The following is a 57,671-nucleotide window of genomic DNA, read 5'->3' as shown; positions in this document are numbered from 1 at the left end:
AAAGAAATTTTACATGATATTTCAATTAATGTTGATAAGGGTGAAATGGTTGCATTAGTTGGGCCAACTGGTTCGGGTAAGACGACAATCATGAACTTGTTGAATCGATTCTATGATGTTACAGGTGGTTCAGTTGAATTTGATGGTGTGAATGTAAAAGATCTTGAGCTTCAGAGTCTACGTAATCATGTGGGGATTGTTCTTCAAGAAAGTGTTCTGTTCTCAGGAACAATTCGGGATAACATTGTTTTTGGTAAACCTGAGGCATCAGATGAAGATATGATTTCTGCCGCTAAACAAGCTAATATTCATGATTTTATTATGAGTCAAGAAAAGGGTTATGATACGACAGTGTCAGATGAAAATTCAGTTTTCTCAACGGGTCAAAAACAATTGATTAGTATTGCAAGAACAATCTTAACGAATCCAACACTTTTAATTTTAGATGAAGCAACGTCTAACGTTGATACGGTAACCGAAGCTAAAATTCAAAAAGCGATGGATACAGTTATTCAAGGACGTACTAGTTTTGTTATTGCTCATCGCTTAAAAACAATTTTAGATGCTGATAAAATTGTTGTCTTAAAAGATGGAAAAGTGATTGAACAAGGTAATCATCAAGAGTTATTAGATCAAAAAGGGTTTTATTCTGAATTGTATAATAACCAATTTGTGTTTGAATAAGCAGTAATAAAGGAATTTAAAAAATTAAACATCCAACCTGAATTCATTTTTTGAATTTAGGTTGGATGTTTTTTATTTGTAAATATGATATAAAATTACATAATTAAATACTTAATAGTAAATTTTGTTGTAATTTTATATCGTTTAAGTTATGATGTATTTATCGATGGTAGCGTTTTCTTTTTCGTTAGGATGGAGGATTAATACAGATGCTAGGTTTTTCAATTTATTTGGGTGATGGGATTAATCATGAGACTAAACAGTATATTAAGGTGATGCACGATGCAGGATTTGAGGGGGTTTTTACGTCGTTACATATTCCTGAAGAAGATAGTGGGACAATAATTAAAGCGTTAAAAATTTTAGGACAGTTATGTCTTAAAAGCAATTTTACGTTAATGGTTGATATTTCAGAGAAAAGTTTGAACTTATTAGATTTTGATTTAAAAGAGACAGGGGTTACTGGATTAAGAATTGACGATGGCGTCAGTATGGAAAAAGTGGCTGCGTTGTCAACTGATATTGAAATTGGATTAAACGCTAGTACAATTTCAGATTTGGATATTCAGCAATTAACGGATAATCACGCAAATTTTAAAAATATTGAAGCGTGGCATAATTATTATCCTCGACCAAATACAGGATTGGATGAAAACTGGTTAAAAAATAAGAACAGTTGGTTAAAGCAATCAGGATTTAGGACGATGGCTTTTGTACCAGGTAACGAATCGTTTAGAGGTCCAATTGGCAAGGGATTGCCAACGTTGGAAAAACATCGCCATTATCATGTTTTGGCAGCGATGATAGATTTAATTCAAAATAATCATACAGATAGTGTTTATATTGGTGATCCACGTATCTCTGGAGGCACAATAAGTAAAATAGTTAATTATTTTAGATATCAAACGATGGAAATAAACATTGAAAGTACTTATAGTGAGCTGAGTAAGAAAACATGGCATAATCGAGCTGATGTGGCAAGAGACGTCGTTCGATTAGAAGAGGGCAGGATCAGAAATAAGGCTATTATAGCCCCATTTAACAATAAAAAGGTCCGACTACGAGGGTCTATAACGCAAGATAATAAATTATATGGTAGATATGTTGGCGAATTACAGATTGTGAAAACTAATTTACCCATTGATGATAAGGTAAATCTGATTGGGCGGGTTAAGCCTGAGGATTTGGATTTAATTGACTATATAGGCGCAAGACAGAAAATAAAATTTAATCATACAAACATAAAAGAGGAATAGACTATGGATATTACAAAATTAACAACAGAAACTAGAAATAAGCAAACAATGAATTTAGATGAATTAACACATTCTGAAATTGCAAAACTAATGAATGAAGCTGATATGACGGTACCTAAAAGTGTAGAAAAAGAGTTACCTCAAATTAATACTGCTATTAGCAAAATTATTGAATCGTTTAATAATGGTGGACGATTAATTTATATGGGAGCAGGTACTAGTGGCAGATTAGGCGTCTTGGATGCCGCTGAGTGTGTTCCCACATTTGGGACAGATCCAAGTTTAGTTCAGGGATTAATCGCTGGTGGTATGCAGGCGATGACAATAGCCGTTGAAGGTGCCGAAGATTCGGTAGCATTAGGTGAAGCAGATTTGGCAAAGATTCAATTAACCGCGTTAGATACGGTTGTAGGAATTGCGGCAAGTGGCAGAACGCCTTATGTCATTGGTGGGCTTGATTATGCGAAGTCTGTAGGCGCAAATACAGTAAGTTTAGCATGTAATAAAAATTCACTTATCGGTCAGCATGCAGATACGGTTATTGAAGTTGAGGTTGGTCCAGAAGTTTTGACAGGTTCTACCCGACTAAAGTCAGGGACAGCTCAGAAATTAGTTTTAAATATGCTTTCAACAATTTCGATGATTGGAATTGGGAAAATATACAAAAATTTAATGGTAGATGTAAAACCAACAAATGAAAAGTTAGTCGAACGATCAAAACGTATTATTATGGATGCAACGGGAGTTAGTTATGAACAATCAGAGCGGACATTTGAAAGTTCTGAGCACGATATTAAGCTCGCAATTGTTATGATTTTAACGGATGAAGATGTTGTACAAGCTAAAGAAAAATTAGAAAAAGCACATGGGTTTGTTAGAGAAGCAATCAAATAAATTATTTGGAGGAACTTTATCATGGCAGACAAAAAAATTAAAAAAATTGCAAATGAAATTTACGATAACGTTGGTGGACCAGAAAATGTTGAAAAATTAATTCATTGTATGACTCGGGTGAGGATGACAATTAGGGATGAAGATAAAGTAGATATTGAAAAATTAAAAAATATTGATGGAGTTATGGGTGTTGTTGAAGATGACACGCTACAAGTAGTTGTTGGTCCAGGAACAGTTAATAAAGTTGCGGATGAAATGGTTGATCAAGTAGGCGTTAAATTGGGTGAACCATTTCCTGCAAAGTCTTTAGTAGAATCGACAGAAATGACTGATAAAGAGTTGGTTGAGAGTAAGGCAGCTGAAGTTAAAGCGGCACATAAAGCTAAACAAAAACAGACACCAATAAAAAAAGTACTTAAATCAATTTCAAATATCTTTGTGCCATTAATTCCAGTATTTGTTGGAGCAGGGTTAATTGGTGGATTAGCGGCTGTTCTTGGAAATATGATGGTTGCTGGAGATTTGAGTTCAAGTTGGACAGATTTTATTGCTGTGCTGAATGTTATTAAAAACGGTGTTTTCAGTTACTTAGTTATTTATGTAGGGATAAATAGTGCTAGCGAATTCGGTGCTACTCCTGGACTTGGTGGTGTTATTGGAGCTGTTACATTACTGAGTGGGGTAACCCCAGAAGCACCACTACACAATATTTTTAATGGTCAGGCATTGAGCGCTGGTCAGGGTGGTATTATTGGTGTTATTTTTGCAGTATGGGTATTAGCCTTTTTAGAAAAAAGATTACATAAATGGATTCCAGATTCATTAGATATCATTATTACACCCACAATTTCATTATTTGTCATTGGGATGATGACCATTTTCTTAGTCATGCCAATTGCAGGGGTTATTTCAAACTCTTTAGTTACATCAATTAATTGGGTTTTAGAAGTTGGTGGCGCATTTTCTGGGTTTGTTTTAGGAACTTTCTTCTTACCAATGGTAATGTTAGGATTACATCAAATTTTAACGCCTATTCATCTTGAAATGATTGCTAAGACAGGGTCTACTTTATTATTACCAATTTTAGCAATGGCAGGAGCGGGACAAGTTGGGGCAGCAATTGCATTATGGATTCGTTGTCGTAAAAATAAAAAATTAACGAATTTAATTAAAGGTGCTTTACCAGTTGGATTTCTAGGGATTGGGGAACCGTTAATTTACGGGGTAATCTTACCGCTAGGACGACCAATGATTACAGCTTGTTTAGGTGGTGGAATTGGCGGTGCGGTAATCGGTGGTATGGGTCATATTGGTGCAATCGCAATTGGACCTTCTGGTGTGGCTCTGATTCCTTTAATCAGTAACGGTCATTGGCTGGGCTATATTTTTGGATTACTTGCGGCATACGCAGGAGGTTTTGTATTAACGTTCTTCTTTGGTGTTCCAAAAGATGCTATGATTGAAACAGAGGCATAGCATCACTATGGAAAAGAGGTAAAGGCATGGAAAATTGTTTGTACACAATTAAAGTTAATATGGATAAATATACAAAAGTAGAGCGGAAAGTAGCACAATTTATTTTAGAGCAACCACAGAAAGTAATAAGAATGAGTACACAGAGCATGGCAGATGAAGTGGGAGTTAGTACTGCAGCAATCACTAGATTTGGCAAAAATATGAGTGATAGTGGTTTTCCAGGCTTAAAATTGGAATTAGCAGCGGAGATTCAAGTCGATCAATCGATGCTTGAGGAAATTGATCCTAATGATAATTTAAAAATAACGAAACAAAAATTAACGATGAGAATACAACACACAATTGAAGAGTCTAATAAAACGTTAGACGAGAGAGTTACAAGTGCAGCAATAGCGATTGAAGAGTCAAAAATGGTTTATGTTTATGGACTTGGTGCATCAGAAATTGTCGCTAAAGACTTTCAACAAAAATTTATTCGAGTTGGGAAATCTGTGATGGAAACACTTGACACACATTTGATTGCTGTTGGGATGTCTCAATTAAAAGAAAGAACAATCTTATTTTTAATATCAAATTCAGGTGAAAACCAAGATGCAATTAGGCTAGCGAATCTCGCAAAGCAACAAGCAATTAAAGTTATCGTTTTAACACACAACAAGAAAAGTGCGCTGGCAAAGTTAGCTGATATTGTATTAGAACATGATAATAGCGGGGAAAATAAGAAATTTAGAAGTGCTGCAACAACTTCTTTAATAGCACAGTTGTATGCGGTAGATCTTATTTATTATTCTTTCGTATCAATTCATTTTAATGATAGTATAAACAGATTGACTGATTCAAGGGATATCGTGAAGAAGTACTTTACTAAAAATCAATCTAAATGATAAAATCACTATCTTTTACAATATTAATTTGTTACAATCAAGTTATAAATTCGATGATAAAAGCTAGTAAACTAATTAATTTCAAAGCGAGTCTAGGGTGGTGGAAGCTAGATAAAGGCGTTAGTTGAATCGTACTTTTTAGAAATAACTGAATACTTTGAGTGGATATTAATCAATTAGAGTGGTACCGCGGGAATTCTCGTCTCTTACATAATTATTTGTAAGGGGCTTTTTTTATACAATTTTAGGAGGAATGGATAATGAATTATAAACAACAAGTTGCACAAGTATTGGTTGCTGTCGTTGATGGAAACCTAACTGAAGAAGAAATTATTGCCAAAATTGAAACACCAAAAAGTTCTGATATGGGAGATTATGCATTTCCAGCTTTTGCATTAGCTAAAGCGTTCAGAAAAGCACCTCAAATGATTGCTAAAGATTTAGTAGAACAAATTGATCAAAGTCAATTTGAATCAGTTGCAGCAGTCGGACCTTATGTGAACTTTTTCTTGAATAAAGCGGCATTTAGCCAAGATATCATTGAACAAGTGCTCTCAAATGGTAGTGAATATGGGGCATCTGATATTGGTCATGATGGGAATGTACCGATTGATATGTCATCACCTAATATAGCTAAACCCATTTCAATGGGACATTTACGTTCAACCGTGATTGGTAATTCAATCGCTAATATCTTATCTAAAATTAATTACAACCCAATTAAAATTAATCATTTAGGTGATTGGGGGACGCAATTCGGTAAGTTAATTACTGCTTACAAATTATGGGGTAGTGAAGCAGAAGTTAAAGCAGACCCTATCAATAAATTACTTGAATACTATGTTCGTTTCCATAAAGAAGCAGAAGAAAAACCTGAATTAAATGACGAAGCCCGTGCTTGGTTTAAAAAACTTGAAGATGGCGATAAAGAATCTATCGAATTGTGGACATGGTTCCGTTCAGAATCCTTAGCTGCCTTTAACAAAATTTATGACATGCTTGGTGTTCAATTTGATTCATTTAAAGGGGAAGCCTTTTACAATGACAAGATGGACGAAGTTGTCACAATGTTAAAAGATAAAAACTTGTTAAAAGAAAGTCAAGGCGCAGAAATTGTTGATCTTGAAAAATATGATTTAAATCCTGCTTTGATTCAAAAAACGGATGGTGCCACACTTTATATTACGCGTGATTTGGCTGCAGCTATCTACCGTAAACGGACGTATGATTTTGTACAATCATTGTATGTGGTTGGTAATGAACAAGCTAACCATTTCAAACAATTAAAAGCTGTTTTAAAAGAAATGGGTAATGATTGGTCAGATGATATGCACCATATTCCATTTGGTTTGATTACACAAGGTGGTAAGAAATTATCAACGCGTCAAGGTCGTGTTATTTTACTTGAAGAAGTCTTAAATGATGCAACTGACCTTGCTAAAAAACAAATTCAAGATAAAAATCCTGATTTACCAAATGCTGAACAAGTTGCTAAGGATGTTGGTGTTGGTGCCGTTATCTTCCATGATTTGAAAAATGAACGAATGAATAACTTTGATTTTGTTTTAGAAGAAGTTGTTCGTTTTGAAGGTGAAACGGGTCCTTATGTTCAGTACTCAAATGCTAGAGCACAAAGTATTATCCGCAAAGCGGGTGACGTTGTGATTAGTGAAAGCAATAACGAACTTTCTGATCCTGCTGCATGGGATACAATTAAGTTACTTGGTGACTTCCCTAAAATAATCAAGCGTGCTGCTAAAGAGTATGAACCATCAGTGATTGCTAAATATGCTATTCATTTATCAAGAGCTTTTAATAAATATTATGCAAATTCAAAAATTTTAGTTGAGGATGATCAAAAATTAGCACGTTTAGCACTTGTTCAAAGTGTAAGTGTTGTTTTAACAGAATCATTAAGATTATTAGGCGTCAATGCACCGAAAGAAATGTAATTCTTAAAAAAGTTAACTTAATTGTTAACTTTTTTATTTTGTTTAATGCTTAGTTCGTATCCTTTTTGATGATGGTTGTGCGTTTAGACACAAAGTGAGTGTGCGAATGTACCAGAGTGAATTTTTTGTATTTGCTACTGTTAGATTAACGATTTAGAGCTATCAGTGAATCGAAAAAATAAACCAGGGTCTCCAAAATCCGAAAAATAAATCGACATTCCATATTTAATCTGATAGTGTTGATAGTTATATATCATAAATATGGGCATTAAGGGAGTAAAGGGATGATTACAGAAAAAGAAATGAAAAGGTATCGATCAGAGTTTGTTGGTCATGAGTTATTTAGGTGTTTGAATGATGTTGAACAAACCGTTTGTTTTGAACAAATTACTTTTAAACGATTTTTAAAGGGAAATGCTATTTTTGATATGAATGATAAACGTGACTTTATTTATGCTGTATTGGATGGGTTAGTCAAAATTGAACGGGGTGACCGTGCTGGTATTTTTCAAAATCACATGTACGTTACACCAAAACAATTGTTTCCAATTGGTGGGATGATGCAGAGTGAATACTATACGGTTTCAAGTCGTGCTGCTACAAGGGTAACCGTTGCTAAAATTCCGGTTGTACTTATCGAAAATTTAATTAAGACACATTACGAAGTTTCCGCTTATTTATTTGGTCAATTTGAAAACATTTTAAATTGTTCAGAGGTGTTAAGGTTAAGAACAGTATGCAGTAGTACGACAACGCGAATTACACAAGCATTACAATATTTAAGTGAAAATTTAGCAGATAAGCATGGTGAAAATAGTCGGCGAATTCCGTATGTAATTACGCATGAAGATATTGCGACAATCAGTGGGACGCGGCGTGAAACGGTTGGCCGTGTTATTCAAAAGTTAGTATTAGATGGTTATATTATTAAAGATTCAGGGATGTTAATATTTGAATCAAAATTCAATAAAATGAATAAAATTGTCTTAAATTAAGCGTATTATTTCGATCTTTTGCGATCTTTTGCTATACTAAGAATAAATACTCATTCAAAGAGGGATTCTTATGAAGAAAGAGATACGGCAAACTAAAATTGACCAGTTAATTAATAAAAAAATAATTGCAACGCAGGATGACTTGATTGCAGAATTAGAACGTGTTGGAATTAAGGCAACGCAAGCGACTATTTCAAGAGATATTCGTGAAATGAAAATTGTTAAAGCACAAGATGAACAAGGAAACTTGCGGTATGTCATTTTTAAATCAGGTAATCTTAGCGAAGAAGTACATCTATTTGAAATTATTTTTGAAGTAGTGACTAATATTACTAAAATTCAATTTATGAACGTTGTTAAAACAATTCCCAGTAATGGTAATTTGTTGGCAGCAATTATTGACGATTTTGGTTTAACTGATATTGTTGGAACCGTTGCGGGACATGATACAATTATGATTATCAGTCCAGATGAACAGGCTGCTGAACGAGTTTATGCTATTTTTACTGAACACGCTAATGTAGATAATTTAATTTAATGATTAAGGGACTAGAAAATGGACGTAAGTCATTTTTTAGTCCTTTTTAAGTTCTTAAAAATCTCATAATAAAATGGCCAGTTTACTTTTTATAATAACGCTATGGTAAAATGATAAAAAGATATTAAGATTGGTATGAGGATGACTAATGGAAACTGAAAATAGAAGAAGTGAACCTGAAAATAAAAATTGGTTTGTCGTATTATTAATTAAATTTAAAAATTGGTTCCACAAAGTATGGCATTTTTTACATGGTTGGCAATGGTTAACTATTTTTATTCTTGTAATTATTTTAGGTTCAAGTGCGTATTTAACTTATGTGGCGAAGGCAACAAATGTTAGTGGATTAAAATCTGCCTTGCAGCAATCAACAGAAATTTTTGACAAAGATGGTGATCGTGCTGGGTCGCTTTATTCTCAAAAAGGGACTTATGTGTCATTGGACAAAATTTCGCCAAATATTCAGAATGCAGTTCTTTCATCTGAGGATCGAAATTTTTACCATGAGTATGGATTTTCAATCAAAGGGATGGCCCGTGCTGCTGTTTTATTGGTTAAAAATCGATTAACGGGTAGCAGTGCAATTAGTGGTGGTGGGAGTACCATTACACAACAACTTGTTAAAAATGCTTTTTTATCACAGAAACAAACTTTTAGTCGTAAGGCAAAAGAAATATTTATTTCAGTTCAAACAGAAAATGTATATTCGAAAAAGGATATATTAGCCATGTATCTCAATAATGCGTATTTTGGTAATGGTGTTTGGGGTGTTCAAGATGCTTCGAAGAAGTACTTTGGTAAAAATGCTTCAGAGTTGACGATTAGTGAATCTGCAGTTATTGCGGGGATGTTGAGCTCACCAGGAGCTTACAATCCGATAGATCATCCTGTAGCAGCCAAGCAAAGACGAAATGTTGTCTTAGATGTTATGAATGAGAACAAAAAAATATCTAATTCCGAATTATCGAGTGCTAAACAGACAGCTATCACGCTGAAGGATACGTATGACTATCAGTCAGGATATAAATATCCATATTATTTTGATGCTGTGATTAGCGAAGCAATCAAAAACTATGGCTTAACTGAATCTGAAATCATGAATCGTGGGTATAAAATTTATACAGCGATGGATCAAACGCATCAAAAAACAATGCAAACATCGTTCAGTAATTCAGCTTTATTCCCAGAAAATGCTGATGATGGTACAAAGGCACAAGGTGGTTCAATCGCAATTAATTCAAGAACGGGTGGTGTTACGGCAATTGTTGGTGGTCGTGGCACCCATGTCTTCCGAGGGTACAATCGTGCAACACAGATTCATCGTCAACCCGGTTCTACGATGAAACCTATTGCAGTTTATATGCCTGCATTAGAGAATGGTTACTTTTATGATTCTGAATTGAAAGATAAAAAGCAGTCATATGGATCAAATAATTATTCGCCAAATAACTATGATAACCAATACTCAGGTAAAATACCGATGTATGAAGCACTCGCACTTAGTAAAAATGCGCCAGCAGTTTGGTTATTAAATAAAATTGGTGTTGATAAAGGGTATGCAGCTGTTAAAAAATTTGGGATACCCGTTAAAAGTTCTGATAAAAATCTAGATTTAGCTTTGGGTGGATTGACTACCGGAGTGTCACCGTATGAAATGGCTAGTGCCTACACCGCGTTTGCTAATGGTGGTGTGCAAAAAAAGGCTCATTTTATTACTAAAATTGTAGATGCTTCTGGTAATACGATTGCTAATCATTCAGATGATAGTGAAAATAAAGTGATGAGTAGCAAGGTTGCTAAGTCAATGACAAGTATGATGATGGGTGTTTTTGAGACTGGAGGTACCGGAGAACTTGCTGCGCCAGCTGGCTATACAATTGCTGGAAAGACGGGAAGTACTGAGGCAAAAAAAGGCTCTACAAATGGTACGAAAGATCAGTGGGTGATTGGATACACACCAGATGTTACCGTTGCAACATGGGTTGGATTTGATACAACTGATGATACTCATTACTTGAAAAATTTAAGTGGCAACGTTGTTGATTCTTTATTTAAAGATGAAATGACAGGTATTTTACCAAATACACCAAAAACAAGTTTTTCAACGAAATCTGCTGCCGTTTTGGCGAATAATACTAATTCAGATGATAATGGAACTGGGATTTTGAGTTCAGTTGAAAAGCAAACGGATAAAATAAAAAATAAATTATCTGATTCCGCTAAAAAAGCTCAAAAATGGCTTAGTGATGGCGTTAAAGGAATGTTTGGAAATTAGAACGAATCAATGCAAATTATGAATAAAAATGATACACTTATTAGGTTAATATAAACTATTATTGGAGGAAGCAGAAATGGTTGTTAATATTTATGATACAGCAAATCAAATGAGTCAAGATCTTGGTCAAACGGAAGAATATAAGGCTTTAAAATTAGCTTATACAAAAATGCAAGAGGATGAAGTTGCTTATAACTTATTTAAGGAATTTCAAACAATTCAAATGGCATTGCAACAAAAACAAATGAACGGCGAAGAAATGACAGACGAAGAACTTGAAAAAGCACATAAACTTTCAGAAAAAATTGGTGAGTTTGATGCAATTAAAGATTTAATGGACAAAGAACGTGTGTTAAGTGAAGTTATGAATGAAGTTAATTCAATTATCACAAAACCAATACAAGATTTATATCGTAATTAATTTGAATAAAAATCCTGGAGGCAAAGCAGTTTATGTTTTGTGCCAGGCTTTTTTTATAAAGGAGTGGAAAGATGAAATTTATTCATGCAGCTGATTTGCATTTGGATAGTCCTTTTGGCGGATTAAAAAATGTGCCTAATCAATTAATGGATTCAATTTATCAGTCAACGTTTAAAGCTCTGAGCAATCTTGTAGATACAGCTATCAAGGAATCAGTTGATTTCGTTTGTTTAGTTGGTGATTTATATGATTCAGACGAGATGAGTATTATGGCACAGACGACATTGATTGATCAGTGTGAACGACTTCAAAAAGCGGGGATAGCCGTTTACTTAAGTTTTGGTAATCATGACTTTTCTGATAATAGTCAAAATCATTTAGCTTTTCCGCCAAATGTAACGTTATTTACAAGTGAAGTTGAAACCGTGACCCATCTTTTAAAAAATGGCGATGAGGTGCAATTAACTGGATTTAGCTATGCGCACAGATGGGAACCTTCAAAGATAGCTGATTACCCAATACGTGGTAATGAAAAATGGCATATTGGATTAATACATGGTGCAAATGAAGGTGTGAGTTCAACTTCAGTTGAAAGTTATGCGCCATTTACGGTTAAAGAATTACTACAGAAAAATTATGATTATTGGGGATTAGGGCATATTCACGTACGACAAGTTTTAAATGAAATGCCCCCAGTTATCTATCCTGGGAATACGCAGGGCCGTCATCGTAAAGAATCAGGCGATAAGGGCTTTTATTTGGTAAGTAGTGAGGGAAGTAAATTGGTTCCTGAATTTGTTACTTCCTCTACGATTGATTGGGAGACAGTTGATGTCTCTATGGCAACTATTAACTCCTTGTCAGATGCAATTGATAAGATTGATGCCGAATGTCAAAAATTCTCTGAAGATAAAGCGTACTTAATGGTAATGCAATTAACTGATTTAGATGATTTTAGTGACTTATTATTAAATCGAATTCAAAATGGTGATTTATTGACGGCTTGGATTCAAAAACATACGCCGGATAATTATTATTGGCTTGTTAAAATAAAAATGTTAGTTAATGAAAAAGTGACTTTTGAGTCAATTGACCAAGAGTACTGGGAAGAAAGCGCAAAGCGTGTGTTTACGAACGATAAAATGACTGAGTTAGCTGATAAATTATTACAAATTCCAGAACTAAATACATACTTATTAGGGAATGGACACTTATCAGAATTACAAGAAAGTGCGAAAGTATTGCTTCGTGAAAATCAAGCAATTGAGGGCCGTAAAAATGAAAATAACTAAAGTTACGATTTATGGATTTGGAAAATGGCATGATCAAGTATTTGATTTTAGTCAAACGAATCAAGTTATTTTTGGGTTAAACGAAGCCGGTAAATCAACATTAACAACTTTTATGTTAAGTATGTTGTTTGGATTTGCCACTGCGAAAAAGAAATATCAACAGTATCTACCTAAAGATGCCTCTACATATGGCGGGGAACTAGAATTATTGGTTGATGATGTTGCTTATCGATTAACACGGACACAAGGGAAAGCCGGTGGCAAGGTAGCTATTGTCAACAGCCAGACTGGTGCAAAGGTCGCAAGTAATCAATTGCAGGAATGGTTAAAACCAGTAGATGAAAATCTGTATAATCAAGTATTTTCATTTAATCAGCAAGCATTGAATCAAGTATTTGATTTAACAAATGAAGATTTGAATGAGTACTTAACGACTATGGGTGCAGTTGGTAGTCAAGAATGGCTAGAATTGATTAAACAAATTCAAAAAAATGCAGATCATGTCTATAAACCAGCTGGTCGCGTAACTGAGTTAAATAAGGAAATTGCAGCATACAACAATTTAGTTGATAAGATAAATCATGCTAAACAGAAGTTTCCAGAATATGTTGCAACGCAGAAAAAGTTGGATCAAAATAAAGAAGCAGTTAAAGAATTACAAGTAACCCAACAAAAACTAACAAAAGACCAACAACGTTATGAACAGTTAAAACAAAATTGGTCAATTTATGCACAATCAAGAGTATTAGTGAATGAGTTAAAACAAGTTGATGGAAATGAAATGATTTCCAATGACAATTATCAAACGATGCAAAACTTGTTAGGTAAGCAAAAAGTGAATGACGAAAGATTAAAATCAATTGATCATAGTGTGGCTAGTGAGCAAGAAAATTTAGCGGCTTTAAATTTAATCAATTTTTATGAAGCGAATCAAAGTGACTTTGACACCTTGTTTACTCAGTTGTCTGAGAACCAGCAACGATTAGATAAAATGTTATTGGAGCAGGCAAACTTGAATCAGTTGTTGGCTGAACAAGAACGATTAACGATTCAATATCAAAATTCTCAAGGCATAATGCCAACAGTGTTTAGTGCAAATGATCTTAAGCAAGTTGTCGACTTAGTTAAACTTGAAGAAAGTAATAAAGCAACTTTACAAAAAATTGAGCAAAGTCAATTTGCAAAAAAACAAGATGTTTTGGCGCTAAATCAAAAAATTAATCAAGAAAATATCCCCCAAAAAAGTAAATGGTCTATGCAACAAATGATTGTAATGGGTGCAATAGATATTGCAATTGTCTTAAGTATATTGATTTTTAACCCATCAAAATTAATAGGGTGGTTAGGAACAGTTATAGCAATTGTATATACCATATATGTATTTAAACAGCATAATTCAAAAAACAAATCGAATCCAACACAGTTAACGCAATCTCAAATTGAATTGCAGACGCTTACAGCGGAGATTGATGCAACTCAATTGAAAATAAATGAATTAACAGGGCAGTTGAATCAAACAGAGGTTGAACTGACTAATTACCAAGCGCAATATGGGTTAACAGATTTTCCAAGAAATCAGTGGCTTCCAATGCAAAATGATTTAAATCGCTTAGAGTCTTTAATGAGTCAAGTTAATCAAAAATCTGCAGAGATTGATGGTCTGTCAGAGGCAATACTGACTTATTTAAATCAAGCGGATTTTGCTGATAGTTTTTTAGCTATCAATAAAAATGAGTTATCAGATGGCTTAAGTAGAATTAGGATTTTTAATAATAAATTAAAACCATTAATTGCTGAATCACAATCGATTAAAAATAAAATGAGTTATTTAGATGAGCAAAAAAAGCATGAAGATAAGATACATAATGATATTTCAAATCAAATCAATGACTTATTGACACAGTATCAGCTAACTGAAGTTGATCAGTTTGAAAAAAATTATGATTCACAAAAACAATTTATTCAAGATAAATCTAAATTGGATACTATTAATGCGCAACTACCTATGGAGGTCAGAAAAGAACTTGATACGTTTGAATCCGAGGCAAGCCTGAATGAACAATTAGCTAAATTCACAGAGCAAGCAACTCAAATTCAAAATGATATAGTGCATATAAATCAGACCATTATTGACCAAAAAACGGCGTTACAGACTTTAAAAGTAGAAGGAAATTATACAGAGTTACGCCAAAATCTGGCTGAAAAAGTAACTGTTCTGAGCGAGTTAGCAGATAAATGGTTAACTCAAAAACTCACTATTAATTGGATTAATGAAGCGTTGCAGGATTCATCAGGTGTTAGAATGCCACAAATGATTAAATTAGCCAATCATTACTTTGAATTATTAACCTTAGGGCGTTTCACACAAATAAATAATTCAATGGGATTATTAACGGTTGTTTCTTCTGATATGGTATCATTTGAAATAGGCGAATTATCGCAAGGAACAGCAGAACAGCTCTATATTGCACTTAGATTTGCCTTAGTTATGACAATTAATGAATCAGTAGAATTACCATTGATTATTGATGATGGGTTTGTTAATTTCGATAAAAACAGAAGAAATGCTGTGTTACGACTTATACGAGAAATAAGTGAGACAGTTCAAGTTATATATTTAACAGCTGATGATTCAGGATTAACTGAATTTGATAGTGATAAGATAATCGAGTTATAGGAGGATGGACATGGCACAAGAAAAGAAAATATTTGAATACAAAGTTGATGAAAATGTTGCGTTGTTTGTTTTAATTAAGAGCGCAGAAGTTAGAAATACAAAAAATAATAAGCAATTTATTGCCTTTAATTTTGAAGATAGTTCCGGTCAAATTAGTGCTAAACTTTGGGACGCGACACCTGAAGCAATTGAACAATTTCAAACAGGAAAAGTTGCCTTCATTAAAGGAAAACGAGAAGTTTACCAAAATAATCCACAGATGAAAATTTATCATATGAGATTGACTGAAGAGGGCGAACCTAATGATCCAAGTCAATTTGTTGTTAGTGCACCAATGAAAAAAGATGAAATGGAAGAAGAATTTAATAAAACCATTTTTGAAATTACAAATCCAAATTGGAATCGAATTGTGCGGTATTTGATAACTGAAAAACATGATGACTTTTTTAGCTATCCTGCTGCAAAGAAAAATCACCATGCATTTTCTGGTGGACTAGCATACCATACACTTTCGATGTTAAGACTTGCCAAATCAATCGTTGCTGAGTACGGTGATGTGATTAATGCACCTTTACTCTATTCAGGGGTTATTTTGCATGATTTAGGTAAAACAATCGAATTATCAGGACCTGTTGCGACAACCTATACTTTGGCGGGTAATTTAATCGGGCATATTGTGTTAATTGATGAAGAAATTGTTAAAGCAGCTGGTGAGTTGAAAATTAATCTTGAATCAGAAGACATGATTTTATTACGTCACGTTGTTCTTGCTCACCACGGTTTGCTCGAATATGGATCACCAGTGCAACCACATTTGATTGAAGCCGATATTTTACATCAAATTGACAATATAGATGCATCAATCCAAATGTTGAAGGGATCATTAGCTCATACAGAAGAGGGCGAATTTTCCGAACGCATTTTTGGGATGGATGGTCGTAATTTCTATAAGCCTCATCTTAATAACGATGTGCCAAATAATTAATTTTACTAAATAACACAATGGAATTTTTCCATTGTGTTATTTTTTTGCAAAAAAAAACATCAGATAAAATCTGATGTTTTAACTGAACTATTTTGAAGAAGAAGATGATAAGTAGCTTGAAAGAACATCTTTCAAATCTTTATCTTTGATTGATACGTTACCTTTTTTAAGTACTTTACCAACAATCTTTTGTAGCTTAGTTGAGTTGGCCATATTTTCAGTAACAATTTGTTCCTTTAAGTCAGAAACATGATCGGCTTTTTTACCTTTACCAGCGTTTTTAACACTTAAGATTACATCGTAACCTGAAGTTGTTTTAACGGGGGTAGTTGTGTATTTACCTTGTTTCAAGTCGAATGCAGCTTTCTTGAATTCTGATGTTAATGTTGTATCTGTATTGTTAAATGCAGCCAAAGTACCACCAGTACTTGCAGAAGTTGTATCAGTTGATTTTGATTTAGCTAATGCAGTGAATTTAGCAGTTAAATCTTTAGCATTTTTTTGCTTATCAAGTTGTTTAATGATGTTTTCTGCAGTTGCTTTATCAGCAACTTGAATACGTTGAACGGTAACATTTGGTTGGTATTCTTTCCATTGTTTGTTTACAGCAGTTGTACTTAAATCACTGTAATGTTTAACGGCAGCTTTCAAAAGTAAGTTAGAACGTAATTCTTCTTTGAAACTTGCTTTTGTCATGCTGTTTTGTGATAAAACAGATGAGAAACTTGATCCGTATTGTGCTTTATAAGTATTGTATTGTTTTGTGACAGCTTTAGTAGAAACAGAATCACCATATTGTTTTTCCAATACTTTGTTCAAAATCATTTGTTGTAAAATTGATGTACCACTTGATGTTTTCTTCAAACTATCGTAGTAAGCACTTTCTGTAACTTTACCACCTGAAGTAGTTGCGACTGTTGAGTTCCCACAACCCGCTAATGTAAATGTTAATAATACGCCGGCTAAAGCTACAAGCCATTTTTTCATAACCTAACACATCCTATTTCTTAAAATTTTTGTCTTTTCAATGAAAGATCAATAGTCTTAATATACCATAATTACGTTGTAATGAAAGTAATTGCATGAAAATTCACAAAAAAGTCAAACTTTACAAATCATTTTTTATTGGTACTGTTCTAACTTTTTAGTGATCTTATTTATGTTTGGTTGGATTTCATAGCTAAATTTATCAATACGATCATTGATAGAAGTAATAATGGGTAATGTTTGTTCAACCGTTTTATTCAGCATGTCTGTTGCATCTTGCATTTTTTTTGATGCGTTAGTTAGACGGTTAATATCTTTTTGATAATCGGAAAAATCTTCTTTTGTTTGGGCAACTTTTTCTGTCAGTCGTGTCATAAGTTCATCTTTATGCATGTAGACATAGTAGGCTGAACCACCAAGAAATGATAAAAGGGCGACGCGTTTAAACGTTTTTGACATTAATTTTCTCCAATCTTATTTTTGATTGATGTTTTGATTGTTTCAAGTTGATCTGGTGTATATTTTTTTGAATTGTCTCTGAATGACATTTTAAAAGTATCTTTTGATGTGTATCTGGGAATTAAATGAAAATGTGAATGGAAAACAGATTGGTAAGCAATCTCACCATTATTGTTAACAATATTCATCCCTTGAATATCTGGATTACTTGCTTTAATCGCAGCGGCAATCATTGGAATTTTGGCAAATACTTTACTAGCAAGTGCTTGGTCATAGTCAAAGATGTCTGCCACATGTTTTTTTGGAATGATAAGTGTGTGTCCGGGAGTTGTTTGTGAAATATCAAGGAAAGCTTTAATGTTATCATCCTCGTACACAGTGAAACTAGGAATTTCGTTAGCAACAATTTTACAAAAAATACAGTCAGTCATAAGTTTGCCTTCTTTCAAAGTTAGTTAATGCTTACATTATACATCATGAATGATAATTCATCATAATATGATATAATCAAAGGCGTAAATAAATTGTAAATGGGGAATTATTAAATGACATTAGAAGTTAAAAACTTAGTGGGCGGTTACTCTCAAATACCAGTCTTAAAAGATATTTCTTTTGAAGTTAAACCTGGAAACGTTGTTGGCTTAATCGGGTTAAATGGTGCCGGTAAATCAACGACAATTAATCATATTATTGGGTTATTAACCCCACAAAAAGGGACTATTAAATTAAATGGTGTGACATTAAGGGAAGATAGCCAAGCTTATAAATCACATTTAGCTTATATTCCTGAAACGCCGATTCTTTACGAAGAATTAACGTTAAAAGAACACATAGAGCTTTCAATGATGGCTTATGGATTGGATGAGGAAAAGGCATGGAAAAAAGCTAATAAATTACTGAAAATATTTAGACTTGATAATAAATTAGAATGGTTTCCAGCTAATTTTTCAAAAGGGATGAAGCAAAAAGTGATGATTGTCTGTGCTTTTTTAACAGAATCAGACTTTTACGTTATTGATGAGCCATTTCTTGGATTAGATCCATTAGCAATTAATGATTTACTAGAGTTAATTGTCGCTGAAAAGGAACGTGGCGCAAGTGTTTTAATGTCAACTCACGTTTTGGCTACTGCTGAAAAATATTGTGATTGGTTTATTTTATTGAATAAAGGTGAAATAAAAACGCAAGGTACAATGATTGAATTGAGAAAAGTTTATAACAAGCCTGATGCTTCTTTAGATGAAATTTATCTCGGTCTAACTAAGGATGAGGTAAGAAAATGAAAGATTTATGGATAACTCGTTTAAAAAATCACCAGTTATTACTATTAAAATATTTACGATATGTCTTAAATGATCATTTTGTTGTAGCAATCATGTTTTTTATTGGTGGACTTGGATTGGCTTATTCTAATGGCTTAAAAGTAATGCCGGTTAATTTGATTTGGTATCGACCAGCTCTAATTGTTGGTTTATTGGTGATTTTACAAATTGGTCGATTAAGTACGTTGCTAAAAGAAGCGGATGTTGTTTTCCTTTTGCCACAAGAGTATGCGTTAATTATTTATTTAAAAAAGGCAAAACGGTATTCAACAATTATGGCTAGTTTGATGCAATTAGGGTTTATTGTGTTACTTATTCCGGTTATGATCATTGGCATGCGAATTTCATTAATAAATAGCCTATTTTTAATTCTGACGCAATTATGTTTGAAAAATAATTGGCTAACAATTTCATTATTGGAAAAGTATCAAAATAACAGATTTGGTCGGCTGAATAAAGGGTTAGTTAATCTTTTGTTTCCAATTGTACTTTATAGTCTTGGTCTATATGGCAGTTTTGTTGGGAGTTTTATGATTGCTATTTTAAGCAGTTTTGTATTGCATTATTTGGCAAAAAAAGATTTCAAAGAAATTTTTGATTGGAAAAAAGCAATTAGTTTTGAAGAAAATAGAATGTTAGGAATTTATCGCTTTTTTAATTTGTTCACTGATGTCCCAATGGTCAAGGGCCAAGTTAAAAGAAGGGCCTATCTTGATTTTATTTTAAATTGGATTAAGAAGGATGATAAAAATGTTTATGCCTTCTTGTATGCAAGAGGATTTATTCGTGGGACTGAATTTAGTGGCTTGTTCATTCGGTTAACGTTAATGGGGTCATTGATTCTTGCGTTTATTTCAAATGATTGGTTAGCAATTGCATTTTTGGCTTTGTTTATTTATCTGATTGGTTTTCAATTACTTCCTTTTGCAAAGCATTATGATAACATCATTTTTACGAGATTGTATCCAAGAGGAAAAGACCATCAAATTAAGAATTTTAAAAAATTCACGCTAATTATTTTAGTGATAAGTGCTGTATTTTTAAATAGTGCACTTTATATTGGAACGGGCCAATTTTTGATGCTAGGTTATGGTATTTTGGTAAGTTTAATCGAAATAATACTGTTTACTCATTTCTACTTAGTTGTCAGAGTTAAAAAAATCCTTGACGTAGAATAAGGATGTTTGTAATATAAAACTATAAGGTCAGAGTTTAGTTGAGAAAAAGAGGTAGCAATAGGATGGATTTTAATTTGGATCCCGGTTGGCAATTGCTGCCAATTGGTGGAGATACAGGTACCGCATACATGGGTACTCGTGCGCAAGAAAAGGTGTTTTTGAAACAAAATATGTCACCTTTTTTAGCTGCATTGTCAGTTGCTGGTATTACGCCAAAATTAATTTGGACTAAACGTATTTCGAGTGGTGATACAATAACTGCGCAGGAATGGTTGAATGGTCGAAATCTTAATTCTGATGAAATGGATCAAAAAATGGTTCCTGAGTTACTGTCTAAAATTCATCGTTCAAAACAATTGAAAAATATGTTGAGTCAAGTTGGTGGGGAAGTCATAACACCAAGTGGATTGTTGGCAAATTATTTTGATGATTTGAGTGATGATTTAAAAAAAAATCCTTTGTTGGCGGACATGTTTCAACAGTTAAATGAACATCAACCTAAGTTATCAATGGACGAATATACAGTCTGTCACGGTGATTTGAACCATCGAAATTGGTTGCGGTCTGATACCAATCAATTGTATTTAGTTGATTGGGAGTCAGCAAAGATTGCTGATCCAGCCATGGATTTGAGCTTGATTATGTCGGAGTATATTCCAAATGCCCAATGGAGTGATTGGTTGAGTGAGTACCATGAGTCATTAGAGGATAATGATTTATTGAACAGAATTAATTGGTATATTATAATAGCCAACTTACAACGAATAAAAAAAGCACATGGGTTAGGCCGATTTCATGAAATGAATCAGGCACTTATCGAATTGCAAAAATACAACATGAAAATGAATTAAAAGAGAGTGGGGCTAAAACGATTAATACGTTCTAGCCCCACTTACTTTATAAAATGAAATGAGGATATCCAAATTGAGATTAAGAAATAAGGTATGGGCCGAACCATTAATTGCAGAACATCCCGAATTACTTGTGACGTCACCTAATCAATTTAAAGGTAATTGGCAATCAAGATTTGAAAAGAATCAACCCCTATTTATCGAAATTGGTATGGGCAAGGGTGGTTTTATTATGGGGATGGCTAGAAAATTTCCAGAATATAACTTTATTGGTATTGAATTACAAACGACAATTGCGGCAATTACTTTAAAAAAACAAGTTGAAGCACAAATTCCAAATTTACAATTAATTTTGGGTAATGGTGATTCAGTAACTGAATTCTTTGATGATAATGAAGTTGATGGTATTTATTTGAATTTTTCAGATCCTTGGCCAAAAACAAGACAAGCTAAACGTCGTTTGACACATAGTAGTTTTCTAAAGGGCTATGAAAAAGTTATGAAAAATGAAGGCCATCTTGAATTTAAGACGGATAATCGAGGCTTGTTTGAATATTCTTTAGTTAGTTTGAATGAGTATGGGATGTCTTATGATCAAGTTTGGCTTGATTTACATGCCAGCATAGAAGCTGAAGATAACGTTATGACTGAATATGAAGAAAAATTTAGTAAAAAAGGACAACCTATTTATAAATTAGAAGCACATTTTAAAGCACTTAAAAATCTGGAATAAGAATTCCAGATTTTTTTTGCAAAAAAACCGTTTAAAATTAAAAAGACTATGATTACTGCTTTAAATGGTAACTGAGCTACATTCTTAGCTTCTTTTATGGTAATATTATATAATATAAATTAAGAAATATTAAACGAGTTAATGGTAAAATTTGTAACCAAATTGTGAGATAAAATGAAATGGGGTTTCCTAATTATGAATGATAAAACGTTTAATTTAGTTAAAACAATGACAGAACTTCAAGCAACAAGTGGTTTTGAAAATAATGTACGTGAGGTCATGCGTGAAAAAATGACATCAAATGTGGATGAAATTGTCCAAGATGGTTTGGGGGGTATTTTTGGTATTCGTAAAAATGCGGCTGAAAATGCACCTAAAATTATGACTGCTGCGCACATGGATGAAGTTGGATTTATGCTTGCTGCAATTAATGACAATGGTTTATTTTCAGTTCGTCCACTTGGCGGATGGAACCCATTCGTTGTTTCTTCACAACGGTTTACATTAACAACACGCTCAGGTCAAACCTATCCAATTATTTCTTCTTCGGTATCACCTCATTTATTGCGTGGTGATAACCATCAAAACGCAACACCACAAATCAATGATATTCTATTTGATGGTGGTTTTGAATCTGCAGATGAAGCAAGAGAATTTGGGATTGCACCAGGTGATTACATTGTCCCAGATGTTGAAACAATTAAGACAGCTAATGGTAAAAATATCATTAGTAAGGCGTGGGATAACCGTTATGGATGTTCTGCAGTACTTGAAACACTTGAAAAATTAAAGGATACGCCATTACCAAATACTTGGTTTGCGGGTGCTAATGTTCAAGAAGAAGTTGGTTTGCGAGGAACACCAGGTGCAGTGAATATGCTGAAACCAGATTTATTTTTTGCCGTTGACTGTTCAGCAGCAAATGATATTGAAACAACCAAAGGCACATTTGGACACCTTGGTGAAGGCACCTTAATCAGAATTTACGATCCAAGATTAGTAACACTTCCTAGATTGAAAGAATTCTTGTTAGATACTGCTTCTGATAATAATATTCCTTATCAATATTTTGTTTCTCAAGGTGGGACTGATGCGGGTGCTGCTCAAATGGAAAATAATGGTATTCCAAGTTCTGTTATTGGCGTTTGTGCACGTTACATTCACACACATCAAACGATGTTTTCAATTAGAGATTACGAAGCAGCAAAAGAATTACTTGAAAAGACAATTTTAGGATTAGACCGCTCAACTGTTGATACAATCATTAGGGGGTAGTTAAATTGGAAAAATTAGAAGTTTTAGAAAAAAACAAATTTGACGAATTATTAGCAAATGGGAAGTCATTATTCTACTTTACGGCAGGTTGGTGTCCAGATTGTAATTTTATTGAACCAATGATGCCTGAGATTGAAGCAGAATACCCTGATTTTAAATTTTATAAAGTTGATCGAGACGAACAAATTGACCTTTGCCAAGAATGGGGTATTTTTGGCATTCCAAGTTTTGTTGCCTATGAAAATGGTACTGAACTTGATCGTTATGTTAATAAAGATCGTAAAACAAAAGAACAAATCGAAGCATTTATGAACAAACTAAACTAATTGGGGTGATGGTCATGTTTGAGCAAGTTTATAAAAAAGTAATGGTTGGAATTGATGGTAGTGTTCAGTCTGAACGTGCATTTAATCAAGCAGTTGACAGTACTTTAAAAAATGAAGCAAGTTTGTTAATTGTGCACGTCGTTGAACACAGTATTGATAATACCTTTTCGGAAGATGAAGATGATGTTACGACGGAAGTTGAACGTTTGAATGAGACATTAGCTGACTACAAGCAAGTTGCATTAGACAAGGGCGTTAAAAACGTTGAAACTGTTTTGGCTTATGGGTCTCCTAAGGTATTATTGAGCCGTGAAATACCAGAAGAAAAACACGTTGATTTAATCATGGTTGGTCAAACTGGGGCCAATGTTGTTGAACGATTTGTAAATGGGTCAACAACAGCTGCAATTCTTAGAAATGCACCATGTGATGTTTTAGTCATCAGCGATGATAAGAAGGGAACTAAAAAATAAACATGTTGATAGCAAGTTATAACTTAAAAAATGTTGGCGATACATTAATGGTCGTCTTACGTGAAGATGCAGAAAAACAAAATTCAGAATTAAAAAACAATGTTGTTCGTATTTTTAATGAGAAATCGAATGAAACGTTAGGCTTTAATTTTTTAGAAATTTCTAAAGAATTACCTGATTTGTTAGGTAATGGACAAGTCTTTTTAAATGAAAATCAAGTAGATAAGTTGAACGAGCTTATCAGTGCTGCTGGGTTTGATGATGTTCTTATCATTGATGATGATCCTAAATTTGTTGTTGGATATGTAGCGGAATCTATTGAACATCCTGATTCAGATCATTTACATGTGACAAAAATTCAGGTTAATAATAATCAAATGTTGGATATCGTTTGTGGGGCACCTAATATTGAACAGGGACAATTAGTAGTAGTCGCAAAAGTTGGTGCAATGATGCCAACTGGGGCCATTATTTGGCCAGGCAAATTACGTGGTATTGACAGTTATGGGATGGTTAGTTCAGCACAAGAATTAGGGATTCCTAATGCCCCAACTGCACATGGTATTTTGGTTTTAGATGAAAAAACGAATCATGTTGGTGATGCTTTTGATTTTGAAAAAGCAGCTAAATTATTCGCATAATATAGATTTAAAAAAACTAATTGCGGTTATTAGCAATTAGTTTTTTACATAGTTAGGATGAATTTAATGGAGCGTTACGATGGACCCGCGTTTTATAAAAAAACGATAAAAAAAGAAGAAAATGTGCCTCGTCGTAATGATCATTTTGCACGAAAAGGAATTGAGACTAGTAGTCAAAATGAAAGTTCGCAAATGAATCATTATTCTCGAGGATTTAAGCCAAAACAAATACCCGCATTTTTAACGAGTAAAAAACATAATAAGAGTGTTGAGTATCGTCAGCTTTTAGTGCAATTAACTAAGGCAAAGGATACTTATTTGTTATTTGACAAACAGGATACTAGTTACTTTGTTGAAGCAGAGATTGAAGAGCCAAAAACAGAGTCCACTAAACCAATCCATATTGCAGATCCAGTAGTTGAGGATAAAGTAATACCAGAAATGCCATCCGTTTTAGCTGAAACAGTGGCAGAAAAGCCAGTACAACATGATAGCATTGAAAAAATTAATCAAGAGCCAAGAAAGATGGTTGTTAATAACAAACATGCATTAGCTCGTGGTTTGTTTGAAATTTCAAATTCTGAAAATGAAGCTCAAAAAGAGTTATCTGTTTTTAAAGATAAACCTGAAGTTTCGTCACGAGAAGAGCTTGCATCTGTTGATAAGAATCATCAAACTAATGAAGAAGTACAAGAAGTACAAGAAGTACAAGAAGTACAAGAAGTACAAGAAGTACAAGAAGTACAAGAAGTACAAGAAGTACAAGAAGTACAAGAAGTACAAGAAGTACAAGAAGTACAAGAAGTACAAGACAGTTATTACGATGACCAATCTGATGAAGAAATTGCCATTGCGGATGCAACCTACCAATTTCCATCGCTTGATTTATTGCCAGATCCTATTTTAGAGAATGCTGGTGAATTGGATGATTGGGTTCTTTCTCAAATTGACGTGTTGAATAATACGTTAGAAGCTTTTCATGTTAATGCAGAAGTTGATGGTTGGACAGTTGGACCAACGGTGACACAATTCGAAGTATCATTGGCTGCTGGTGTTAAGGTAAGCAAGATTACTAATCTTGTCGATGATTTAAAATTAGCCTTAGCGGCAAAAGATATTCGTGTGGAAGCACCAATTCCTGGTCGTAGTAGTGTCGGAATTGAAATTCCTAATTTAAAATCAAGACCTGTCCTACTTTCAGAGGTATTAAGGTCGCCTGTATTTATGGAAAATAAATCACCATTAACAGTTGCATTAGGTGTTGATTTATTTGGTGAAGCACAAGTAACTAATTTACAAAAAATGCCACATGGCTTGATTGCTGGGGCTACAGGTTCTGGTAAATCAGTCTTTATCAATAGTTTACTAGTCTCTATTTTATATAAAGCGACGCCAAATGAAGTTAAGTTGCTATTGATTGATCCTAAAGCTGTTGAATTGGCACCATACCATGATATTCCACATTTATTGGCGCCAGTTATTTCAGATGCTAAAGCGGCTTCTGCGGCTTTAAAATGGGCTGTTGATGAAATGGAAGAACGTTATCAGAAATTAGCTGCAGCTGGAGCTAAGAATATTGGTAACTTTAATCAAAAAGCAGAAGTAAATGGTGATTTTAGCTTAAAAATGCCATATATTTTAATTATTATTGATGAATTGGCAGACTTAATGATGGTTGCTTCAAATGAAGTTCAAGATTATATTGCTAGAATTACGCAAAAGGCTAGAGCTGCAGGGATTCATTTAATTCTAGCAACACAACGCCCAAGTGTCGATGTTGTGACAGGAACCATTAAAAATAACATTCCGACTCGAATTGCGTTCATGGTATCAAGTCAAATTGATTCGAGAACAATTTTGGATACGGCGGGTGCTGAAAAGTTACTTGGCCGAGGCGATATGTTGTACCTCGGTAATGGGTCAAGCCAGGCTGTTAGGTTACAAGGAACCTATATCGAAGATGAGGTTGATTTGATTACTGACTTTGTTAGAACACAAGGAAAGCCAAGATATGCGTTTAATCCAGATGGATTGAAGAAAATGGCAGATCAGAATGAGCAACAAGACGATTTATTACCAGGTGTTTTAGATTTTATTGCACATGAACAGACTATTTCCACTTCTAAATTACAACGCGTCTTTTCGATTGGTTATAATAGAGCTGCAAATATTATTGATGAACTTGAAAATCATCATCATGTTTCACATGCTAAAGGGTCTAAACCCCGAGATGTGTATTTGACTGAAGATGAATTAAGACGAATGAGAGCAGAATTTTAATGACATTCTGAATATATTACCTTATTTTGAGTTTAGTTTATGGTAAAATTATAGAGAATGCTGTCAGAAAAGAGGATAATTATGAATAATCAAAAGGTATATTACTTTGTAGGAATAAAAGGCTCAGGGATGAGTTCTTTAGCATTAATTTTACATGACAAAGGATTCAACGTTGAAGGATCTGATATCGATCAGTACACGTTTACACAACGTGGATTGGAATTAGCTGGTATTAAGGTTTATTCATTTGATGAAAAAAATATTCATGAAGGGTTAACTGTAATTGCGGGAAATGCATTTACTGCTGACCATCCTGAAATAAAAAAAGCCCGTGAAATGGGCTTAGATGTTGTTAGTTATCCTGAGATGGTCAGTCGTTTGATGGAAGGCTACACAAGTATCGGAGTAGCTGGTTCTCATGGTAAAACAAGTACAACTGGACTTCTTGCTCATGTCTTGAGTGGAATCGCACCAACGAGCTACTTAATTGGTGATGGTACTGGTAAGGGGAAACCTGATGCAAGATTTTTTGTCTATGAAGCTGATGAATACCGTCGCCATTTTGTTGCGTATCACCCAGACTATTCAATTATGACGAATATTGATTTTGATCATCCAGATTATTTTACTGGCATTGATGATGTTTTTGATGCTTTCGAAACGGTTGCCAAACAAACTAAAAAAGGTATTTTTGCTTGGGGGGATGATCCTTTACTCCGTAAAATCAAAGCTGATGTTCCAATTTATTATTATGGAACAAAGGAAGCTGATGATTTCCAAGCTCGTGATATTAAACGAACGACTAAAGGGTCTGAATTTGATGTCTTTTATCATGATGAAGCATTAGGTCACTACAATATTCCTATATTTGGTGAACATAATATTTTAAATAGTTTAGCTGTTATTGCTGTCGCTCATTTTGAAAAAGTTGATTTAGAAGAAATTGCTAATGAATTGTTAAGCTTCAAAGGGGTTAAACGCCGATTCAGTGAAAAATATATTGGTGATATGACGATTATTGATGATTATGCGCATCATCCATCAGAAATTAAAGCAACAATTGATGCTGCTCGTCAAAAATATCCAGATAAAGAATTAATTGCTGTTTTCCAACCACATACGTTCAGTAGAACAATTGCATTGATGGATGACTTTGCGGTTAGTTTAAATCTTGCCGATAAAGTATATTTAACGGATATTTTTAGTTCTGCTCGTGAAACGTCAGGTAATGTTTCGAGTGAAGATCTTGGCGCAAAAATTGTTAAGGGTGGCGAGATTATTAAACTTGATAATCTTTCACCATTGCTTGATTATAGCAATGCAGTTGTTATTTTCATGGGTGCCGGAGACGTTCAAAAATATGAATATGCGTATGAAGATTTATTAAGTAATTTAAGTTTTAAAAATAATTAATTGTTAGGAAAGAAATGACGTAAAAGTCATTTCTTTTTTATTAGTTAATTCTTTTTAAAGAAAAGTAAAATGGCTTGATAATCTTAAATAATTTGATACACTGGTGCTTATACGAAATGGTAAATAAAGGAGCTAACAGTATGGCAAATGTCGGTAAATTAATTAATGAAATTGTTGAGGGCGATAAACTAACCGTGACTGAACGGATTATTAACCGCGATATTATGATTTATTTAGGATTAACCAATGATACGAATCCTTTATATACGCAAAAAGATTATGTTGAGCGTGCTGATTTTGAAACAATTCTTGCGCCTCCGGTATTAGTAATTGGTATTATAACAAGTTCAATTTCTAAGTTATTTCCGGGCCCAGGTAGTCAAATTGTGAACATTTCAACGAATTTTATATTACCAATTTATCAAAATCAAAATATTACATTTAAGTTTGAAATTATTCGTGTAGATGAAATGAAGGAAGTTATAACTATTTCTGTTGAAGCAGCGAATAAAGAAAATGAAAGAGTTTTGGATGCGTTAATTATGGTTAAACCACCCAAAATTTCTTAATTAATAGGAGGAAAATGAGATGGATAATCAGAATAGAGTTATTATTAATGAAAAAGATGGATTAAACAATTTCTTATCAAAATTATATGGTTATATGGCATTAGCCGTTGGCGTTTCAGCTATTACCGCATTTTTAGTTTTGACGGTCTTCCAACAATCAGTTTTCGGATTTATGTCAGCACATTCATGGTCAATTTGGGTACTCTTTATCGTTCAATTGGTTGTTGTTTTAAATATTAACGTCAAAGCATCACGGGCGCCATTTGTTACATTTGCGTTATTGATGGGTTATTCAGTACTTGAGGGAGTAACGCTGTCGCTGATTATATCAATGTATTCAGCTGGCAATATTATTGCTGCGTTTGCCGCAAGTTCAGCTGTTTTTATAACAATGACAATTTTGGGTAATGTTACTAAACGAGATTTAACTAAAATAGGGACACAAGCTTTAGCTGCTTTAGTTGGATTAATTGTTGCTTCATTTGTAAACTTGTTCTTACAAAGTGAGCTTATTAATTACGTATTTTCATATATTGCTGTTATTATTTTCACCATTTTAACAGCTTGGGATACACAAAAATTAAGACAAGTCTTTTTACAACGTGATAGCAATATTTCGGTTTCTAACCTAGCTATGACGGGTGCTTTGATGTTATATCTTGATTTCATTAATTTATTTATTTCGTTCTTACAAATTTTTGGTTATGGTGGTAGAGATTAAATATTAAATGAACAAAATAAGTTGGTTAAACCCCTAAGTTAGGCATTTGATAACTTAGGGGTTTTTATTACTTATTGAGTTATTGTGTGATTCATTATTAATCACGGCTGATGTTTGGTAAAATAGAGATAGAGATTTTTAAAGGAGACGGATATCAGATGACTAATACTAATGGAAAATTACTACTAATTGATGGAAATAGCATTGCCTATCGTGCATTTTTTGCACTTTATCAATCGGTAGATCGATTTACGAACCAAGCAGGTCTGCATACAAATGCATTATATGGCTTCAATAATATGTTGAATGTTATATTAGAAACTGAAAAACCAACACATGTATTAGTTGCGTTTGATGCAGGGAAAACAACTTTTAGAACTAAAAAATATGATAATTATAAAGCGGGTAGATCAAAAACACCTCCAGAATTAAAAGAGCAAATGCCTTATTTTAGAGAATTATTGGCAGGATATGGGATTAAAACTTACGAATTAGCTGATTTTGAAGCGGATGATATTATTGGCACAATGGCTAAAAAGGGTGAAAAAGCTGGGTATGATGTGACTATTGTAACCGGAGACCGGGATCTTACTCAGTTAACAACTGATAAAGTGACTGTTTCTGTTACTAAAAAAGGAGTTAGCGAAATAGAAAAATTTACACCAGCACATGTGATGGATAAATTTGGATTAACACCGTTGCAGATCATCGATATGAAAGGATTAGTTGGTGATACCTCTGATAATTATCCTGGTGTTACTAAAGTCGGTGAAAAAACAGCGATTAAGTTATTGACAGAATATGGGTCAATGGAAAATCTTTACGAAAATATTGATCAATTAAAGAAAAGTAAAATGAAAGAACATTTAATTGAAGATAAAGATCAAGCCTTTATGAGTAAAGACTTGGCAAGAATTCGCCAAGATGCACCTATTACGGTTGATTTTCCAGAGACAAAATGGAATGGACAAGATTTAGACAAATTAGTTGCATTCTATGAAGAAATGGATTTTAAAAAGTTTTTGAGTCAACTGAATTTAAATCCAACGTCAGATAATGCTGAAATAGATTTATTTTCAGAGCCTAAAAAAACGGATTATACAGTTTTAACTCAGGATAATTTGACTGAAATCGCTCAATTAAAACAGCCAATATCATTTTATTTAGAGATGTTAGATGATAATTATCATACTGCAAATTTTGATGGATTTACGATTGGTGATGGCAATCAATTTTTTGTTACACGCGATGTTGAGCTATTAAAATCACAAATCTTAGTTGATATTCTTTCAAGTGATTCAGTGCAAAAGAATGTATTTAATTTCAAACGTAATTATGTTGCGTTAAATCGACTGGGGATTCAGCTTGATGGAACAGGATTTGATCTTTTATTAGCCTCATATTTGTTAGATACAAGTGATAATAGTGATGATCTTAGTAAGGTAGCTCAAAAACATGATTATTACGATGTTAAGACTGATGAGGAAGTCTATGGTAAGGGTGTTAAACGCGGAATTCCGGAAGATGATGCTGTCTTTTTCAATCATATGGCATCGAAAGCTGAGGCATTACACCTTTTAAAAGAGCCTTTGATGGCGGGATTAGTTAAACATGAACAATTAGATTTGTATACAAATATGGAATTACCATTGTCACTTGTATTAGCCAAGATGGAAATTCGCGGAATTACGGTAGATGCAGATCGATTAAATGTTATGCAAGGTGAGTTTTCAATTATTTTAAAAGATATGGAAACTAAAATTTATGCAGAAGCAGGTGAAGAATTTAATATTAATTCGCCTAAACAATTGGGTGTGATTTTATTTGAGAAATTAAAATTACCAGTTGTTAAGAAAACGAAAACGGGTTATTCAACTGCTGTTGATGTTTTAGAACAACTTAGTACTGTGGCTCCAATTGCCGATTTAATTTTAAAATATCGACAGATTGCTAAAATTCAATCGACTTATGTTGAAGGATTATTGAAAGTGAGACATGCAGATAAGAAAGTTCATACGAGATACCTGCAAACATTAACGGCAACTGGTCGTTTGTCATCTGTAGATCCTAATCTGCAAAATATTCCAGTTCGAGTTCCTGCAGGTAAAAAAATTAGACAAGCATTTGTTCCTGAACATGAAGGCTGGAAAATTTTCTCATCTGATTATTCTCAAATTGAATTACGCGTTTTGGCGCATATTGCGCATGATACAAATATGCAAGAAGCTTTTAAAGAAGGTATTGATATACATGCCAATACTGCAATGAGAATCTTTAATTTAAAGTCACCTGATGATGTGACATCGAATATGCGTCGTACGGCCAAGGCAGTTAACTTTGGAATTGTGTATGGCATTAGTGATTATGGGCTATCACAAAATATTGGGATTACTAGAAAACAAGCACAAACGTTTATTGATACGTATTTAAATGAATTTACAGGTGTTAAGAACTATATGGAAAATGTTGTACGTGAAGCTAAAGATAAAGGTTATGTCGAAACGTTATTTCATCGTCGTCGTTACTTACCAGAAATTAATAGTCGAAACTTTAATTTACGTTCATTTGCTGAAAGAACAGCAATGAATACGCCTATTCAAGGAAGTGCGGCTGATATTATTAAAGTTGCTATGATTAATATGGATAAAATGTTAGAAGAAGAACATTTGCAAGCCAAAATGTTATTGCAAGTGCATGATGAATTAATTTTTGAGGCACCAGAAGAAGAGATTGCTATTTTGCAAAAGAAAGTCCCTGAAGTTATGGATGCGGCTGTTTCTTTAGAAGTTCCTTTAAAGGTTGAAAGTGCATTTGGAGAGACATGGTTTGATACTAAATAAAATTATTTAGGGGTGATTAAATGCCAGAGTTACCAGAAGTTGAAACGGTTCGAAGAGGTCTGAGTCAATTAGTTATTGGTAAGACGATTAAATCAATTGATGTCTTATGGCCTAAGATTGTAAATGGGGATTTACTAGATTTTAAACGTGAATTAGAAGGTAGTAAAATTGAATCGATTGATCGATTAGGTAAATACTTACTTTTTCGTTTTAATAATCAAATGACAATGGTATCTCATTTGAGAATGGAAGGTAAATATTTTGTTCGGACTTCAGATGAACCCATTGAAAAACATTCTCATGTTATTTTTCATCTTACTGATGGACAAGATTTAAGATACAATGATGTTCGTAAATTTGGTCGGATGCAGTTAATTCCGACTGGTCAGGAACGAACATTACCAGGTCTTAAAAAATTGGGTCCTGAACCGACAGATGAAGAATTTAAGCTTGGTTATTTTAAAAAGTACTTGTCGCGTAAGCATATGGCGATTAAACCTGTGTTATTAAACCAAGAGGCAGTTGCTGGGTTGGGAAATATTTATGTTGATGAAGTATTGTGGATGAGTAAAATTAATCCGGAACAACCAGCAAATTCGATTTCTGATGGTAAATTAGCTAAATTACGTAAAAATATTATTCTTGAATTAGCGACTGCGGTTCAGGCAGGTGGAACGACAATTAGGTCGTATACGGGTGCGTTTGGTGAGACAGGTCTGTTTCAATTTGATTTAAATGTCTATGGTCAGACGGGTAAGCCTTGTCCTAGATGTGGCACACCTATTGTTAAAATAAAAGTGGCACAACGTGGGACGCATTATTGTCCGCATTGCCAACCGTTAAAGGAAGTTTAAAAATGACTTATATACTTGGGTTAACTGGCGGAATTGCAACAGGTAAATCGACGGTTAGTCACATTTTTAAAGAAGAAAATGTGCCAGTTATTGATGCAGACGTAATTGCAAGGCAAGTTGTTGAGCCAGGATCAAAAACGATAAAAAGGATAAGTCAGACATTTGGTGAAGAATACGTCACAATAGATGGAAGGCTAAATCGTAAAAAGTTAGGTAAGTTAGTTTTCAGTAATAAAAAGGCGTTAGAAAAATTAAATAATATTATGCATCTGATTATTAGAAAAGAAATTTTAGCACAAATCCAAATACAAAAGAAATCGGACAGTAAGTTAGTCGTCTTAGATATGCCCTTGCTGTTTGAACAAAATTATCAATTATTATGTGATGCAGTCATGGTTGTCTTCGTACCTGAAAATGTACAAATAAAGCGATTAATCAAGCGAGATAGTCTGACTTTTGATGAGGCGCAGTCTCGTATTAAGGCACAGTGGTCAATTCAGAAGAAAAAAGAGTTAGCTGATTTTGTAATAGATAATTCAGCAACGGTTGCCGTTACAAGGGGTCAAGTGCTAAACTGGCTTAGTACTCAAAATAATGTCTAACTAATAGGTAAATAAAAATGATGGGGTGTCACTATGAAATGTCCACATTGCCAACATAATGGCTCTCGAGTCGTTGACAGTCGACCAACAGATGAAGGTCGCGTTATCAGACGACGTCGTGAATGTGAAAATTGTGAATTTAGATTCACAACATTTGAGCGAGTTGAAGCCACGCCGTTACTTGTTATTAAGAAAAATGGCACGCGGGAAGAATTCAATCGTGAAAAAATTCTTAAGGGGATTATTAGGTCAGCAGAAAAGCGACCTGTTTCAATGAAAGATATTACACATCTTGTGGATCAAGTAGAAAATAGTGTTAGAGCATTAGGTGAAAATGAAATTTCAAGTCAATTGATTGGTGAATATGTCATGGGATTACTTGCTGATGTAGATGAAATTGCGTACATTAGATTTGCTAGTGTTTACCGTCAATTTAAAGATATGAGTGTTTTCTTGAAGGAATTGAACGAAATGATGGATCGGGATAAAGCACCCACGGATAAACAAGATTTGAAGGAATGATAATCAAATGATTAATACATGGGAAAATATGAGTCCGAAAGATGGCTACATTGTCTTAATGGATGAAAAGGTTACAAATGATGATATTGAACGACTAGACTACTTGTATCAACCTGTTATGGGCGTGATTGCGAGTGGTCTATTTTCACTATTAAAAGGTGAAGCAAGTCAGAATCCACAATTGTCTAACCGAAAAATGCACAGTGAGTTACTGGCATTATTGAATATTGATTTGCCAATGTTTTATGAGGCAAGAAGTGCCCTTGAAGCACTGGGCCTTCTAAAGAGCTTCGAAAAAGAAGATGCTTTGGGTAAAGTTGTTGTTTACCAATTGCGTCGGCCTTTACAGGCAGCAGATTTTTTCACGGATGATTTGCTCAGTATTTTACTTTGGGAATCAATTGGTGATAGTAGGTATCAAGCAATTACCGCCCGTTTTGCATTACCCGTTTTAAAATTAGATGGTTTTAAAGAAACGTCAAAAAGCTTTTTAGATGTTTTTCAAGTTAACCAGGCACATTTATCAGATAAACCTGATATTATTGCTGAAAGTAAAAAGGCTTTTTCAACGAATAAAAAAGCACCACAGAAATTGGTTGAAACAAGTGCTATTGAATCATTTGATTTTAAATTTTTTATTGAACTGTTGGAAAAAAGTTTTGTGTCATTGGATAAAATTAATGAACAACGCGATTTAATTATTTCAGAACATCTTTTATATGGGATTGATGAGATTGAAATGGCCCAGTTTATTGGCGATTCAGCTGACCTATCAACAAATGAAGTCGATTATAATGTATTTAAACAGCATATTGCACATAAATATAATCAACAGATTAAATTGAAAAAGCAAGCTGAATCAAAAAATGAGGACAGTAAAAAAATTAAGACAAAGTCCGTTGAGACACTAAAAAAAGCGGGCTTTTCTAAAGAAGATTCACAATTAATTCTCGCTAGTGAAGCTTATAATCCTTTCGATTTCTTGAAATCGTTAAAGGAGAGTAAGGGTGGCTATGTGACTGATAGTGAATCCTATTTGCTGCAACAACTTGTTCAACGACAAATATTTTCGAATGCAGTTATTAATATTTTGAGTCACTATATTTTAATTGATCGAGATTTAGCGACATTGAATAAATCTTTTGTTGATACAATGGCCAATGATTGGTCACAACAAAAAGTGAAGACGCCTGAAGATGCCATTAATCAGGTTCGTCAATTCAATACTAAAAAAACAGAAACTAAAGTATCTAATCAGCGCCAAAGAAAAATAATTAAAAAAGAGACTCTACCTGACTGGGCTAAAGATGATTATCAAGCACCAGAAGTAGATGTCAAAATTGATAAAGCCGAACTACAAAGACAGCTAGCAGAATTTAATAAAACGGCTCCCAAAGGAGGATAATAATGGAAGATTTAGGAACAGAACTTAAAAAATTTCTTGCAAAGGATAATCTGAGCGACAGATATCCTAATGTGAATTATCGTGATCTGATGAGTAAGGTCTATGAAGATTCTGATGTCATTGGATTTTTAGAAGCAAATAAAGCTGAATTAACCGAAGAAAACATTCAACGTGCTGATGCAAAGCTATATGAATTTTTATCTGAAAAGAATAAAGTTATTCTTGGTAAAGGGATGATAGCACCTGGATATAAGCCTCAATTAGTCATGAATAATCATATGATTAATGTTTCCTATGTTCCAACGGATTCTTTTATTGAAGCACAAAAGAGTAGAGCAGTATCCAAGCGGGTTAAATCAATGAGCATGTCTAAGGATATCAAAAATGCGACTATGAACAGTTTTGATATGGATGAACGTGGGGATGCACTTAGTAAAAGCTTGAAGTTTATTACAGAATTTGTTGCGGATCCTAAGTCTTATCATCAAGCAATGTATTTTTATGGCAGTTTTGGCGTTGGTAAAACTTACCTATTAGGTGCAATGGCTAATGAGTTAGCAAATCGCGGATACCAAACAACATTAATGCATTTTCCTAGTTTTGCAGTTGAAATTAAGAATGCCATTAGCGATAATCGAGTTTATGATATGTTGAATGCTGTTAAAAAATCTGAAATTTTAATGATTGATGATATTGGTGCTGACGCAATGTCTAGTTGGGTTCGTGATGATATTTTAGGGGTTATTTTACAATATCGTATGCAAGAAGAGTTACCAACATTTTTTAGTTCTAATTTTTCGATGAAACAATTGGAAGAGGAACATCTACGAATTAGCCAAAGAGGCGAAGATGAGCCTCTTAAAGCTAAGCGAATTATGGAACGAATCCATTTTTTAGCAAAAGAAGTTAAAATTGTTGGTAAAAATCGTCGCCCTAAATAAGATTAATGGTTGCTAAAATGTGATAAAAATGGTTAAATAGTTATTAAATTGATACGGAAGATTACATTCTTTTTTAATGTCTACAGGGAGAGAGAGCATAGCTGGAAGCTTTCTTGGCAGAGAATAAGTGATGACCACTTCCATAATGTTGCCTAACTTTTGTTAGGTCGGATTGAATCCGTTAAAATCTATGGAGAAAGTTTTGCTTTGGTAAAACTTTGAATTTGGGTGGAACCACGTTAATCGACGTCCCTAATACACAAGCTTATTGTGTATTAGGGACTTTTTTTGTATCAAAAAATTAAAAATGATGGAGGAAGTTAACATGTCAAAAATAAATATTACATTTCCAGATGGTGTCATCAAAGAATTTGATGCGGGCATTACAACAGAAGATGTTGCCAAATCAATTAGTCCTAGTTTAGCTAAAAAATCGATTGCCGGTAAATTTAACGGTGTCTTGGTTGATTATCTTCGTCCATTAGAAGCTGATGGGGCCATTGAAATCGTGACTAAAGAATCTGCAGATGGCTTAGTTGTTTTATGGCATACGGCTGCTCAAATTTTGGCCAATGCTTTGCAACAATTATACCCAGGTATGAAATTTGGTATGAGTTCTGATATTGAAAATGGGTTCTATTTCGATACAGATAATGGTGAAGCACAAGTTAGTGTTGATGATTTGAAAAAAATTCAAGACAAGATGAAAGCCATTGTTAAAGAAAATTTAAAAATTGAACGTCAATTAATTTCAAAGGCTGAAGCGCTTGAATTAGTTGCGGGGGATCCATACCGTGCTGAATTAGTTAAAGAAGCTACTGATGAAAATGGGCAAGTTGAAGTTTACAAACAAGGTGAATTTGTTAATTTGAGTGATGGTGTTCAATTACGTTCAACTGCTGATGTTAAAATTTTCCAATTATTATCAGTTGCTGGTGCATATTGGCAAGGTAAATCAAGTAACCCAATGTTACAACGTGTTTACGGAACAGCGTTCTTTAAACAAAAAGACTTGGATGCTGAATTAGTTCGTCGTCAAGAAGCGCGTGAACGTGATCACCGTGTAATTGGTAACGATTTAGACTTATTCTTTGTTGATCCTAAAGTTGGTGCTGGATTACCTTACTGGTTGCCAAATGGTGCGACAATTCGTCGTACAATTGAACGTTATATTGTGGATAAAGAAGTTGCAAATGGTTATGATCATGTTTACACACCAATCTTGGCTAATTTAGATTTATACAAGACTTCTGGTCATTGGGATCATTATCGTGAAGATATGTTCCCACCAATGGATATGGGTGATGGTGAAGAATTGGAATTACGTCCAATGAATTGTCCTTCACATATTCAAGTTTACAAACATCATATCCGTTCATACCGTGATCTTCCTATCAGAATTGCTGAATTAGGGATGATGCATCGTTATGAAAAATCAGGTGCACTTTCTGGTCTACAACGTGTTCGTGAAATGACACTAAATGATGGTCATACATTCGTTGCTCCTGATCAAATTCAAGAAGAATTCAAAAGTGTTCTTCGTTTAATGATGGAAGTATATGCTGATTTCGGTATCGCTGATTATACATTCCGTTTAAGTTACCGTGATCCAGCTAACACAGCAAAATATTTTGATGATAACGAAATGTGGACTAAATCACAAAATATGTTAAAAGGTGCTATGGATGACTTAGGCTTGGATTATTACGAAGCCGAAGGTGAAGCAGCCTTTTATGGTCCTAAATTAGATGTTCAAACAAAAACAGCATTAGGAAATGATGAAACTTTATCAACAATCCAATTAGATTTCATGATGCCTGAAAAATTTGAATTGTCATATATTGGTGATGATGGTGAAGAACATCGTCCAGTTATGATTCATCGTGGACTTGTGTCAACAATGGAACGTTTCACAGCTTACTTAACAGAAATGTATAAAGGTGCCTTTCCAACATGGTTAGCTCCTAAACAAGTGACAATCATTCCAGTTAAAAATGACCTTCATGCTGATTATGCACATGATTTACGTGCTAACTTAGTTGCGCGTGGTGTTCGCGTTACAGTTGATGAACGTAATGAAAAAATGGGTTACAAGATGCGTCAAGCCCAAGTGAATAAAGTGCCTTATATTCTTGTGGTTGGTGATAATGAAGTGGCTGAAAATACAGTTTCTGTTCGTCGTCATGGTGAAGATGATTCTAATGTCTTTACAAAAGAAGACTTTATTAACAATATTACAAAAGAAATTGCTAACTATAGTCGTAAAGTATAAAAAATAATTCAATCGTCTTGACAAAAGGGGAATGAGTTGGTATGATTTAAAAGTTAAGAAAAAGCAGAGGCTCCCGCTTCTCGCCTGAAGAGACAAAAGAGTCTCTGGGCAGAATAATATTGAAATTAAATTCCAATTAAAATGGATTTCAAGCGGGCTGCGATAATTTATTATTGTTGCCCGTTTTTCTGTGTTTTTTCTCAAAAAAATTTGGAGGTGCATTGCCATAGCAGTTGATAAAGTAGACAAAATGGTCAATGAAGGTATCCGTGCGTCGGAACTTCGTTTGATTGGTGATGATGGCGAACAACTTGGTGTTAAAACCAAACAAGAAGCATTAGATATGGCAGAAGTTGCCAATTTAGATGTTGTCGTAGTTGCTGCTAATTCAAAACCACCAGTTGCTAAGATCATGGATTACGGGAAATATCGTTTTGAATTACAAAAGAAACAAAGAGAAGCCCGTAAAAACCAAAAAATTGTTAATGTTAAAGAAGTTAGACTTAGTCCAACAATTGATATTAATGATTTCAACACAAAATTGAAAAATGCCTCAAAATTCCTTGCAAAAGGGGATAAGGTTAAAGTATCAATTAGATTTAAAGGCCGTGCAATTACGCATAAAGAAATCGGACGTGATGTCTTGAATCGCTTCGCTGACGCAGCTAAAGAAGTTGCATCAGTTGAATCAAGAGCGAAGATGGATGGACGTAGTATGTTCATGATGCTTGCACCTAAGGCTGAAAAGTAAAGCTATATTAGGAGGATATTAGATTATGCCAAAACAAAAGACTCATCGTGCATCAGCAAAACGTTTTAAACGTACAGGGAATGGTGGCTTGAAACGCTCTAAAGCTTATACAAGTCATCGTATGCATGGTAAAACTAAGAAACAACGTCGTCAATTAAGCAAATCAACTACAGTGTCAGCATCAGATAACAAGCGTATCAAACAAATGCTTTCACAAATGAAATAATAAATATAAATTAGACAATTGATGCCGTTTTTAAATGGCTCAATAAGGAGGAATTTTCATGCCACGAGTTAAAGGTGGAACTGTTACACGTCAACGTCGTAAAAGAATGCTTAAATTAGCAAAAGGTTACCGCGGATCAAAACATATCCAATTTAAGGTAGCTAAACAACAAGTAATGAAATCTTACCAATATTCATTCCGTGATCGTCATCAAACAAAACGTAACTTCCGTCGTCTATGGATTGCACGTATTAACGCTGCAGCACGTATGAACGGTTTAAGTTACAGTAAGATGATGCATGGCTTGAAATTAGCAGAAATTGAAGTTAACCGTAAAATGTTAGCTGAATTAGCTGTTAAAGATTCAGCAGCATTTGCTGCTGTTGCAGAAGAAGCTAAAAAAGCATTAAGCAAATAATAAATTTAAGAGGGTACTTGACCAAGCGTCAAGTGCTCTTTTTTTAATAAAATTTCTGTAAAGGAGTTAAGCATGTCATTTTCGGAAAAAGTTCAACAAGCTTCGAATAATTGGTGGGAACTCAGTTTTGAACATCCATTTATCAAACAATTGACTACTGGATTATTACCAATAGAAGCTTTTAGGTATTATTTAATTCAAGATCATTATTACTTAATGCACTTTAGCAGGATCCATCAATTAGTTGGTGAACAGACGAATAATGTGGAAATTAAGCAATTAATGTTTGCTTCTGCTGAAGGTTTAGCACAAAGTGAGTTGGCGATTAGAAAAGAATTTTTCGAAGAATTAAATATAACAGATGAAGAAATCAGTCAAACTGAAATTGCCCCAACTGCTTACCATTACGTTTCTCATATGTATCGACAATTAGTGGAATTTAATCCAGAAACAGCTTTTGCTGGACTCCTACCGTGTGCTTGGCTCTATTTAGAAATTGGCTATAAATTAATCGATAAAGGTTCTCCTAACCCTATGTATCAACGATGGATTGAAACATATGCAACTGAGGAACTTAAAAAATCTGTTGTTGATCAACGGCATATATTAGATAGAGTTGCGAATGAATCAGATGGAGAAACAGTTGCAGCAATGGAAAATGCATTTAAAATAAGTAGTATAGAAGAATATAATTTTTGGGGAATGGCACTTGAGCATCAAACATGGGATAATTTTATTTTTAAAAATAAGTAAAATTTTCTTAATTTAAGAGGATATCTTTTTTTAAATGAAATTAAATTTGATTGTTTTCATGTAAAACATGCAATTTAGTTGAAAGTACATTATACTTAGATTATTATTCTAAAATTGAGGTAGCTAAAATGCTTGAGAGATATAAACCAACCTGGATGATTGAATCTATTTATGATTTAACACCAGAAGATTTACAAAATCATGGAATTAAAGTGGTTATGACTGATTTAGACAACACGTTAATTGCATGGGATAATCCAAATGGAACACCTGAATTGAAGAACTGGTTGGAACTTATTGCGGCAGCTTCAATTCCTGTGGTTGTTGTGTCTAATAATAGCCATGAACGTGTTGAAAAGGCGTTGGAACACATTGGATTACCTTTTGTTTCGAGAGCCTTAAAACCGTTCACAAAGGGCATTAACCAAGTTAAGAATGAATTTAAGATGAGTAATCAAGAATTAGTTTTAATAGGTGATCAATTAATGACGGATATTGCTGCGGCAAATAATGCGGGCATTAAAAGTATCTTGGTTAAACCACTTGTTAAATCAGATGCTTGGAACACAAAACCTAATCGTTTCGTTGAAAAAAGAATTAAGAATCATTTAATTAAAAAACATGACTTTAAAACTAAATGGGGGAATTCATTGGATGACTGACATAATTGAAGTACCAGAAGTTGACGAAGATCTTTTTTGTATTGGCTGTGGCTCAAAAATTCAAAGTGAAAATGTAGACGAGTTAGGTTATACACCTAAGTCTGCGGTAAAAAAAGGCCTTGAAACAAATGAATTATATTGTCAAAGATGCTTTAGATTAAGACATTACAACGAAATTGCTGACGTTAAGTTAACTGATGATGATTTCTTGAAATTATTAAACCAAATTGGTAATGCTGATGCATTAATTGTTAATGTTATTGATATTTTCGATTTCAATGGTAGTTTAATCCCTGGATTACACCGATTTGTTGGTGATAATCCCGTTTTAATGGTTGGGAATAAAGCTGATTTATTACCTAAATCACTAAGACGTACGAAGTTAAAGGATTGGATGAGACAACAAGCTAACGCACAAGGGTTACGACCAATTGATGTTGCATTGACAAGTGCAACGAAGAATTTTGCGATTGATGAATTGTTGGAATTAATCGAAAAATATCGTGAAGGTCGTGATGTGTACGTTGTTGGGGTAACTAATGTTGGTAAATCAACATTAATTAATCAAATTATCAAACAAAGAACAGGTGTCCAAGACTTGATTACAACGTCAAGATTCCCAGGAACAACGCTTGATAAGATTGAAATTCCATTGGATGATGATCGCGCCTTGATTGACACACCAGGAATTATTCATCAGGATCAGATGGCTCATTATTTATCAGGTAAGGCACTCAAATTAGTTTCTCCTCAAAAAGAAATTAAACAACGTGTTTACCAATTAAATGAAGACCAAACATTATTCTTCGGGGCTGTTGCTAGATTTGATTACATTTCTGGTGGGACTCCTGGGGTTGTTGTTTATCTTGATAATGATTTAATGATTCATCGCACAAAAACTGAGACAGCAAGTGAATTTTATGAAAAACATGCGGGTGGTTTATTAAATCCACCAACAGATGATGAAATGACTGATTTCCCAGAATTAGTTCGTTTTGAATTTAAAGCGACACAAAAAAGTGATTTAGTATTCGCCGGTCTTGGATGGGTTACCATCAACGAGGGTGCTAAAGTCGCTGGCTGGGCACCAAAAGGTGTTTCAGTTCTTTTACGTAAAGCAATGATATAAGAGGAGTTAATTACAATATGACATTAAGAGGCAAACAAAAAAGATATTTACGCAGTCAGGCACATCATTTACGTCCACTTTTCCAAGTTGGAAAAGAAGGCGTTTCGACTAATTGGTTGAATCAAATTCGTGAAGCAATCGAAAAACGTGAATTAATTAAAATTAACATGTTACAAAATGCAACAGTTGATGCAAATGAAGTTCGCATTTTTATTGAATCTAATAGTTCAATTCAAGTTGTTCAAGTGATTGGTCATACTTTGGTCGTTTACCAAGCTGCAACAGATGTTGAAAATCGTGATATTTCTGATAAAGTTAATTTACTCGCTTAATTTAAAATTATGAGGAGGTTTTTGACTTGACTATTCAAGTACAAAAATTAAAAGAAATTAATTTAGTCACAGAATTTAAAACAGAACCCATTCCTGATAATGGTAAAAAACGTGTGGGCATTCTTGGAGGTACGTTTAATCCACCTCACATGGGGCATTTAATAATTGCTGATCAAGTTTGTCAGCAATTAGGGTTAGACGAAGTTCGGTTTATGCCGGATGCAACGCCACCACATGTGGATAAAAAAGAAGCGATTGATGAGACGTATCGGCTTAATATGGTTAATCAGAGTATCGCTGATAATGCCAAGTTTAAGCTAGAAGATGCTGAAATCAAACGTGGCGGAATTAGTTATACGTATGACACCATTGTTGCTTTAAAGGCAGCTCATCCAGAAAATGATTATTATTTTATTATCGGTGGTGATATGGTTGATTACTTACCTAAGTGGTCTCGTATTGATGAGTTGGTAAAATTAGTTCATTTCGTTGGTGTTAAACGAACGGGATTTGAACAAAAAAGTCGGTACCCGATTCTCTGGGTTGACGTGCCTACAATTGATATTAGTTCAACTCAAATTCGAAATAAGGTTAAACAAGGGTGTTCAATTAATTATTTAGTACCTAAGTTAGTTTCTGATTACATTGAGAAAGAGGGTTTGTATCGTGAGTAATTTAATTTATTCTAAAAATCTTTTCAATGGAACTAGGGAAGAACTAGTGCAAATATTGAAAGATACCTTGAGCGAAAAAAGATTTCAACATGTATTAAATGTTGAAAAAGCGGCAATTGGACTTGCTCAGCACAATCATGGTGATATCGAAAAAGCTAGTATTGCGGGATTAATCCATGACTATGCTAAGGAACGGTCAGACGAAACATTCATCACAACAATTAAGCAAAAACACTTGGATCCTGATTTATTAAATTGGGGGAATGCTATCTGGCATGGTATTGTTGGTGCAGAATTAATTCATGATGAATTAGGTATTTCAGATTCTGAAATCTTGACGTCGATTGTGAAGCATACAACAGGGGCTGTCGAGATGACTTTATTGGATAAAATTGTCTATGTGGCTGATTTTATTGAAGAAACTCGAACTTTTCCTGGTGCTATTGAAGCGAGAAAAATTGCCGCTGTCAACTTAGATAAGGCAGTTGGTTTTGAAACAAAACATACCTTAAGTTATTTAATTGATACCAATAAAAAAGTGTATCCTAAAACAATTTTGACCTTTAATAAATGGGTCGCAGAATAGAGGAGTAATAATGAATAGTATAGAAAAATTAGAAATTGCAGTTAAGGCTGCTGATGGTAAACGTGGCGAAAATACAGTCGCTATTGATGTTCATGAAATTAGCTTATTAGCAGATTATTTCATGGTGACACAAGCTGATTCAGCTCGTCAGGTCAAAGCTATTGTTAAAGAAATTCAAGATCAAGAAGAACTTGCAGGCGTTGAAGTGCGCCGTATTGAAGGCCGTAACTCAACTAGCTGGGTCTTATTAGATTTTGGTGATTTAATTGTGCATGTCTTCAAAACTGAATCACGTGAATTTTATGATTTAGAAAAATTCTGGTCTGAAGGCGCATCTGTAGATTTATCAGCATGGATTGAAGAATAATGATTTATACCACTTTTTCAAAATTATATGATCAATTAATGGATCCTGATCTATATGATTCTTGGCAAACCTTTGTCGAAGCACAAGTTCCTGATAAAAAAACTGAGATACTTGAATTGGCTTGTGGTGCAGGTCAATTGGCTATTGCATTAACGCAATCTGGGTATTCAGTTATTGGTTTGGATTTATCTGAAGAAATGTTATCAATTGCTGATCAACATGCGCAAGATGCGAACGTGTCTTTACCATTGTTACAGGGCGATATGATGGACTTGGAAGATTTAGAATTACCTCAATTTGATGCGGTTACTTGTTTTGCTGACTCATTTTGTTATTTACCAGATTCTGAATCTGTAGGTAATGTTTTTAAATCAATTCATGGATTATTACAAGAAAATGGGCGGTTTATTTTTGATGTGATATCGACTTATCAAACGGACGATGTTTATCCTGGATATATGTATAACTATCAAGATGATAATCAAGCTTTCTTATGGTCAACTTTTAAAGATGACCAACCACACAGTGTGGTTCATGAATTAACATTTTTTACTAAAAATGAGAGTAATGACCAATTTGAAAGATTAACTGAAGATCATCATGAACGAACATACTCAGTTGAAACATATACTGACTTATTAAAAAATGCTGGGTTTAAGACTATTAAAATATCTGCTGACTTTGGGACTAGTGAAGTTGATGAAAAAACGACAAGATTATTTTTTGTCTGCGATAAATAGGAGTGAGGCACTTGGACACGACTGGGATTATTGTTGAGTATAATCCATTTCATAATGGACATTTATATCAAATTAATCAGATAAAAGCGCAATATCCTGATACGACGATTGTTGCCATTATGAGCGGTCAATTCTTACAGCGGGGTGTTCCAGCAGCAATTGATAAAGAGAGCCGTACAAGGGAAGCATTACGGTCTGGTGTCGATTTAATAATTGAGTTACCCGTTGCATTTTCTGTTCAACCAGCTGATTTGTTTGCTAAAGGGGCAATTAAGTTGTTGGCAGGGATGCAGGTAACGCGGCTTGTCTTTGGTGCTGAACATCCTAAACTGGATTTTAAGTTTATTGCGACTGAAATTAAAACATTGGATAATGGATTTGATCAATTTAATGAAACTTATGCGACGCAATACCAACGAGCTGTTTTTGAAAAAACAGGTATCACTATTAATCAGCCAAATGACTTATTAGGTTTGGCCTATGCTGAGGCTTGTTTAGCAGAAAAAGCAGCTATCCAGTTGTGTCCGATTCAACGAGTTAAGGCTGATTACCATGAAGTTAATTTTGATGCAACTCAAGAGATTACAAGTGCTACTGCAATTAGGCTAGCTATTAAAAAGAACATATCGATTGCCAAAGTTGTCCCAGAGCAAACGAATCTTGATTCAGAAAATGAAAAGTGGGTTGATTGGTCAGATTTTTGGCCTTATCTTAAATATCAGTTGAGGTTGTCAACGCCAGAACAATTAGCGATGATTTATGGCATGTCTGAGGGTATTGAGTACCGATTGCTACAGCAATATGAACAACTGCCTGATGACGCTAATTTCGATGATTGGGTCCAAGCAGTGAAATCAAAACGAGTGACTTATACAAAAATTTCAAGACTTGCAACTTATATTTTGTTGCAAATAAAGCAAAATGAAATTGACAAACAATACAAGCAGCCTTATTATCATGTCTTAGGGTTCTCAAAAAAAGGTCAATTTTTGCTTAATTATCTAAAAAAAGAGGTACCATATCCCTTACTAACTAAAATTGGTAAGAAGGAAAAAGAAGGCCTTTATCATTTGGATTATCGAGCAGGCATTATTTATGGATTAGTTAGTCATAAAAAATCCGATCTTTTTAGAAAGCCCGTACAAATTAAATAACATCCTGTCAAGGGAATACCATTGACAATGTTTTTAATCACAGGTATAATCATAAGCGTTGCATTAGGAGGCATATTTGCATGAAATGGTCCTTAGTTGAGTTAAAAAAACAAAGTGATGAACCACTTCAAGTTGACGAAATGTTAAACCTTTCAGAAGGCTTAATGTCGCGCAACAAAACGATTACGTCGGTTTCAGAAGTCCACGTTACGGGCATTCTATCAGCAGACCATCAAGATGTTATTGGACATTTTAATGTTAGTTTAACAGTTGAAATGCCATCAACGCGTTCATTAGAGAGTGTCGATGTTCCATTGAATTTTTCAGTAGATGAATTTTATGTGGGTTATCGCGATAAAGCACTTGAACGATTTGATAAAAATGATGTCGTAATTGTTTTGGAAGAAGATATGCTCAATTTGAATTCTGTGATAGAGGATAATGTTTTATTACAGATTCCGATGCAGATACTGACTGACGATGAGAGAAAAGCAGAAGAATTACCAACTGGAGACGATTGGGAAGTTCTTACTGAAGATAAACTCGTACAGGTTAGAAAAGAAAAAGTTGATCCTCGATTTGCCTCGTTACAAAATTTCTTTGATAACGATGGTTCTGAAGAGGAATAAACATAACAATACTTTTATTAAAAGTTTTGGATAATTTTAAAGGAGGTGTTTGATAATGGCAGTACCAGCACGTAAAACATCAAAAACACGTAAGAGAATGCGTCGTACGCATTACAAGTTGACAGTCCCAGGTATGAGCGCTTGCCCTAACTGTGGCGAATTAAGAAAATCACATTATGTATGTCCTAGCTGTGGTTTTTATGACGGAAAAGAAGTCGTAAAAGTAAACAACTAAAGCTACATTAAGTAAAAAGCCTTAACAACCATGGTGTTAAGGCTTTTTCTGTACATAAAAAAAGATAAAATCCATTTGGATTTTATCTTTTTTCGTTAATTGTTAAACTCATAATTTCAAAATCTGTCTCTGGGTCAAAAAATTGGAAAGGGAGTTTAGCTTGGCTTTCAATGTAAGTCACATTTTTAGCTGGTGTTTTAACTGCCTTAAAAGTTGATGAACTAATAGATTTAATTAGTTCAATTAAATCTATTAGTAATAGTTCAGGCTTGTTACTAAGATTAGACCAACCAGAAAATTCAGAACGATAATTTTTAAAGATTGCTTTTCTAATGGGACTAATGAATGCATTACTACTGTCATCTTCGTAAGGGATAGATTGAGATGCAATAGTGTGTTGGCTAGTTGTACTGTAGATTTGAATACGGCTGTCCTTTAAATCTAAAAAATCGGCCGTCAATAATTTCCCGTTAACCTGAACAATTAAGTCAAAAGTAGGGATGTTATTAGAAAATTCTGCTTTTGCGCGACTGTATAAAAAAGTATCAATAGCATAGTATAATTCTTGAACTTCAACTAATTTCATATTTGAATGACCTCCTGAAATCAGTATAACAAAAAAAGGCAAAATAGATAGGAATTTTTGGTGTCTGGTGTATAATTGATGTTGAAAGTTAAAATGGGTTTATTGACAAAGTCGGTAGCTGATACTTTCTTAGATTACATGGATTTTGATTCACAAAAAATGAAAGAAATGTAGGAGGTATTATGATGGATAAAGCACAAATTGGTGTTATTGGAATGGCTGTCATGGGTAAGAATCTTGCCTTGAATGCTGAGAGTCGTGGCCGTACGGTAGCAATTTATAATAGAACGGGATCTAAAACTGAGCAGGTTATGAAAGATCACTCAGAGAAAAAATTAGTACCTAGCTATTCAATTAAAGATTTTGCGGATTCATTAGAAAAACCTAGAAGAATTATCATCATGGTAAAAGCTGGGAAACCAACTGATGCAGTTATTGCAGAATTATTACCATTCTTAGATAAGGGTGATGTTTTAATCGATGGTGGAAATACTTACTTCGAAGATACAGTGCGTCGTAACGCAGAATTAGATAATTCTGGGATTAACTTTATTGGAATGGGTGTTTCTGGTGGTGAAATTGGTGCCCTTGAAGGCCCATCAATGATGCCAGGTGGCCAAAAAGAGGCCTATGACCTCGTTGCGCCAATTCTTGAAGAGATGTCAGCTAAAGCTAAAGATGGGGCTCCATGTGTGACTTACATCGGTCCTAATGGTGCTGGACATTACGTTAAGATGGTTCATAACGGAATCGAATATGGTGATATGGAATTAATTTCAGAATCATATCATTTATTAAGAGAATTATTAGGACTTTCAGTGGAAGAAGTTGCTGATATTTTCTCTGACTGGAACAAAGGCGAATTAGACAGTTACTTAATCGAAATTACAGCAGATATCTTAACACGTAAAGATGATTTAGGGACTGATAAACCAATTGTTGATGTTATCCTAGACCGTGCTGGCAATAAAGGTACTGGTAAATGGTCATCACAAAGTGCCCTTGAATTAGGTGTTCCTCAATCTGTTATTTCTGAATCAGTTTACGCACGTTATATTTCAGCAATGAAAGAAGAACGTGTTGAAGCCAGCAAAGTCTTACCTAAACCTGAAGTTAAATTAGGCGAATTAGACAAAAAAGAATTAGTTGAAAAAATTCGTGAAGCCTTGTACTTTAGTAAAATCATGAGTTACGCTCAAGGATTTGAACAATTACGTGTGGCTTCAGAACATTATGAATGGGACTTGAATTTTGGTGATATGGCTAAGATTTGGCGTGCTGGATGTATTATCCGTGCTCGTTTCTTACAAAATATTACTGATGCATTTGATGAAAAAGCTGATTTAAATAATATCTTATTAGATGATTATTTCAAAGATATTGTTAAAAAATATCAAGAATCAGTTCGTGATATCGTTGGTATCGCCGTTAAAGCTGGTATTCCAGTTCCTGGATTTAGCGCAGCAATTACTTACTATGATCAATATCGTTCAGAAGTTTTACCTGCTAACTTAATCCAAGCACAACGTGATTACTTTGGTGCTCATACGTATGAACGTACTGACAAACCAGGTTCATTCCATTACACATGGTATAAAGAACAATAAATCATTAAATTGAAAAAGGCTATCTAACAGCATTGTTAATGTTGTTAGATAGCCTTTTTTTATTTTTCAGCTAATAATTTTTATTAATGAGTCCAAAAGGCAAGAAATTCTATGGCAATACCGACAATTAGTGATAGCAGTGTGAAATATTTGTAGTACACTAAAATGGCAATATATTCACGAATAAGGGCACTTGGTAGGAAGTAGAATGAAGTTGGTGCGCCAATGCCATCAGCGTTCAAACCAGCTTTTTTTGCATAAAGACTCGCTCTAAAGACGTGGTAGTTACTAGTTGAGAATAGAATTTTAGGAGCAGTGGTTGAAGTCCAATCTTCATTTATTTTTTGTTTTGAAAATTTCATATTTTCTAACGTAGTCGTAGATTTATCTTCTACAATAATATCTTTTTCGGGAATGTTGATACTTAATAAGTAATTTTTCATAGCTGCCCCCTCTGAGATGAGTTCGTCAGAGCCTTTACCACCACTAACGATAAATTTTAAGTGACCTTGTTGTTTGTTATAATAACCGACGGCTTTGTCAACGCGACTTTTTAGTAATGGGGTTACTTTACCATCTTTAACCCAAGCGCCTAAGACAACAATATAATCAACTTTAAAACTCTTAGGAATCATTTGGTAAATGAGTGAGTAGATTAGATAGCCAATGAATAAAGTACTGAAAAAAATATCAATTAATAGGAAAGTTGATAGGAGTGCGCGGGCAAATATTGGTAGGTTAGATGTAATTAAGATTAAAGTCACAAAAATAATTAGAAAATTATTCACGCCTAAGATTGATGATAATTTCCCAGTGAATCCTTTACCTTCCTTATGCGCTATAAAAAAGGTGTTAAAGACCATCCCGGGAATAACGACGAGGATGACTAGGAAAATGGCAATGAAGATACCAGATAAAATAATCTGCCAGTATAATAACGGAATATCATCCATATGATTAATGAGAACCTTTAAGCCAATTGCGAGCAAAGTCATGATTAAAGTGACAATGCTAATTGCAAATAAGGCGCCAATAAAAAAGTTGCGCCGATCTATCAGTAGTAATAATCCTAAAATAGCAATTACAATAAAAAGAATATACATAGTATTTACCTCACTTGTTTACAATTATCGTACCTGAAATAGCTAATTCAAGCAAATATAGTGTGACAAAAATGGATGAAGTGAATTCGGATAGTGACATAAAAAAACCTTACTAAAATTAATTAGTAAGGCTCTATTGTCTAAAACTTTCAATCATTAAGGTAACTTGCTTCTGACGAGTTTCATATTACCAGTATTTTCTCCCTCAGATGCCTTTCCTCTAATTGTATTTTTTTCATTGGATGATACGTTTATTTTAATTGCGCTACTTTCTAAATTGTCTGCGTTAATTTTAATATTTTTAGAATTAACGGTATAGGTGCCTTCTGCTTGTTCAGAACCATAAGAATCGTACAGATAAAATTCACCTTTTTTATCGAATTCAAAATAGCTAGATGAATCGGTATCTGGACTAACTTTCCAAGTTCCAACAATATTATTTTTAACATTTCCAGAAGCTATTACTAAATAAATAATGGTGATTAAAACAACAAGACTGATGGTACCAATAATTAGTTGCGTTTTAGTTACTTTAGCTAAGAGAGAATTATTGTTTTTATTCATATTTTCACTGTCCTTTGTTTACTAATTGGTTATACCCCTTCATTTAGTAGGGGATAGAGATAAACTTATTTTTCTACGGTTACTTTTGTATAGCCACTATTAGCTGATTTTAGAGCGGAGGTAGCCGCATCCAAGGATGTATAAGCTTGATTTGATAAGGATAATGTATCATTAGAAGATACATTTTTTAAATCTAATTTATTATTTGAAATATCTATGGAATCATAACCATAAATTTTATATGATGTTGTTTTTTGATTGTCATCAGTGAAAGTATTATTTTCATTAATCTTATAAATGACAGCTAATCTGTAACTTGAATGAGTCACGGAAGTAACAAAACTAGTAGAACGAATATTTGTAATATAACTAGTTAAACGTTTAATGATAAAAGTATCCGTACCTATATCTGGACTATCCTTGTCATCTTTGTTATCTGTTTTCGCAAGGGCATCTACTTGCGTAAGTGCAGCGGCAAGATTTTCGATATTTGAAAGTGATTTAAGCCCTGTAACAGTCACTTTTTTTGAATGAGATCCAGTAAATATTTTACCTTTTCCTCCTAAAGAATCAATATAATCAGGGTTTATTTTAACTTTAACGGTATCTCCGTTAGAAAGGTTGTACTTATTAACTGGCATTGACAATATGTCTGAACCATATTTAGCTGATTTTTCATGAATAGAGCCGGATCCATTGTATCCAGAAAAATTAAATGAAACGTTTTTTAGGATATCAGATATTGTTATTTTAGCTGATTTTTTAAGTCCTTTGACAGTAAATGTTTTTTTAGTTGATTTTATGGGAATATCCGTTGAATCAACGGTTACTGTCATTGTGACTTTATCCCCGTTAGAAAGATTTGATTCTTTGTTAAAGTCAACATCTACTGCTGAATCGTAAGAGTCTGCAAGATCTTCCTTTTGTTCAAAGGCAGGATCTGTTTCTAAAATATCTATTGCACTTGTATTATCTGAGAGAAGGATCTTTGTGTCCTTTTCTGATATTTTTGCTGCTTTGTAGGAAATTTCTTTGATTTTTTTATCTAATGCGTCACTTTTATAATTTAACGTGCCGTCACCGTCGTATCCTGAAAAAGTAACATCAGCAGTAGAAACTAAATTAGTAGGTCGTGTTGCGATAAAACTAAAAATAATAATTAATATGATAAGAATTGACGCACCAATAGATAGTGATTTTTTATGACCTTTTACAAATTTTTTTCCGTTAGTTATTTTGGATTCATTCTTTTTAAGCAAATCGTTCATATTTCTCCCTTTTATGGCATGAAGCTTAATAAGCTATACCACTCCCAATTTTTTTAATAATGATTTAAATTAAAACATTGCCCCTGCAGCAGCAATCCCACTTGCAATTGCTAAAATAACAAAAACATCAATAAAAGAAATGATAGTCCCGGCTATAGCAAATCCTTTTGGTGTTTTAAATAGACCAATAACAGAGAACAATGCCCCTAAAATCCACATAATCCAGCCGATTACAGGAATCCAGCCAAGAAAAAGTGTGATTAAAGCAATAACGAAACCTGCTGTTCCTAGTGGGTTCGTTTGGTTTGTTGATTGATTATTGATAACGATAGCTTCTCTGTGTTGTGGTACGTTGTTTTCTGTAGGTTGTTTATTATTATTTTCTGACATTATTTTTCCGCCTTTTTTAAGTTATTTTAGAGTTATTAATTTTTGAATAGTACTGTGAGTAACAGAATGGTTTAAGAACGATCACTTTCTTCCTCATTTTAAAATAGGTACAATAGTATAAATATAAAAGTACTTTATTAATTTTATTTCATAAAATCACTCCTAATTTTCTGTTAAAAAGGCTTATAAAACCTTTTTACATACTTAATAAGTATTATTATAGCAAAAATAGCTATTATAATCTTCTTTTATTGTAATTTTAGTTAATATAAAATCTTTAAGCTGATTGACTTTTCACTTATTGTAAAATATAAGGTTACGATTGGAGAAAAATCGATGTTTAAAAAAATAAGTCAATTGATTCATAACAAACGAAAGTATTTAAATTTAACAATAGAGCAGCTCGCTGAAAAGTCGAATGTGTCAATTAGTTTGATATCTAGAATTGAACGGGGTGATGTTGCTAATATTAGTATTAATAAATTAGCTGATATTGCACAGGCATTAGATTTAGAATTGATTGATTTTTTTAGTTATCCTCAGTTTTCAGATATTCCTACTGTAGAATTAATGCAGTATATGGGTTCGTTAACGGAAGAGAATCGTAAAGAATTTTCTAAGTCAATTTTAAAAATTATTAAATTATAAATCATAGTTATCAATAATAGCTTGTGCAATTTCTGCTAGGGTGGCATTGTATTTTCTGATTTTATATTCTTGTACGAGATCAATTTCAAGAACATCTGTTTTTAAAGTTAAGATGTTAAAGTATTTGAAATCAAGTCTATTATCAGTTAGGGTGTAAATGTAAAATTTTAAATCTTGTAGTACCTTTAGGTTGTTCATTAATAAATTAGATTCATGCATAAAATAAGGTTCCTCCTCAAAAAAAATAAGCTTTAACCAGTCGATCTAACTGGTTAAAGCTTATTTTAATCTAATATTAAATTATTTATAGACTTGTAATTAAGATGAATTAATTCTGCGTTAACATAAACTAAAGAATCATTTGAATTAATTTTAACATAGGTGTCAAGAGAAAGAATAAACTCAATTTTGAGTTTATTCTGGGTCAAATAGCAGCTGGCTAATTAACTGAATGGTTTTTTGATCATGTGCAAATAATGACACACTTCGGGTAAAAGTACTGTCTAATTGTTTCATTGATAGATTGGTCATCCCTTGGTCAACCTTATTAATAGCCAATGATTTTGGCAATATAGTGACATAATCTGAGTGAGATACTAGTGTAGTTGTTGACTCACTGTAATCAATTTCAGCAATAGCTGGTGGAACGATACCTAATTCTTGATAGATTTGTCTAATTCTTTGATGAATTGGACAGTATTTTGGATACATAAGAAGGTTTAAGTGACTTAAATTAGTAGCATTTAAAGTGGTTATATCTAATTTTTCAACTTCTTTATTATTTTTTGAATAGATTAAGTAATAGGGTTCTTTAAATAATGCTATTTCTTCGAAAGTACCAATTAAATCATTTCTAAAGGCTGAGTCAATTAGTATGACATCAAGGTTTCCGTCATTAAATGGAGCGATTAGTTCGAAAATTTTATTGGTAATTAGGGTTTCTTTAAAACTAGTAAATGACTTAATAAAGAATTTTTGATACATCGATGACGAGATACTATCAAGTGAGCCTAGTTTTATTTCATCTAAATGAACTGCTTCTGTGGAAATGGAATAATGAATATCTTCAAATTCTTTAATAATTTTTTTAGATCTTACATATAATTTTTGACCTACTGATGTGAGTTCCATACCTTTAGAACTTCTTATGAATAATTGTTCATCATAATAATCCTCTAGTTGTTTAATTTTTTTACTTATTGCTGGTTGGGTCATCATTAAGGCAGTGCTACTTTTATTAATACTCTTAAGCTCACTGACTTTTATCAGAATATAGAGAAGTTCAATATTAAACGAATTTTCATGTGGCATGGGTCTTCACTCCAGTCTGTTCTAGTTGGGGGTTATGCAAATAAGTTATAACTAAGTATTATAAATTGTTTATTCAAAAATACAAGATTGGATGTTAGATTTTAGATAAGCTGAAGGGGGATATTTATGTTAGAAATTAAGTCTAGTAAATTTTTAAACTAAAAATAGGGGGTATTAAATAATGTCAAAAAAATATATTTATGGGTTAATATTATGTTTAATTTCTGTTTTGTCTTGGGGTGGGATGTTTCCAATTATGGCACCAGCACTCCAGATTATGGATCCATTTTACTTTACTCTGTTACGTTATGGTAGTGTTGCACTTATTTTTGCAATCATTTTAGTTATTGTAGAAGGGCCTAAAGCTTTTAAGACAGAGGGGCATACCATTAAACTTTGGTTATTTGGGACATCTGCATTTGCTGGATTCAGTTTTCTAGTTTTTTTGGGTCAACAAATCGCAGGCCCCTCAGGTTCTATTATTGCATCTGTTATGATGGCAATTCAACCGTTATTAGGCGTTTTAGTTGGGTGGATATATCGTGGTGTAAAGCCTACAAAAATTTCTCTAATAGCAATGATTATTGCTGCAATAGGCGTTTTTATGGTCGTTACTAAGGGGCATATTAGCATTCTAGTATCAGGACATAATACACTTTTATCAGTCATTTTAATTTTATTAGGCGCTCTATGCTGGGTTATATATACTGCGGGTGGTGCCGATTTTCCCGAATGGTCCATTTTGAGATATTCAACTTTAACGGCTATTTTAGGCGTAATATCAGTCATTATCGTGTTAGTAATAGCGACTTTAATTGGGTGGTTAAAAATACCAACCTTTTCTCAAATTAGTGACGTTCAAAATGCACTATTGTATATGGTAACGTTGGCAGGCGTTGTTGCTGTATTTGCTTGGAATATGGGAAATCGAATTATTACACCTATTAATGGTATTTTGTTTATGAATTTAGTCCCAATTATATCATTTATGATAACTATTATTAATGGATACCAAGTTTCATTGTTTGAAATTGTTGGTTGTTTAATAACGATTAGTGCATTGATTGGTAATAATATTTATAATCGCTATTCTGCAAAAAAAGGTCATGTGATTAAATAATTAAATTTAGTCTATTTTTAAAAGATTAAAGTTCTTGCGGAGCAAGGGCTTTTTATTTTGTTTTAATTTTAAAATAACTATTTATTGACAGAAGAAGATGCGTATACTATGATATTGATTGAATGATACTATATGACGTATAATATAGTGGGAGGAATAAATATGGCAATTCAAATTAGTTCAGAATTACTTGATGGTTGTGTTTTATCAGCGCTAAGTGACCAAGATTACTATGGATATGCGCTTACGCAACTACTACAAGAAACTATTTCTGTGTCTGAATCGACATTGTACCCAGTATTACGTCGGTTGAAAAAGAATGATTGGGTGACAACGTACGATCAAGCTTACCAAGGACGTAATCGACGGTACTATCAATTAACGACTACAGGAAAGCAACAATTAATCGTAGTTCAAAACGATTGGAAACGGTATTCTCAATCGATTAATACATTATTAAAGGGGGAAACACCATCATGAACGATTACTTAGATGAATTTTCATCACTGCTTGTACAACTTGATGAAGAAGAGCGTCATTCAGTTATAGAATTTTACCGTGAATACCTACTAGATGCAGGCATAAATGAATATAAGGACTGTGTTACTGAACTGGGTATGCCGAAACAATTAGCGCGTAAAACGTTAGCGGATTATTCGATTCATTTTAATGAAAATTTAAACGCTGAATCGACTCACCGTCAAAAATCACGAGCGAACATTCGGACTATTTGGTTAGTCTTGTTAGCGTTATTGGCTGCTCCGACAACGATTCCAGTAATATTCGCCATTTTTGCGATTTTAGCGGTATTCGGGGTTATGATTTTTGCGTTTGTGATTACTGCTTTATGTCTGTTAGTTGCTATAGTTGGAACAACTGTCGTGATGATTATTGCTGGAATTTGGGTTATCAGTCATTCACTTTGGACTGGATTATTTTATATAGGATTCGGCATGACGTTGTTAGGACTAGGGTTAATTGTTATACCATTAATTATTTGGGTTATAACTTTAATGATTCAAGTAACTACTAATGCTGTTCAACGTTTATATTACCGATTTATTAAACGTAATCGTGCTGAAAAAGGGGGAGATTATCATGAAACGCAGCATTAAAATTGGTCTTATTTTATTAATCTTTGGGTTGATTCTAGTTGCTTTTGGGAGTGTTAATGATGGCATTAAACCAATTTACTGGCAGCATGGGTTTCATTCAGCTAAAAAATTAACAAAAACGTATTATCCTAAGCAAATAAAATCATTAACTTTAAGTTCAGATTTACCAGTTGAAGTACGAAATGGTGAAACGAGCCGTATTAAAGTTAATGCAACTCGCGAACAACCTAAGGTAACGATACATCAAGGTCATGTAACCATTAGCTCGCGTCATGCTGGTAGTAAATACACGATGGGAATTTCACCAGAT

62 protein-coding genes and 1 other annotated feature (2 of these 63 cut by a window edge) are annotated in these 57,671 nt (G+C 33.7%); of the genes, 52 read left to right on the top strand and 10 right to left on the bottom strand.

From position 1 onward, the window contains the following. From ACVQ8P_RS04245 to ACVQ8P_RS04185, 13 genes are all read left to right on the top strand, one after another. Positions 1 to 684, top strand: the 3' portion of a protein-coding gene (locus ACVQ8P_RS04245) for an ABC transporter ATP-binding protein (RefSeq protein ID WP_462297721.1). It extends 1,086 nt beyond the left edge of the window; only the last 684 of its 1,770 coding nucleotides appear in the window; its start codon lies beyond the left edge, outside the window; it ends in the stop codon at positions 682 to 684. A gap of 209 nt (positions 685 to 893) precedes the next feature. After that, positions 894 to 1,940, top strand: a complete 1,047-nt coding sequence (locus ACVQ8P_RS04240; protein WP_462297719.1) for a DUF871 domain-containing protein — start codon at positions 894 to 896, stop codon at positions 1,938 to 1,940. Between the two features lie 3 nt (positions 1,941 to 1,943). Further along, the gene (gene murQ, locus ACVQ8P_RS04235; protein ID WP_462297717.1) at positions 1,944 to 2,834 is read left to right on the top strand and encodes an N-acetylmuramic acid 6-phosphate etherase; all 891 of its coding nucleotides are present in this window, start codon (positions 1,944 to 1,946) and stop codon (positions 2,832 to 2,834) included. Positions 2,835 to 2,855: 21 nt separating this feature from the next. Then, positions 2,856 to 4,310 carry a PTS transporter subunit EIIC gene (locus tag ACVQ8P_RS04230; protein ID WP_462297716.1) on the top strand — a complete coding sequence of 485 codons (1,455 nt, stop codon included), beginning with the start codon at positions 2,856 to 2,858 and terminating at the stop codon, positions 4,308 to 4,310. A 26-nt stretch (positions 4,311 to 4,336) separates the two neighbouring features. Further along, a complete protein-coding gene (locus ACVQ8P_RS04225) occupies positions 4,337 to 5,194 on the top strand; it encodes a MurR/RpiR family transcriptional regulator (protein WP_462297714.1) in 858 nt (285 codons plus the stop codon). Between the two features lie 260 nt (positions 5,195 to 5,454). Beyond that, positions 5,455 to 7,146: an arginine--tRNA ligase gene (gene argS / locus ACVQ8P_RS04220; protein WP_462297713.1), complete on the top strand. Its 1,692-nt coding sequence runs from the start codon at positions 5,455 to 5,457 to the stop codon at positions 7,144 to 7,146. A 284-nt stretch (positions 7,147 to 7,430) separates the two neighbouring features. Then, on the top strand, positions 7,431 to 8,141 hold the full coding sequence (locus ACVQ8P_RS04215; protein WP_462297712.1) for a Crp/Fnr family transcriptional regulator: 711 nt from the start codon (positions 7,431 to 7,433) through the stop codon (positions 8,139 to 8,141). A gap of 70 nt (positions 8,142 to 8,211) precedes the next feature. Further along, the gene (locus tag ACVQ8P_RS04210) at positions 8,212 to 8,679 is read left to right on the top strand and encodes an arginine repressor (RefSeq protein ID WP_462297711.1); all 468 of its coding nucleotides are present in this window, start codon (positions 8,212 to 8,214) and stop codon (positions 8,677 to 8,679) included. Between the two features lie 148 nt (positions 8,680 to 8,827). After that, positions 8,828 to 10,954: a PBP1A family penicillin-binding protein gene (locus ACVQ8P_RS04205; protein WP_462297710.1), complete on the top strand. Its 2,127-nt coding sequence runs from the start codon at positions 8,828 to 8,830 to the stop codon at positions 10,952 to 10,954. A gap of 76 nt (positions 10,955 to 11,030) precedes the next feature. Then, complete coding sequence (locus ACVQ8P_RS04200) at positions 11,031 to 11,375, top strand: YlbF/YmcA family competence regulator (RefSeq protein ID WP_462297708.1); 345 nt, start codon at positions 11,031 to 11,033, stop codon at positions 11,373 to 11,375. Between the two features lie 71 nt (positions 11,376 to 11,446). Continuing rightward, positions 11,447 to 12,667, top strand: coding sequence for a metallophosphoesterase family protein (locus ACVQ8P_RS04195; RefSeq protein WP_462297707.1), 1,221 nt, complete (start codon positions 11,447 to 11,449; stop codon positions 12,665 to 12,667). Further along, positions 12,654 to 15,344, top strand: a complete 2,691-nt coding sequence (locus tag ACVQ8P_RS04190) for an ATP-binding protein (protein WP_462297706.1) — start codon at positions 12,654 to 12,656, stop codon at positions 15,342 to 15,344. The genes ACVQ8P_RS04195 and ACVQ8P_RS04190 overlap by 14 nt, the downstream gene beginning before the upstream one ends. Positions 15,345 to 15,354: 10 nt before the next feature. After that, positions 15,355 to 16,329 (top strand): 3'-5' exoribonuclease YhaM family protein, encoded by a 975-nt coding sequence (locus ACVQ8P_RS04185; RefSeq protein WP_462297705.1) that lies wholly within the window; start codon positions 15,355 to 15,357, stop codon positions 16,327 to 16,329. Between the two features lie 87 nt (positions 16,330 to 16,416). Here the strand turns inward: ACVQ8P_RS04185 and ACVQ8P_RS04180 are convergent, their stop codons facing one another. From ACVQ8P_RS04180 to ACVQ8P_RS04170, 3 genes are all read right to left on the bottom strand, one after another. Beyond that, on the bottom strand, positions 16,417 to 17,316 hold the full coding sequence (locus ACVQ8P_RS04180) for a peptidylprolyl isomerase (protein ID WP_462297704.1): 900 nt from the start codon (positions 17,314 to 17,316) through the stop codon (positions 16,417 to 16,419). 135 nt (positions 17,317 to 17,451) lie between these two features. Next, positions 17,452 to 17,775 carry a hypothetical protein gene (locus ACVQ8P_RS04175; RefSeq protein WP_462297702.1) on the bottom strand — a complete coding sequence of 108 codons (324 nt, stop codon included), beginning with the start codon at positions 17,773 to 17,775 and terminating at the stop codon, positions 17,452 to 17,454. Then, a complete protein-coding gene (locus tag ACVQ8P_RS04170; RefSeq protein WP_462297701.1) occupies positions 17,775 to 18,206 on the bottom strand; it encodes an HIT family protein in 432 nt (143 codons plus the stop codon). Before ACVQ8P_RS04170 ends, ACVQ8P_RS04175 begins: the two co-directional genes overlap by 1 nt. 114 nt (positions 18,207 to 18,320) lie before the next feature. Here ACVQ8P_RS04170 and ACVQ8P_RS04165 point away from each other — a divergent pair, with 114 nt between their 5' ends. From ACVQ8P_RS04165 to rpmF, 33 genes are all read left to right on the top strand, one after another. Then, entirely contained in the window at positions 18,321 to 19,058 is a 738-nt protein-coding gene (locus ACVQ8P_RS04165) for an ABC transporter ATP-binding protein (RefSeq protein WP_462297700.1), read from the top strand. After that, positions 19,055 to 20,275 carry an ABC transporter permease gene (locus ACVQ8P_RS04160; protein ID WP_462297699.1) on the top strand — a complete coding sequence of 407 codons (1,221 nt, stop codon included), beginning with the start codon at positions 19,055 to 19,057 and terminating at the stop codon, positions 20,273 to 20,275. The genes ACVQ8P_RS04165 and ACVQ8P_RS04160 overlap by 4 nt, the downstream gene beginning before the upstream one ends. A gap of 62 nt (positions 20,276 to 20,337) precedes the next feature. Further along, entirely contained in the window at positions 20,338 to 21,126 is a 789-nt protein-coding gene (locus ACVQ8P_RS04155; protein ID WP_462297698.1) for a phosphotransferase family protein, read from the top strand. Positions 21,127 to 21,199: 73 nt separating this feature from the next. Next, positions 21,200 to 21,859, top strand: coding sequence for a tRNA (guanosine(46)-N7)-methyltransferase TrmB (trmB, locus tag ACVQ8P_RS04150; protein WP_462297697.1), 660 nt, complete (start codon positions 21,200 to 21,202; stop codon positions 21,857 to 21,859). A 195-nt stretch (positions 21,860 to 22,054) separates the two neighbouring features. Next, positions 22,055 to 23,134 carry a glutamyl aminopeptidase gene (gene pepA / locus ACVQ8P_RS04145; protein WP_462297696.1) on the top strand — a complete coding sequence of 360 codons (1,080 nt, stop codon included), beginning with the start codon at positions 22,055 to 22,057 and terminating at the stop codon, positions 23,132 to 23,134. 5 nt (positions 23,135 to 23,139) lie between these two features. Beyond that, complete coding sequence (locus ACVQ8P_RS04140) at positions 23,140 to 23,460, top strand: thioredoxin family protein (protein ID WP_462297695.1); 321 nt, start codon at positions 23,140 to 23,142, stop codon at positions 23,458 to 23,460. A 14-nt stretch (positions 23,461 to 23,474) separates the two neighbouring features. Continuing rightward, complete coding sequence (locus tag ACVQ8P_RS04135) at positions 23,475 to 23,933, top strand: universal stress protein (protein ID WP_462297694.1); 459 nt, start codon at positions 23,475 to 23,477, stop codon at positions 23,931 to 23,933. 2 nt (positions 23,934 to 23,935) lie between these two features. Further along, positions 23,936 to 24,574 (top strand): YtpR family tRNA-binding protein, encoded by a 639-nt coding sequence (gene ytpR, locus ACVQ8P_RS04130; RefSeq protein WP_462297693.1) that lies wholly within the window; start codon positions 23,936 to 23,938, stop codon positions 24,572 to 24,574. Positions 24,575 to 24,640: 66 nt separating this feature from the next. Continuing rightward, positions 24,641 to 26,854, top strand: coding sequence for a DNA translocase FtsK (locus ACVQ8P_RS04125; protein WP_462297692.1), 2,214 nt, complete (start codon positions 24,641 to 24,643; stop codon positions 26,852 to 26,854). Positions 26,855 to 26,935: 81 nt separating this feature from the next. Then, positions 26,936 to 28,267, top strand: a complete 1,332-nt coding sequence (gene murC / locus ACVQ8P_RS04120; RefSeq protein WP_462297691.1) for a UDP-N-acetylmuramate--L-alanine ligase — start codon at positions 26,936 to 26,938, stop codon at positions 28,265 to 28,267. Between the two features lie 140 nt (positions 28,268 to 28,407). Further along, complete coding sequence (locus ACVQ8P_RS04115) at positions 28,408 to 28,836, top strand: MaoC/PaaZ C-terminal domain-containing protein (RefSeq protein WP_462297690.1); 429 nt, start codon at positions 28,408 to 28,410, stop codon at positions 28,834 to 28,836. 19 nt (positions 28,837 to 28,855) lie between these two features. Next, a complete protein-coding gene (locus ACVQ8P_RS04110) occupies positions 28,856 to 29,557 on the top strand; it encodes a Bax inhibitor-1/YccA family protein (protein WP_462297689.1) in 702 nt (233 codons plus the stop codon). 158 nt (positions 29,558 to 29,715) lie between these two features. Next, positions 29,716 to 32,397 (top strand): DNA polymerase I, encoded by a 2,682-nt coding sequence (polA, locus tag ACVQ8P_RS04105; RefSeq protein WP_462297687.1) that lies wholly within the window; start codon positions 29,716 to 29,718, stop codon positions 32,395 to 32,397. 20 nt (positions 32,398 to 32,417) lie between these two features. Continuing rightward, positions 32,418 to 33,251, top strand: coding sequence for a DNA-formamidopyrimidine glycosylase (gene mutM / locus ACVQ8P_RS04100; RefSeq protein ID WP_462297685.1), 834 nt, complete (start codon positions 32,418 to 32,420; stop codon positions 33,249 to 33,251). A 2-nt stretch (positions 33,252 to 33,253) separates the two neighbouring features. After that, a complete protein-coding gene (gene coaE / locus ACVQ8P_RS04095) occupies positions 33,254 to 33,853 on the top strand; it encodes a dephospho-CoA kinase (RefSeq protein WP_462297684.1) in 600 nt (199 codons plus the stop codon). A gap of 33 nt (positions 33,854 to 33,886) precedes the next feature. After that, the gene (gene nrdR, locus ACVQ8P_RS04090) at positions 33,887 to 34,375 is read left to right on the top strand and encodes a transcriptional regulator NrdR (protein ID WP_462297683.1); all 489 of its coding nucleotides are present in this window, start codon (positions 33,887 to 33,889) and stop codon (positions 34,373 to 34,375) included. A 7-nt stretch (positions 34,376 to 34,382) separates the two neighbouring features. Further along, a complete protein-coding gene (locus tag ACVQ8P_RS04085) occupies positions 34,383 to 35,780 on the top strand; it encodes a replication initiation and membrane attachment family protein (RefSeq protein WP_462297682.1) in 1,398 nt (465 codons plus the stop codon). Between the two features lie 2 nt (positions 35,781 to 35,782). Next, the gene (gene dnaI / locus ACVQ8P_RS04080) at positions 35,783 to 36,721 is read left to right on the top strand and encodes a primosomal protein DnaI (protein WP_462297681.1); all 939 of its coding nucleotides are present in this window, start codon (positions 35,783 to 35,785) and stop codon (positions 36,719 to 36,721) included. A 325-nt stretch (positions 36,722 to 37,046) separates the two neighbouring features. Continuing rightward, positions 37,047 to 38,993, top strand: coding sequence for a threonine--tRNA ligase (thrS, locus tag ACVQ8P_RS04075; RefSeq protein WP_462297680.1), 1,947 nt, complete (start codon positions 37,047 to 37,049; stop codon positions 38,991 to 38,993). 55 nt (positions 38,994 to 39,048) lie between these two features. Then, positions 39,049 to 39,187: a sequence feature (ribosomal protein L20 leader region), on the top strand. A 56-nt stretch (positions 39,188 to 39,243) separates the two neighbouring features. Next, complete coding sequence (gene infC / locus ACVQ8P_RS04070) at positions 39,244 to 39,744, top strand: translation initiation factor IF-3 (protein WP_462297678.1); 501 nt, start codon at positions 39,244 to 39,246, stop codon at positions 39,742 to 39,744. Positions 39,745 to 39,769: 25 nt separating this feature from the next. Then, entirely contained in the window at positions 39,770 to 39,970 is a 201-nt protein-coding gene (gene rpmI, locus ACVQ8P_RS04065; protein WP_057973380.1) for a 50S ribosomal protein L35, read from the top strand. Between the two features lie 58 nt (positions 39,971 to 40,028). Beyond that, the gene (rplT, locus tag ACVQ8P_RS04060; protein ID WP_409022688.1) at positions 40,029 to 40,388 is read left to right on the top strand and encodes a 50S ribosomal protein L20; all 360 of its coding nucleotides are present in this window, start codon (positions 40,029 to 40,031) and stop codon (positions 40,386 to 40,388) included. A gap of 72 nt (positions 40,389 to 40,460) precedes the next feature. Then, complete coding sequence (gene tenA, locus ACVQ8P_RS04055; RefSeq protein ID WP_462297676.1) at positions 40,461 to 41,141, top strand: thiaminase II; 681 nt, start codon at positions 40,461 to 40,463, stop codon at positions 41,139 to 41,141. 128 nt (positions 41,142 to 41,269) lie between these two features. Beyond that, the gene (locus tag ACVQ8P_RS04050; protein WP_462297674.1) at positions 41,270 to 41,803 is read left to right on the top strand and encodes a YqeG family HAD IIIA-type phosphatase; all 534 of its coding nucleotides are present in this window, start codon (positions 41,270 to 41,272) and stop codon (positions 41,801 to 41,803) included. Next, positions 41,796 to 42,932 carry a ribosome biogenesis GTPase YqeH gene (gene yqeH / locus ACVQ8P_RS04045; RefSeq protein ID WP_462297673.1) on the top strand — a complete coding sequence of 379 codons (1,137 nt, stop codon included), beginning with the start codon at positions 41,796 to 41,798 and terminating at the stop codon, positions 42,930 to 42,932. Before ACVQ8P_RS04050 ends, yqeH begins: the two co-directional genes overlap by 8 nt. Before the next feature lie 17 nt (positions 42,933 to 42,949). Continuing rightward, the gene (gene yhbY, locus ACVQ8P_RS04040; RefSeq protein ID WP_462297672.1) at positions 42,950 to 43,264 is read left to right on the top strand and encodes a ribosome assembly RNA-binding protein YhbY; all 315 of its coding nucleotides are present in this window, start codon (positions 42,950 to 42,952) and stop codon (positions 43,262 to 43,264) included. A 26-nt stretch (positions 43,265 to 43,290) separates the two neighbouring features. Then, positions 43,291 to 43,938: a nicotinate-nucleotide adenylyltransferase gene (locus ACVQ8P_RS04035; protein WP_462297670.1), complete on the top strand. Its 648-nt coding sequence runs from the start codon at positions 43,291 to 43,293 to the stop codon at positions 43,936 to 43,938. Then, entirely contained in the window at positions 43,931 to 44,524 is a 594-nt protein-coding gene (yqeK, locus tag ACVQ8P_RS04030) for a bis(5'-nucleosyl)-tetraphosphatase (symmetrical) YqeK (RefSeq protein ID WP_462297668.1), read from the top strand. Before ACVQ8P_RS04035 ends, yqeK begins: the two co-directional genes overlap by 8 nt. Positions 44,525 to 44,534: 10 nt before the next feature. Then, a complete protein-coding gene (gene rsfS, locus ACVQ8P_RS04025) occupies positions 44,535 to 44,891 on the top strand; it encodes a ribosome silencing factor (RefSeq protein ID WP_462297666.1) in 357 nt (118 codons plus the stop codon). Then, entirely contained in the window at positions 44,891 to 45,631 is a 741-nt protein-coding gene (locus ACVQ8P_RS04020) for a class I SAM-dependent methyltransferase (RefSeq protein ID WP_462297665.1), read from the top strand. The genes rsfS and ACVQ8P_RS04020 overlap by 1 nt, the downstream gene beginning before the upstream one ends. A gap of 11 nt (positions 45,632 to 45,642) precedes the next feature. Beyond that, positions 45,643 to 46,785: a nucleotidyltransferase gene (locus tag ACVQ8P_RS04015; RefSeq protein ID WP_462297663.1), complete on the top strand. Its 1,143-nt coding sequence runs from the start codon at positions 45,643 to 45,645 to the stop codon at positions 46,783 to 46,785. A gap of 80 nt (positions 46,786 to 46,865) precedes the next feature. Further along, a complete protein-coding gene (locus ACVQ8P_RS04010; protein WP_462297662.1) occupies positions 46,866 to 47,414 on the top strand; it encodes a YceD family protein in 549 nt (182 codons plus the stop codon). A gap of 55 nt (positions 47,415 to 47,469) precedes the next feature. Then, on the top strand, positions 47,470 to 47,649 hold the full coding sequence (gene rpmF, locus ACVQ8P_RS04005; protein ID WP_057973392.1) for a 50S ribosomal protein L32: 180 nt from the start codon (positions 47,470 to 47,472) through the stop codon (positions 47,647 to 47,649). Between the two features lie 82 nt (positions 47,650 to 47,731). On the opposite strand, the gene ACVQ8P_RS04000 is transcribed toward rpmF, so the two are convergent. Beyond that, entirely contained in the window at positions 47,732 to 48,235 is a 504-nt protein-coding gene (locus ACVQ8P_RS04000; RefSeq protein ID WP_462297660.1) for a hypothetical protein, read from the bottom strand. Positions 48,236 to 48,420: 185 nt separating this feature from the next. Between ACVQ8P_RS04000 and gndA the strand changes: the two genes are divergently transcribed. Continuing rightward, complete coding sequence (gene gndA, locus ACVQ8P_RS03995) at positions 48,421 to 49,842, top strand: NADP-dependent phosphogluconate dehydrogenase (protein ID WP_462297659.1); 1,422 nt, start codon at positions 48,421 to 48,423, stop codon at positions 49,840 to 49,842. An 83-nt stretch (positions 49,843 to 49,925) separates the two neighbouring features. Here the strand turns inward: gndA and ACVQ8P_RS03990 are convergent, their stop codons facing one another. The 4 genes from ACVQ8P_RS03990 to ACVQ8P_RS03975 form a co-directional block, all read right to left on the bottom strand. Further along, complete coding sequence (locus ACVQ8P_RS03990) at positions 49,926 to 50,945, bottom strand: YdcF family protein (RefSeq protein ID WP_462297657.1); 1,020 nt, start codon at positions 50,943 to 50,945, stop codon at positions 49,926 to 49,928. A 156-nt stretch (positions 50,946 to 51,101) separates the two neighbouring features. Further along, positions 51,102 to 51,509: a hypothetical protein gene (locus ACVQ8P_RS03985; RefSeq protein ID WP_462297656.1), complete on the bottom strand. Its 408-nt coding sequence runs from the start codon at positions 51,507 to 51,509 to the stop codon at positions 51,102 to 51,104. A 65-nt stretch (positions 51,510 to 51,574) separates the two neighbouring features. Then, positions 51,575 to 52,777: a hypothetical protein gene (locus ACVQ8P_RS03980; protein ID WP_462297654.1), complete on the bottom strand. Its 1,203-nt coding sequence runs from the start codon at positions 52,775 to 52,777 to the stop codon at positions 51,575 to 51,577. A gap of 69 nt (positions 52,778 to 52,846) precedes the next feature. After that, positions 52,847 to 53,167 (bottom strand): hypothetical protein, encoded by a 321-nt coding sequence (locus tag ACVQ8P_RS03975; RefSeq protein WP_462297653.1) that lies wholly within the window; start codon positions 53,165 to 53,167, stop codon positions 52,847 to 52,849. Between the two features lie 336 nt (positions 53,168 to 53,503). Between ACVQ8P_RS03975 and ACVQ8P_RS03970 the strand changes: the two genes are divergently transcribed. Continuing rightward, positions 53,504 to 53,815: a helix-turn-helix domain-containing protein gene (locus ACVQ8P_RS03970; RefSeq protein ID WP_462297652.1), complete on the top strand. Its 312-nt coding sequence runs from the start codon at positions 53,504 to 53,506 to the stop codon at positions 53,813 to 53,815. Here the strand turns inward: ACVQ8P_RS03970 and ACVQ8P_RS03965 are convergent. Together ACVQ8P_RS03965 and ACVQ8P_RS03960 are read right to left on the bottom strand one after the other, a co-directional pair. Beyond that, entirely contained in the window at positions 53,810 to 54,034 is a 225-nt protein-coding gene (locus ACVQ8P_RS03965; RefSeq protein ID WP_462297650.1) for a hypothetical protein, read from the bottom strand. The genes ACVQ8P_RS03970 and ACVQ8P_RS03965 overlap by 6 nt on opposite strands. A 195-nt stretch (positions 54,035 to 54,229) precedes the next feature. Continuing rightward, on the bottom strand, positions 54,230 to 55,126 hold the full coding sequence (locus tag ACVQ8P_RS03960) for a LysR family transcriptional regulator (protein ID WP_462297649.1): 897 nt from the start codon (positions 55,124 to 55,126) through the stop codon (positions 54,230 to 54,232). Positions 55,127 to 55,307: 181 nt separating this feature from the next. On the opposite strand from ACVQ8P_RS03960, the gene ACVQ8P_RS03955 reads away from it, so the two are divergent. The 4 genes from ACVQ8P_RS03955 to ACVQ8P_RS03940 form a co-directional block, all read left to right on the top strand. Beyond that, complete coding sequence (locus ACVQ8P_RS03955) at positions 55,308 to 56,246, top strand: DMT family transporter (RefSeq protein WP_462297648.1); 939 nt, start codon at positions 55,308 to 55,310, stop codon at positions 56,244 to 56,246. Between the two features lie 162 nt (positions 56,247 to 56,408). Continuing rightward, positions 56,409 to 56,726, top strand: a complete 318-nt coding sequence (locus ACVQ8P_RS03950; RefSeq protein WP_462297646.1) for a PadR family transcriptional regulator — start codon at positions 56,409 to 56,411, stop codon at positions 56,724 to 56,726. Beyond that, on the top strand, positions 56,723 to 57,361 hold the full coding sequence (locus ACVQ8P_RS03945) for a DUF1700 domain-containing protein (protein ID WP_462297644.1): 639 nt from the start codon (positions 56,723 to 56,725) through the stop codon (positions 57,359 to 57,361). Before ACVQ8P_RS03950 ends, ACVQ8P_RS03945 begins: the two co-directional genes overlap by 4 nt. Continuing rightward, positions 57,345 to 57,671, top strand: the beginning of a protein-coding gene (locus ACVQ8P_RS03940) for a DUF4097 family beta strand repeat-containing protein (protein ID WP_462297642.1). It continues 534 nt past the right edge of the window; the window shows 327 of its 861 coding nt (coding positions 1-327); its start codon is at positions 57,345 to 57,347; its stop codon lies beyond the right edge, outside the window. The genes ACVQ8P_RS03945 and ACVQ8P_RS03940 overlap by 17 nt, the downstream gene beginning before the upstream one ends.

The organism is Dellaglioa sp. BT-FLS60, assembly GCF_054941065.1.
This window is presented reverse-complemented; position numbering and strand designations above follow the sequence as displayed.

Bases quoted from the DNA above. Each gene is read 5' to 3' on its own strand.
- pepA (WP_462297696.1), top strand. From the start codon at position 22,055: ATGAATGATAAAACGTTTAATTTAGTTAAAACAATGACAGAACTTCAA.
- ACVQ8P_RS04195 (WP_462297707.1), top strand. From the start codon at position 11,447: ATGAAATTTATTCATGCAGCTGATTTGCATTTGGATAGTCCTTTTGGC.
- ACVQ8P_RS04085 (WP_462297682.1), top strand. From the start codon at position 34,383: ATGATTAATACATGGGAAAATATGAGTCCGAAAGATGGCTACATTGTC.
- ACVQ8P_RS04170 (WP_462297701.1), bottom strand. From the start codon at position 18,206: ATGACTGACTGTATTTTTTGTAAAATTGTTGCTAACGAAATTCCTAGT.
- ACVQ8P_RS04135 (WP_462297694.1), top strand. From the start codon at position 23,475: ATGTTTGAGCAAGTTTATAAAAAAGTAATGGTTGGAATTGATGGTAGT.
- coaE (WP_462297684.1), top strand. From the start codon at position 33,254: ATGACTTATATACTTGGGTTAACTGGCGGAATTGCAACAGGTAAATCG.
- ytpR (WP_462297693.1), top strand. From the start codon at position 23,936: ATGTTGATAGCAAGTTATAACTTAAAAAATGTTGGCGATACATTAATG.
- ACVQ8P_RS04185 (WP_462297705.1), top strand. From the start codon at position 15,355: ATGGCACAAGAAAAGAAAATATTTGAATACAAAGTTGATGAAAATGTT.
- ACVQ8P_RS04010 (WP_462297662.1), top strand. From the start codon at position 46,866: ATGAAATGGTCCTTAGTTGAGTTAAAAAAACAAAGTGATGAACCACTT.
- ACVQ8P_RS03985 (WP_462297656.1), bottom strand. From the start codon at position 51,509: ATGAATAAAAACAATAATTCTCTCTTAGCTAAAGTAACTAAAACGCAA.
- polA (WP_462297687.1), top strand. From the start codon at position 29,716: ATGACTAATACTAATGGAAAATTACTACTAATTGATGGAAATAGCATT.
- dnaI (WP_462297681.1), top strand. From the start codon at position 35,783: ATGGAAGATTTAGGAACAGAACTTAAAAAATTTCTTGCAAAGGATAAT.
- ACVQ8P_RS04155 (WP_462297698.1), top strand. From the start codon at position 20,338: ATGGATTTTAATTTGGATCCCGGTTGGCAATTGCTGCCAATTGGTGGA.
- ACVQ8P_RS03955 (WP_462297648.1), top strand. From the start codon at position 55,308: ATGTCAAAAAAATATATTTATGGGTTAATATTATGTTTAATTTCTGTT.
- ACVQ8P_RS03970 (WP_462297652.1), top strand. From the start codon at position 53,504: ATGTTTAAAAAAATAAGTCAATTGATTCATAACAAACGAAAGTATTTA.
- ACVQ8P_RS04115 (WP_462297690.1), top strand. From the start codon at position 28,408: ATGGCAAATGTCGGTAAATTAATTAATGAAATTGTTGAGGGCGATAAA.
- ACVQ8P_RS04165 (WP_462297700.1), top strand. From the start codon at position 18,321: ATGACATTAGAAGTTAAAAACTTAGTGGGCGGTTACTCTCAAATACCA.
- thrS (WP_462297680.1), top strand. From the start codon at position 37,047: ATGTCAAAAATAAATATTACATTTCCAGATGGTGTCATCAAAGAATTT.
- infC (WP_462297678.1), top strand. From the start codon at position 39,244: ATGGTCAATGAAGGTATCCGTGCGTCGGAACTTCGTTTGATTGGTGAT.
- nrdR (WP_462297683.1), top strand. From the start codon at position 33,887: ATGAAATGTCCACATTGCCAACATAATGGCTCTCGAGTCGTTGACAGT.
- ACVQ8P_RS04125 (WP_462297692.1), top strand. From the start codon at position 24,641: ATGGAGCGTTACGATGGACCCGCGTTTTATAAAAAAACGATAAAAAAA.
- rplT (WP_409022688.1), top strand. From the start codon at position 40,029: ATGCCACGAGTTAAAGGTGGAACTGTTACACGTCAACGTCGTAAAAGA.
- ACVQ8P_RS03960 (WP_462297649.1), bottom strand. From the start codon at position 55,126: ATGCCACATGAAAATTCGTTTAATATTGAACTTCTCTATATTCTGATA.
- ACVQ8P_RS03945 (WP_462297644.1), top strand. From the start codon at position 56,723: ATGAACGATTACTTAGATGAATTTTCATCACTGCTTGTACAACTTGAT.
- ACVQ8P_RS04240 (WP_462297719.1), top strand. From the start codon at position 894: ATGCTAGGTTTTTCAATTTATTTGGGTGATGGGATTAATCATGAGACT.
- ACVQ8P_RS03950 (WP_462297646.1), top strand. From the start codon at position 56,409: ATGGCAATTCAAATTAGTTCAGAATTACTTGATGGTTGTGTTTTATCA.
- ACVQ8P_RS04205 (WP_462297710.1), top strand. From the start codon at position 8,828: ATGGAAACTGAAAATAGAAGAAGTGAACCTGAAAATAAAAATTGGTTT.
- ACVQ8P_RS04175 (WP_462297702.1), bottom strand. From the start codon at position 17,775: ATGTCAAAAACGTTTAAACGCGTCGCCCTTTTATCATTTCTTGGTGGT.
- ACVQ8P_RS04215 (WP_462297712.1), top strand. From the start codon at position 7,431: ATGATTACAGAAAAAGAAATGAAAAGGTATCGATCAGAGTTTGTTGGT.
- ACVQ8P_RS03975 (WP_462297653.1), bottom strand. From the start codon at position 53,167: ATGTCAGAAAATAATAATAAACAACCTACAGAAAACAACGTACCACAA.
- ACVQ8P_RS03980 (WP_462297654.1), bottom strand. From the start codon at position 52,777: ATGAACGATTTGCTTAAAAAGAATGAATCCAAAATAACTAACGGAAAA.
- yqeH (WP_462297673.1), top strand. From the start codon at position 41,796: ATGACTGACATAATTGAAGTACCAGAAGTTGACGAAGATCTTTTTTGT.
- tenA (WP_462297676.1), top strand. From the start codon at position 40,461: ATGTCATTTTCGGAAAAAGTTCAACAAGCTTCGAATAATTGGTGGGAA.
- rpmF (WP_057973392.1), top strand. From the start codon at position 47,470: ATGGCAGTACCAGCACGTAAAACATCAAAAACACGTAAGAGAATGCGT.
- ACVQ8P_RS04000 (WP_462297660.1), bottom strand. From the start codon at position 48,235: ATGAAATTAGTTGAAGTTCAAGAATTATACTATGCTATTGATACTTTT.
- ACVQ8P_RS04110 (WP_462297689.1), top strand. From the start codon at position 28,856: ATGGATAATCAGAATAGAGTTATTATTAATGAAAAAGATGGATTAAAC.
- murC (WP_462297691.1), top strand. From the start codon at position 26,936: ATGAATAATCAAAAGGTATATTACTTTGTAGGAATAAAAGGCTCAGGG.
- murQ (WP_462297717.1), top strand. From the start codon at position 1,944: ATGGATATTACAAAATTAACAACAGAAACTAGAAATAAGCAAACAATG.
- ACVQ8P_RS04230 (WP_462297716.1), top strand. From the start codon at position 2,856: ATGGCAGACAAAAAAATTAAAAAAATTGCAAATGAAATTTACGATAAC.
- ACVQ8P_RS04210 (WP_462297711.1), top strand. From the start codon at position 8,212: ATGAAGAAAGAGATACGGCAAACTAAAATTGACCAGTTAATTAATAAA.
- ACVQ8P_RS04020 (WP_462297665.1), top strand. From the start codon at position 44,891: ATGATTTATACCACTTTTTCAAAATTATATGATCAATTAATGGATCCT.
- ACVQ8P_RS04225 (WP_462297714.1), top strand. From the start codon at position 4,337: ATGGAAAATTGTTTGTACACAATTAAAGTTAATATGGATAAATATACA.
- ACVQ8P_RS04160 (WP_462297699.1), top strand. From the start codon at position 19,055: ATGAAAGATTTATGGATAACTCGTTTAAAAAATCACCAGTTATTACTA.
- ACVQ8P_RS03990 (WP_462297657.1), bottom strand. From the start codon at position 50,945: ATGTATATTCTTTTTATTGTAATTGCTATTTTAGGATTATTACTACTG.
- ACVQ8P_RS04180 (WP_462297704.1), bottom strand. From the start codon at position 17,316: ATGAAAAAATGGCTTGTAGCTTTAGCCGGCGTATTATTAACATTTACA.
- argS (WP_462297713.1), top strand. From the start codon at position 5,455: ATGAATTATAAACAACAAGTTGCACAAGTATTGGTTGCTGTCGTTGAT.
- gndA (WP_462297659.1), top strand. From the start codon at position 48,421: ATGGATAAAGCACAAATTGGTGTTATTGGAATGGCTGTCATGGGTAAG.
- mutM (WP_462297685.1), top strand. From the start codon at position 32,418: ATGCCAGAGTTACCAGAAGTTGAAACGGTTCGAAGAGGTCTGAGTCAA.
- ACVQ8P_RS04050 (WP_462297674.1), top strand. From the start codon at position 41,270: ATGCTTGAGAGATATAAACCAACCTGGATGATTGAATCTATTTATGAT.
- rpmI (WP_057973380.1), top strand. From the start codon at position 39,770: ATGCCAAAACAAAAGACTCATCGTGCATCAGCAAAACGTTTTAAACGT.
- yhbY (WP_462297672.1), top strand. From the start codon at position 42,950: ATGACATTAAGAGGCAAACAAAAAAGATATTTACGCAGTCAGGCACAT.
- ACVQ8P_RS04190 (WP_462297706.1), top strand. From the start codon at position 12,654: ATGAAAATAACTAAAGTTACGATTTATGGATTTGGAAAATGGCATGAT.
- ACVQ8P_RS04200 (WP_462297708.1), top strand. From the start codon at position 11,031: ATGGTTGTTAATATTTATGATACAGCAAATCAAATGAGTCAAGATCTT.
- ACVQ8P_RS03965 (WP_462297650.1), bottom strand. From the start codon at position 54,034: ATGCATGAATCTAATTTATTAATGAACAACCTAAAGGTACTACAAGAT.
- rsfS (WP_462297666.1), top strand. From the start codon at position 44,535: ATGAATAGTATAGAAAAATTAGAAATTGCAGTTAAGGCTGCTGATGGT.